Source organism: Neorhizobium sp. DAR64872/K0K18, from assembly GCF_050500175.1.
Lineage (GTDB): Bacteria > Pseudomonadota > Alphaproteobacteria > Rhizobiales > Rhizobiaceae > Neorhizobium > Neorhizobium soli.
In genome coordinates, this window is record NZ_CP191446.1 from 2866337 (window position 1) to 2923639 (window position 57303).

The following is a 57303-nucleotide window of genomic DNA, read 5'->3' on the forward strand; positions in this document are numbered from 1 at the left end:
GACTTCGGCCGTTGCTCCGTGGGCGATCGCGGTCGCCTCGGCGACTTCCTTCAGGCGTTTCTGGGCAAAGTCGCGCGTCTCAGGCAAAAGCGTGCGCACGGTGCCGGCAAGCGTCACGAAGGCCGGAATGACGTTGCTCGCCTGGCCGCCATGGATCGATGCGACCGTGACAACCAGGGATTTCAGAGGATCCGTCTCGCGGGAAACGACGGACTGCAGCGCGATCACCACATGCGATGCGGTCAGCACCGGGTCGATCGAAAGGTGCGGCTGCGCGGCATGGCTGCCACGACCGGAAATGGTGATCTCGAACGTATCGGCCGCCGCCATGATGCCGCCCTTGCGGATCGAGAAACTGCCGACCGGAAGCGCCGGTGCGTTGTGCATGCCATAGACTTCCTTGATGGCGAACTTGTCCATCATCCCGTCCTCGATCATCGCAAGCGCGCCTGCGCCGCCTTCTTCGGCAGGCTGGAAGATGACAGCGACGGAGCCCTTGAAATTGCGGGTCTCGGAAAGATACTGGGCCGCACCCAGAAGCATTGCGGTATGTCCGTCATGGCCGCAGGAATGCGCCTTGCCCGGTGTTTTCGAAGCCCACGGCACGCCCGATGTCTCAAGAATCGGCAGCGCATCCATGTCGGCACGGAAGCCGATAACCGGGCCATCGCCCTGGCTGCCCTTGATGATGCCGACGACGCCCGTCTTGCCGATGCCGCTCTCAACCACGTCGCAACCAAAGGCTTTCAGCTTCTCGGCAACGAAGGCTGATGTGTAGTGAACGTCGTAGAGAAGCTCAGGATTCTCGTGCAGATGGCGTCTCCATTCTGCAACCTGATCCTGCATTTCGGCGACGCGATTGATGACAGGCATTTGGGCAATCCTCTAGATTTATTGGTATTTCCAGTCTCGAAGGCTGCGATATTGCGACGGCTTCGTTGGAATTTGCAAGCGTCAATTTTCGCCCTTGAACACAAAATAGGCCTATGCTTAGATGGCTCAAATTTTGATCACCTCAGCATATTGCGGGTATCAAATGTAATATACGACCTACTTTTCAGGAGGATGCGGGAATTCTAATCTGCGACGCGCCAGGGAAGACAGGGCGCCATGCAGCTCGACGGCATCGACACCGGCAAACGGGCGATCCGGGCACTAAAATCGAGACAAATCAACATCAAGGGGAATAGCAGCATGAAGAAGTTGAAGCACCTATTGGTCGGCACGGTGGCCGTGCTCGCCCTGGGTGGCACCGCAGCCCACGCCGAGCGCGGCACTGACGGAGACCTGAAGGCCCTGTTCTGGCAGGCCGTTTCCACGTTGAACCCGTATCTTTCGGGCGGCACGAAGGAAGTCTTTGCATCCTCGATCGTGATTGAGCCCCTCGCCCGCTACGACGAAAAGGGCGAACTGGTTCCGTGGCTCGTCACCGAGATCCCGACGGTCGAAAACGGCGGCGTTGCAAAAGACCTTCTCAGCATGACCTGGAAGATCAAGCCGGGCGTCAAATGGTCCGACGGCACGGCGTTTACCGCTGAAGACGTGATCTTCACCTGGAAATACTGCACGGCGCCGGATGGCGGCTGCGCCCAGGCGGCCCAGTACGAAGGTGTCAAGAATGTCGAGGCGATCGACCCGAACACCGTCAAGATCACCTTCACCGAACCCAAGCCATACCCCTACTCGGCCTTTGTCGGCGCCCAGTCGCCGGTCATCCAGGCCAAGCAGTTCAAGGATTGCGTCGGCGCCAAGGCTCCCGGCTGCACGGCCGCCAACTTCGGACCGATCGGCACCGGCGCCTTCATGGTGGCCGATTTCAAGCCGAACGACGTCATCACCTTCAAGGCCAACCCGAACTACCGCGATCCGGCAAAGCCTGCCTTTGCGTCGATCACCCTGAAGGGCGGCGGCGATGCGGCCTCTGCGGCTCGCGCCGTGCTTGAAACCGGCGAATACGACTATGCTTGGAACGCCCAGGTCGAGCCGGAAGTGCTGCAGACCATGCTCGCTGCCGGCAAGGGCCGTCTTGAAATCTCGTTCGGCACCCAGGTCGAGCGTATCAACCTCAACCACTTCAACGCCGATCCGTCGCTGGGCGCCAAGCGCTCCACCAAGGAAGCAGGCCCGCATCCGTCCCTGAGCGATCCGGCCGTGCGCCGTGCACTGTCGCTTGCCATCGACCGCGACATCATCGTCGAGGCCGGCTACGGCCAGTCCGGCAGGGCAACCTGCAACATCGTGCCCGCACCGGAAGTCGTCGCCTCCACCAAGAACGACAGCTGGTGCCTGAAGCAGGATATCGAAGGCGCCAAAAAGCTGCTCGAAGATGCCGGCTGGAAGAAGGGTTCCGACGGCATCCGCGCCAAGGATGGCGTGCGCCTTTCCTACCTCTACTCCACCTCGACCAACTCGGTTCGCCAGGCGACCCAGGAACTGGTCAAGGCGATGTGGGCGGAAATCGGCGTTGATGCGGAACTCCGCAACGCATCTGCCTCGGTCTTCTTCGGTGGCGACCCGGCAAGCCCGGACACGTTCCAGAAGTTCTATGCCGACGTCGAAATGTACACCAACAACTTCGATGGCACGGATCCTGAAAAGTATCTGGCGGAATGGCTGTGCGACAAGATCCCCGGCCCGGCAAACGGCTGGCAGGGACAGAACATCCCGCGCTACTGCAACCCTGACTACGACAAGCTGGTCGGCGAACTCTCCAGAACCGCCGATCTCGACAAGCGCGCAGCGCTCGCCAAGCAGCTCAACGACATGCTGACCGAGGAAGGCGCGCATATCACGCTCGTCCACCGCGGTGACCAGTCGTCCTTCGCAGCCACCCTCGAAGGCATCAAGATGAACTCGTGGGACAGCCAGGTGTGGAACATCGCTGACTGGTCGCGCAAGAAGTAAAGCAAAGCAGCCGGCAGCACACAAAGCTGCCGGCGTCCTTCCCGCTTGAGACTGGCATGATCTTTCCGAACTTCGGGCTCGGGAAGATCCGATGCGGCACATCAGGACTTCGCGCCCTATCACCGCACTATGCGGCATGATCCGGCGTCGTCTGGAGTAATTCGTACATGTTCACATACACGTTGCGACGATTGTTCTTCGCAATACCGACCCTGCTGGTCATCAGCTTCGTCATTTTCGCGTTGCTCGATCTGGCACCAAACGATCCGACCGGCGACCTGCCTCTGACGATCCCGCCGGAAGTCCGCGAACAGATCCGCGCCTCGCTCGGCATGGATCAGCCGTTTTTCATGCGCTATCTCTACTGGCTGCAGCAGTTCTTCATCAACGAGCCGCTGAATATTCTCGAACGCCTCACAGGCTGGCAGTTCGGCGATGGTCAGCGCATGCGTGTCCTCTCCTGGGCTACCCGCAGCCCTGTCGTTGATCTCATCGTCCAGCGCCTGCCGCAGACGCTGTGGGTCGTCGGCCTCGCCTATCTGTTCGGCATTCTGATCGCCGTTCCGATCGGCGTCATCTCCGCCTACAAGCAGTATTCGATCTTCGACCAGGTCGGCACCTTCGTCTCGATGGTCGGCTATTCGGTGCCGACCTTCTTCACCGGCGTGCTCCTGATCGTCATCTTCTCGTCCTACCTGCAGTGGTTCCCGTCGGTCTACGATACCAATCTGCAGGTCACGAACTTTGCCACCTTCGTTGCGCAGGCAAAGCAGATGGCAATGCCGGTGGCGGTTCTGGCGCTTTACAACGCGTCGCAGATCACCCGCTTCGTGCGCGCATCCATGCTCGACAACCTGCATCAGGATTATGTCCGCACCGCCCGCGCCAAGGGCGTCAAGGAAAACGTCGTGCTGCTCGTCCACGTTCTGCGCAACAGCCTGATCCCGGTCGTGACGGTGATTGCGCTCGGCGTACCCACGATCTTCTCCGGCGCCATCATCACCGAACAGATCTTCCGCGTGAACGGGCTGGGGCAATTGCTGATCGTCGCCGTCCAGGGCGCCGATATTCCTCTCGTTCAGACACTGACCTTCATCTTCGCGGTGCTGATCGTACTCTTCAACCTAATCGCCGACGTTCTCTACGGCATTCTTGACCCGAGGATCCGGTATGACTGACGCGACAATCGCAAACCCCGCACCCGCCAGGGCGTCATCCCCAACACGCTCCGCTATGGCCGACATGTGGCGGCAGTTCCGAGCGCATAAGGGCGGCGTCGCCGGCCTCATCGTCTTCACCTTCATCGTTCTGGCTGTCTATGTCGGCCCCTATATCCACAGGGTCGCGCCCAACCAGCTGAACATCCGCGAGAAGAACCAGTGGCCGTCGCTGGCGCATCCGTTCGGCACCGATAACCTCGGCAAGGACATGCTGGCCCAGGTTCTGGCCGGCGGCCGCATCTCGCTTGCGGTCGGCATCACCGCCATGCTGCTCGCGCTCTTCCTTGGCACGCTGGTGGGGGTCCTCTCGGGCTACTTCCGCAGGCTGGATGGGCCGTTGATGCGGTTGACGGACCTGTTCCTGGCCCTGCCGCTTCTGCCGCTTCTGCTCGTGATCCTGCTTCTGTTCCGCGATACGCTGCGCGCAGCCTTCGGACCGGAGACCGGCATCTTCATCCTGATCGTGGTCGTCATCGGCGTCACGAGCTGGATGCACACGGCACGTATCGTGCGTGGCGATGTGCTTGCGGTCAAAAGCCAGGAATTCATCCTGGCGGCGAAATCGAGCGGCATGCGGGAATACCGGATCGTGCTTCGGCATATTCTGCCCAACGTCCTGTCCTCGATCATGGTGTCTGCGACGCTCGGCATTGCCTCGGCCATCATCACGGAATCGTCGCTGTCCTTCCTCGGCCTCGGCTTCCCGTCGGATTTCCCGACCTGGGGACGATTGCTGTTTGACGGCGCCAACTTCCTGCAGCTGACGCCATCACGCGTGCTATGGCCAGGCCTTGCGATTTCTGCAACGGTTCTGAGCGTCAACTACATGGGCGATGCAATCCGCGATGCGCTCGATCCGAGAACCCTGAAGCGCTGATTTCAGCGCTCCAGATACGACCCGGAACGGCGGCGAAAGCCGCCGTTTTCCGTTGCGTCGTCCGCTCTCATTTTTTCTTCGATTTTTTGAAAATATGCCGGAACCTAATTCCCGGACGCCCGTTCTACTGATGTCTGAAGGCGACCCCCCGTCCCCCGCCCTACAAAGAGCCTTCGGACATACTCTTCAATCCCCCTCGAAGAGAAGAACTGGCTCGGCTCCCTAGTGGAACCGAGCCAGCTCCGTTTTGGGCAGCCGCTATCGCCGGCACGACTTGTTCCCTTGTGACGTGAAAACATGGCGCCAAGCAACGAGCCTCGCATGGGGCTATCCCCGTGGCTCCACATTCGCGAACAGCCCGATGCTTCGATCATCGGGCCTTCGCATCATGTGGGGAATTGGTTGGCCCGACCTTCAGTCGCTGGCGCCTTCGAGCGGAAAGCTCAGGCGGTACTGTATGCGATCGTTGGAGATCACATATCGTGCCTTTCCGTTGACGGACGCAGGTACCACCCGTTCGAGAACCGTGCTGCCGAAATGCGATCGCATCCCGTCCTCGCTGACGTCGACGCTGTCGTTTTCTATCAACGCCTCGTCCCAGACGATCTCAAGAACGTCATGCCCATCCACGTGCACCCGGTTGGCCGCCACTTCGATCGGCAGGCGGCTGCGCATGACGGAGCCGTGACTGACGGCGTTGACCACCAGTTCGTGCAGTGCCAGCCCCACATGCAGCGATGCATTGGGCGTCAGCAGCACGTTGTCACCGCCCATGCGGACGAGATGCTTGTTGTCGGGAAGATACTTTTCGGTCTGTTGTTGAACCAGATCGAAAAGATAGGCGCCGCGCCAACTCGAATCGGTGATAAGGTCCTGACTCTGCGACAGCGAATAGAGCCGCCCACGGAACTTGTGCAGGAAAAGATCGAGCGACCCTGAATAGCGCGCCGTCTGCAGCGCGATGCTCTGGATGATCGCAAGCAGGTTCTTGGAGCGGTGACTGACTTCGCGCAGCAAGGCCCGGAGCAACCGCTCACGATGCCGCTCTTCCGACCGGTCATTGATCGTGGTGACCAGATGCAGGTTCCCGCCTTCGACGCCGACGGCCTGGACGCGGAATTCGAAGACCTGGTCCGAACCCGCCGTGACCTCGATATGGCCTTTGCGGCCAAGCTCGGTCATTTCCGATTTCAGCGTGTGGAGTTTCGCAGCCACGTCGTCGCCGAACAGGCTTGCATCGCTTGGCGCATCCACGCCTTGAAGCGACCAGACCTGAGGCAGGTTGGCAACGAGAAGGTAATTCTGCTGGGTGTCCTGGATAATGATGCATGCGCCGAGATCAATCAGCGCTGGCATGAAAAACTCACGCAACTTGTCATCACTCTGACCAGCTTGCTGCCATGTCAGCGGATGCGTCACTTGGTAAACTCCGTTGCGACTTCCAGGCGAACGGAAGTCTGAATATAGACTTCCGCAACTCATTCAAGTTCAAAATCTTATAAAGTGTCGGTCTTGTCGAAACAACCCAACCCTTTGGTAATCCTTAGCTCTAACGAGACGTACCAACCAGGCCAAATCTCTTTTTCAATATCCGCAGGTAAGTATCCCACGGACGCTTTAAATCAAGGGAAGACATCGCTCGGCATCATAACGGGAAAGCAAGCGGGGCGTTCCGATATCCCAGAACGCCTCTCTTTGGGGTTTGTTCCTGCCTAAAATCGATCGATGGCAGATAGATCAGGCAGCAGCCTTAACCGCGTCATTGAAGAACAAGGCCTGGCTGATGAGAGCCTTCACCATATCCGGATTGAAAGGCTTGGTGACGAGGAAAGCAGGCTCAGGCCGCTCGCCGGTCAGCAGACGCTCTGGGAATGCCGTGATGAAGATCACAGGGACATTGGAGGACTTCAGGATCTCGTTGACCGCGTCGATGCCAGAGCTTCCGTCCGCCAGCTGGATATCGGCGAGAACCATCTTCGGCTGCGATGTCTGGAACAGCGATACCGCTTCCTTGTGGGTACGGGCGATACCCGTGACGCGGTGACCAAGGTCCTGCACCATCTGCTCGATGTCGAGCGCGATCAGCGGCTCGTCTTCGATGATCATGATATCGGTCGCGACCTGGCGGGAGATTTCGCGCGAGGCTTCGTCGAGAAGCTTGTTCACTTCACCAACGCTGATATCGAGAACTTCAGCCGCTTCCTCAATCGTGAAGCCTTCGACCGAAATCAGAAGGAAGGCATGACGGGACTGCGACGGAAGGTTCGAAAGGTTAGCCGCTGCGCGCTGTTCCCAAGCAAACGGCGAGTCGATCGGCCGGATCTCGATTGAAGTGGAACCAAAAATTGCGACAAACAGTTTGTAAAGCGATACACGATCCTTAGACGACTCCGGAAAGATGGAGACGTCCGCGATCAGGGCCTCGAGGACCGCCGCGACATAGGCGTCTCCCGATGTCTGCGATCCGGTAACGGCCCGCGCATAGCGGCGCAGATATGGAAGATGAGACGCAACGCGTGAGGTCAGTGACATAAAAAAATACTCCCCGGGACCCAATGAGGGCAATTGACGGACTAATAACGTGGGTACTTAAAAAAAGTTCCGCAAGGGTGGAACTTTTTTTCGATCCGCGAATTGTGAGGTGACGATATCGAACAGGCCATTTGAGTGATGAGTGACGACAACACAAAAAAAGATGACATGACAACAAGCCAATCTCAAGAAGCAAGGCCTGGGTCAGTGTCTCCCAACGCCTCGATCTCTCGCAAACTGCGTGAATTTTATGACGCAGTCCAGGAGGAGGGTATCCCCGATCGCTTCCTCGATCTGCTCGAACGGCTCGACCATGCCGAGCGCAACGCCAAGTCGGTGGATGCGAAATGAGCCAGGAAGAAGACAACGACGATCGCATTTTCAAGCGCGACCTTTTGGCATCGCTGCCGAACCTGCGCGCTTTTGCCGTCTCGCTGACCGGTCGTCACGACAAGGCCGATGACCTTGTCCAGGACACGATCATGAAGGCGTGGGCGAACCAGAAGAGCTTTACGGCCGGCACCAACATGCGGGCCTGGCTGTTCACGATCCTGCGCAACGAATTCTACAGCCAGATGCGCAAGCGTGGCCGCGAAGTGCAAGACAGCGACGGCCTGTTCTCCGAACGCTTTTCCGTGCACCCCGAACAGTATGGTCGCCTCGACCTGCAGGATTTTCGTGCAGCGCTCGACAAGCTTCCGGACGATCAGCGCGAAGCGATTGTTCTCGTCGGCGCCGCAGGCTTTGCCTATGAGGAAGCTGCAGAGATCTGCGGTTGCGCTGTCGGCACGATCAAGAGCCGCGTCTCGCGCGCCCGTACACGCCTACAGGAACTGCTTGGCGTATCCGGCGAGGTCGATTACGGCCCGGATGCCGGTGACGCAGCCATCACGTCCCGCGCCTTCGGCGGCTGAACGTTCAGCGAAGTACATGTAAACTCATAGACGCCGCCTTCACGGGCGGCGTTTTTGTGTGTTTCGCGTAGCGCCAGACAACTGCCCTCCCCCGTGTTTGCAGAATTCTGAATAGCACGCAACCCTTCGCTCCGGGCGAGCGTCGACCAGAGCCTCATGACAATCCGACAAGACACAAAAAAAGCTGCCGGAACTTGTCCGGCAGCTCGATGATCGAAAGACGAGTAACGGCTGGTGTTACTCTCCAGAATTTGTAAAGCGACGACGCGTCCTGCCACCGCTCAGGGCGAGGAAGCCGAGGCCCCCCGCGATCGATGCAAACATCAGGGGCTTCGACTTCAGAAGAAGCGGAACCGCTGTGAGTGCTGCCGTCAAAGCCAGCGTCTTGCCGCTATTGGCGGCCACTGCCTGCTTCTTGCGCTTGACTTCCGCTCTCGCGGTGAGCGTCACCGAAAGGTAGAAAATAACGGCCAGCAGCAGCGCGCCGCCTGCAACCACCAGAAGCGCTATGGGAAGGCCCCAGAACTGCGACAGATGAACGGCAAGTGCCGCAACGCCCAGCACATAGGCCGTCAGCACGAAAAGTGCAGCCAACCCATACAGCATGATGTTGCGCTTCAGCCGCTCCGTAAATGCCGCGATATCCATCGCGGCAAACGAAGCGATAAGGGGACCAAGGCCCATCATCTTTAGCGACGCGACAGAAGAGCGAAGACGAAGCCAACGCCGGCTGCGATCGCGATCGACTGGATAGGTGCCTTGCGGATCTTCGCTTCCAGGTCGCGCTCGAACGAGATCGCCTGCTCGCGGGCAGCTTCAACCATCTGCATGGACGCATCGGTCGCATCGGATGCGGCGCGACGGGCCTTGCCCTTCACTTCACTCGCCGTGCTGCTGCCGACGGCGCCGACGGTCTTGGCAAGCGACGAGATATCTTCGCGGAGCTGCTGCAGCTGCGCTTCGATGTCAGACGTCGTAGCAGCACCGGCGGCGGTGCGAGCGCGGGCAATTTCGGCATTCGTGGAAGTAGCTGCGGCCATGGAGATCTCCTGTTTCTACGGATCTTGGCGCCGCGCGGAAGGCGCGGGCTTTGCGGAAAGGTTCAAACGACATGCAAACTGTGAGGCTAGGCGAAGATCGGGATATCAGGCCCGGCCGTGTTCGAAAGGATGCCTCTCGCACATCATACTCCACCAGACGCAAAGTGCACGCATTCGTCTGCCAAAATGAAACGCGGCGAAACCGTGAAGGTTCCATCGCCGATTTTTGCGCTCGGACCTTCACTGGACGGGCAGATCAGGGCGTAAGTCTCGGCTCTGGCCAGTTGGTCACGCCGCCGGTCCACTGCTCAAACGCATGCGACAGCTTCAGAACGAGCACGTCTGCGAACCGGGGCCCGACGATCTGCAGCCCGATTGGCATTCCGCTGCGGGAGAAACCGCAGTTGATCGAGGCGGCCGGCTGCTCCGACATGTTCCACGGCACCGTGTAGCCGATATGCTCGAACGGTTTCAGAGGATCGTTGGTCGGCGATGCCCAGTCGGCCGGATAGGAGACGATCGGGTTGGTCGGCGACAAAACCGCATCGACGCCGGAGAAGAGTCTCGCACAGGCCTTGCGCATCTCGTTCGTCTGGTTGAAACCGCGCACCGCCTCGACGCCGGAAACCGAAGCCCCGCCCTTTGCCCATTCGAAGATGTAGGGCAGGATCTGCGCCTTGCGCTCGTCCGGCATCGCCTCGATATCGCCCCAGAACCGCGCCCGCCAGAAACTGTCGAGCCCGTCCAGCATCGTCCGCGTCATGACGGGCGCAACCTCCACGATCTCGGCCCCCGCCGCCTCGAACCGCTTTGCCGCAGCCGTCACCGCCGCGCGCACCTCGTCGTCGAGAGAGATCCCGATGCCCGCATCCAGCATCAGGCCGATCTTCATCCCCTTGACGTCGATGTCGAGATCCACCCAGTCGAAGGCGTTGGGCGGCAGCGATGTCGCGTCGCGCCAGTCGGGGCGCGACAGGGTCGCCATGGCGATCGCACTGTCTTCCACCGTCCGCGTCATCGGGCCGGCACAGCGCCCGACAAAGAACGGATCGACCGGAATGCGGCCCTGGCTGGGCTTGAAGCCGAAAAGCCCCGTCCAGCCGGCCGGCAGCCGGATCGAACCGCCGATATCGGTGCCGATATGCAGGGGTCCGAAGCTCGAAGCCGCAGCAGACGCCGCGCCGGCACTGGATCCGCCCGGGTTCTGCGTCAGGTTCCAGGGATTTCGGCTTAAGGGGTGAAAGCTGGAAAGCCCTGACGACAGCATGCCGTAATCGGGACATGTGGTCTTTGCGAAGATCACCGCGCCGTCCTCGCGCAGCCGTGCAGCGGCCGGCGCATCGCTGGCCGCCGCCGTCAGCTCCGTCGCGGCGGTCCCGAGCGGCACCGGATGCCCTTTCGTGGCGATCAGTTCCTTGATCGTCACCGGAATGCCGTCGAGCATCCCAAGCGTCTCGCCCTTCGCCCAGCGCTCGGTGGACGCTTTCGCCTGTTGCCGTGCGCTGTCCGGATCGTAGAGGTAGAGCGCCTGAACTTGGTGTTCGAACGCCGAAACCCGTGCCTCGACCACCTCCCAGTATTCGAGCGGCGAAAGCTTCTTCTGCGCATAAAGAGAAAGTATGTCCCGGATCGTCAGTTTCAAAAGGGCGTTCATGAAAAGTCTTTCACTCAGGTCGTCGTTTGAAAATCATGGTGTCGAGCGCGGATCGAGAAGGTCGCGCAGACCATCGCCGAGCATGTTGAGGCCCAGCACCGCGATCGCGATCGCCAGCCCCGGCATCAAGGCGAGCCAAGGCGCCTGCCCAAGGAACGTCTGCGAATCCGCAAGCATCCGCCCCCAGGTCGGGTTCGGCGGCGGCATGCCGAGCCCGAGATAGGAAAGCCCCGCCTCGGTCAGGATCGCGAGACCGAGCTGGATCGTCACCTGCACGATGATCTGGTTCGAAATATTGGGAAGAATGTGAACGAACGTGATCTTCAGTTTCGAACGCCCCATGCCGATAGCCGCCGCCACATAGTCGCGCGTCCAGATCTGCCGTGCCGCGGCAAGCGTCAGCCGTGCAAACACCGGCACCATGAACGTGGCGATGGCAAATACCGCCGTGAACCGGCCGGATCCGATAAAGGCGCCGAGCATCATCGCCGACAGGATCGGCGGAACCGCGAAGATGATGTCGCAGCCGCGCATCACGATTTGCTCCACCCAGCCGCGCCGCATCGCCACCACCGTGCCGACCGCCGTGCCGATCGTGGCACCGATCGCCACCGCAAGCAGCGCGGTAGACAGCGAATTCCAGGCGCCGACCATCAGCGCGGAAGCGACATCGCGTCCGAACTGGTCGGTCCCGAGCAGGCCGAATTCGAATGGCGGCTTCAGCTTGTTGACGATATTCATCTTCGACGGCGGATAGGGCGTCCAGACCAGCGACAGAAGCGCCACCAGAAACAGGAACAACGTCACGACAAGTCCGGCAAGAAGAACGGGACGGCGCAGCAGATGCCTCATTTCACCCCCACCCTCAGCCGAGGATCGATCACCAGGTAAAGGAGGTCGACGAGGAAGTTGACGACGATGACAAGAGCCGAGAAAAACAGGACGACGTCCTGCATGACCACGATGTCACGCTGCGCCAGCGACTGGTAGGCAAGCCGTCCGAGACCCGGCAGGTTGAAGACGTTTTCGACCAGCACTGCACCGGCGATCAGGAAGGTGAACTGCATGCCGATCATCGTCACCACGGGCACAAGCGCATTCGGCACCGCATGGCGCCAGAGGGCTGCCCCCTCGCCCAGTCCCTTGGCACGGGCGGTGCGCACGTAATCCTCGTTCATCACGTCCAGCACCGCGGCCCGCGCAACCCGCGTCAACACGCCCGCCTGCGGCAGCGCCAGCGCGATCGCCGGCAGCAGCAGCGCCTGCAGCCCGGCCAGCAGTCCCGCGTCCCAGCCCGGAAATCCACCCGCCGGCATCCAGCCGAGCAGCGTCGAAAACAGGATGATCGACAGCAGCCCCACCCAGAAGGCCGGTACCGCGATACTGACATAGGACACCGCGCCGACGAAGGCATCGAACATGCCATTATGCTTCTTCGCCGCCTGCACGCCGAGAGGAACGGCAATTCCGACCGAGAGTAGAACCGCCATCAACGCCAACGGCAGCGTCACCGTCAACCGCTCCGCAATCAGCCCCACAACCGGCACGCCATAGGTATAGGACTGCCCGAGATCGCCCTGAAGAACACCCCAGAGCCAAGCGAGATAACGCACCGGCAGCGGCTGATCGAGCCCCATCTGGGCTCTCAGCGCCGCCAGCGTTTCCGGGCTCGCGGACGTCCCGAGCACAATCGCCGCCGGATCCCCCGGCAAGAGACCCATGACGACGAAGATCAGCAACGACACGACGAGAAGCGTGACGACGAGCGACAGGATGCGCCGGATAAGGATGGAGATCATGGGGCACACCCTCCAAGATCCCTCATTCCTGTGACGTGCACAGGAATGAGGGAGAGCTCACAGATGCGAGGCAGACAGTCCCCGAGTTCCGCCTGGGTGGCTTGGATCCACATTCCGCACGTTCCTGCTGCATCCCACCCCTCATCCGCTCGCCGGCAGCTTCTCCCCGCGCGGGGAGAAGGACCAATGCCGTACCCTCCCGACGCCTCTGCTGAAGCACCTCCCTCGATCCAGGCATATTGCTCACTTGAGGCAAGTCCCTGCTCCCCTACTGCTAATAGGATCATCATCAGTAGCCATGAATAGTGATGAAAATCATTGCGTAGGCTGGGACGAGAATGAAAACAGCTGCCGTTCCGAGCACGAAGATAACGAGAACCCACTCCCAAAAAGTGCGCGGCCACATCTGGATCACTCCTGCGGTTTCCCCTCGGAATATCACCCGGCCGAACCGCCGGGCCACGATCGAGGCAATCGGGTGCCGCATACCTTCTCCCCCCTTGTGGGGGAGATGGCCGGCAGGCCAGAGGGGGATTTCAGTCATCCGCGATTAAGCCCCATCTTTCCCAAGGCCACCTCATCGCAAAGCTTAACGCCTCTCGCGTTGTCGGAAACGTCACCGGCGCAGATCACGGCGAGACGCATCGTCATTCTTCCCAGAACACCTCGGTCAGCACGTTCGATGGGATCGGCTCGTTCTCCCACAGCCCCTTCAGCTTCGCGTCCCATATGCCGAGCTTCGGCATCACGAACAGGAACAAGGCCGGGACGTCCTCTGCCAGGATCGTCTGCGCCTCGCCGTAGAGCTTGTCCTGTTCCGCAGGATCGGCGGTCGCCTCGACCTTGGCGAGGATCTCGTTGAAGGCGGGGTTCTTGTAGTGGAAGTAATAGGGGTCGCGGGCGTAGATATCGATGTCCATCGGCTCCGCATGGGCAACGATGGTCATGTCGTAGTCGCCGGCTTTAAGCACGTCCGATACCCATTTTGCGGGAAACTCGGTCGTTTCGATATTCATCGTGACGCCGATTTCGGCAAACATCGCCTGCAGGATCTGCGACGAGCGCTGCGCATAGGCCATCTGCGGCGCCTTCATGGTGAAGGAGAAGCCGTTCGGATATCCGGCCTCGCTCAAAAGCGCCTTCGCCTTTTCGGCGTCGTAGGGGTAGACGCCGGTTAAGTCCTTGAAGCCGCGGTCGTTCGGCGTGTAGTGGCTGCCGATCGGCGTGCCGTAACCCGACCATGCACCTTCGACAACGGTCGCACGATCCACCGCCATCATCAGCGCTTGGCGAACCTTCTTGTCGTCGAATGGCTTGCGCGAATTGTTCATGCCAGCCACGACCTTGAGCTCGGTATTGCCGATCACAGTCGTGAGCTTCGTGTCGCCCTCGAAGGAGGAGACCAGTTCCGGCGCGCCGAACTCCGGAAACGCGTCGACATCGCCGGCCTTCAGGGCCGCTGCCTGCGCCTGCGGATCGGCGATGAACCGGAAAACCGCTGTCTCGAGCTTCACCGAAACGGACTTGTTCCAGTAGTCAGTGTTCTTCGCCAGATCGACCTTCGAGCCCTTCTGCCAGGACACGAACTTGAACGGACCGGTGCCGACCGGCGTGGTCTTGTTGTCGGCAGCGGATTTCGGCTCGACCATGACAGATGCCGGCCAGCCGAGCCAGTAGAGCAGGCTGCCCGCCGGCTGCTTCAGCTTCAGCACCAGCGTTGCGGCATCGGGCGTCTCCACTGTCTCGATCGAGGCGAAATAGCGCTTCTGCGGATTGACGCTGTCGGCGCCGCGAGCCCGGTCGATCGCAAATTTCGCAACGGACGAGTCGAAGGCGACGCCGTTGTGGAAGGTCACGCCCTGGCGCAGCTTGAACGTATAGGTCTTCCCGTCCGAGGAAATCTCCCAGCTTTCCGCAAGCTGCGGCTGCACCTTGCCGGCGCTGTCGACCGTCGTCAGGCCCTCAAAGATATTCTGCCAGCTCACCTGCCCGATCGCGACAGGGGCGGCAATCGTCGGATCGAGACCAATGGGTTCGATCGTCATGCCGATCGTGACCGACGTCTTTGCCGCGGCAAACGCCCCGCTTCCCATCGAGGCGGCAAGGCCAAGCGCAACAGACGCCGCAATCACGCTCCGGCGCGAAAACACACCCCAACCAGCAACCGTCTTCATGGCATTGTTCCCCTGCTTATTGATCTCTTAACCGCGATCTTACGGGCATTTCGCAGGTGCACAATAGCATTCTGCCGCCCGCCACAAGGATTAGCCGCGGCTGAAGCCTTCGCTCGCCACCAGCAGCTGTCGGGTGTAATCCGCCGAGAACTCGCGGTTTTCAAGCGCCTGCGCCGGCACGGTTTCCACCACCTTGCCGCTCTTCATCACCGCAAGACGGCCGCACATATGGCTGATCACACCGAGATCATGGCTGACCATCACGAACGTCAATCCGCGGTCTCGCTTTGCCTGCTCCAGCAAATTGAGGATTTCCGCCTGGATCGACGCATCGAGCGCCGAGGTAGGCTCGTCCAGCAGCAGGATCTTCGGTTCGAGGATGAGTGCCCGGGCAATCGCGATCCGCTGGCGCTGGCCGCCGGAAAGCTGGTGCGAATAGCGGAAGCGGAAACCCGCTCCCAGCCCGACCTCATCCAGCGCGCGGGCAATCCGCACATCGACATCGGTAAAGCCATGGATCGCCAGAGGCTCCAACAGCAGCCGGTCCACCGTCTGTCGGGGATGCAGCGATCCGTAGGGATCCTGGAACACCATCTGGACGGTGCGGTAGAATTCCTTGGTCCTACTCTGCCCCGAATAGGTTTTCCCCGCGACCGTCAGCGTGCCACTGTCGAACCCTGCCAGCCCGGAAACGGCGCGCAACAGCGTCGATTTCCCCGAGCCCGATTCACCGACAATTCCGAAGCTTTCGCCCTCTTCCACATCCATGCTGACATGATCGAGTGCTGCAAAATCGTCATAGGTGACGAGCATGTCCCTGATGGAGATCATGGCACTCATAGCGACCACTCCGGCTTGCGGTCGAGCACCGGCAGCGGATGCCGGTTCGAGCCTATCGTCGGCAGGCAATTGAGAAGCCCGAGCGTATAGGGATGGCTCGCCTTGGAAAGATCGGCAGACGCCAGTTCCTCCACCACCCGTCCGGCATACATCACCAGCACCCGGTCGCAGAAGGAGGAGACCAGACGCAGATCGTGAGACACGAAGATCAGCCCCATGCCGCGCTCGGACACCAGCTTGTCTAGAATGTCGAGAACGTCGAGCTGCACGGTCACGTCGAGCGCGGACGTCGGTTCGTCAGCGATCAGAAGCTCCGGCCCGCAGATCAGCATCATCGCGATCATCACCCGCTGCCCCATGCCGCCGGAAACCTCGTGCGGATAGAGATCGTAGACACGGCCCGGATCGCGGATCTGCACCGATTCCAGCATCGTGATCACCCGCTCCTTCGCCTGCGCTCCCGAGACCTTCTCATGGGTCTTCAGCGTCTCGACGATTTGCCGGCCGATGGTCATGACCGGATTGAGCGAATATTTTGGGTCCTGCAGGATCATCGCGATCTGCTTGCCGCGAATATGCCGACGCTCGGACTTCGGCATCGACAGAAGATCGCGACCTCGAAATTCCAGCTTGTTCGCGGTGATCTTCGCATGCCCCGCCGTCAGCCCCATGATGGCGCGACCGGTCTGCGACTTGCCGGAACCGGATTCGCCGACGATGCCGAGACGTTCCTTGCCGAGCGTGAACGAAACGCCGCGCACAGCGGTTACCTCGCCGGTGCGGGTCGGAAACGTCACGCGCAGGTCGTCGACCGCAAGCAGCGGCGCTTCGGTGGTAGCAGTCATGTTGACGGAAGGATTGCCCATCATCATTGGCCTTTCTCCGTCATTGTCCGGCCTCCTTCGGATCCAACGCATCGCGCAATCCGTCGCCGAGAAGGTTGAAGCCGAGGCTGACGATCAGGATGGCGATACCGGGCATGGCGGCTACCCACCACTGGTCGAGAATGAAACGGCGACCGGATGCGATCATCGCGCCCCATTCCGGCAGCGGCGGCTGTGCACCGAGACCCAGAAAGCCGAGGCCGGCGGCGGTCAGGATGATGCCCGCCATATCGAGCGTGACACGCACGATCAGCGACGACATGCAGAGCGGCATGACGTGGCGCAGCACAATGCGAAACGGCGAGGCACCCATCAGCTTCACCGCCGAAATGAATTCCGAGTTTCGAAACGTCATCGTCTCGGCGCGGGCGATACGCGCATAGGGCGGCCAGGATGTGACCGCGATGGCAAGCACCGCGTTCTCGATGCCCGGTCCCAGCGCTGCGACAAGCGCCAGCGCCAGCACGAGCTTCGGAAAGGCGAAAAAGATGTCGGTGATCCGCATCAGGATCGCATCCACCCATCCGCCGGCATAACCCGAGACGGTGCCGACGATCAGCCCGACTGGCGCTGCGATGACCGCTACCAGCACCACCACGAACAGCGTCAGCCGCGATCCGTAGAGCAGCCGCGAGAGAATGTCGCGTCCCTGGTCGTCGGTGCCGAGCAGGAACCCGGCTGACCCCGGCGGCAGCAGCCTTGAATTGCGCAGGTCGCCCTGCACCGGGTTATGCGGCGCAAGGACATTGGCGAAAATGGCGATGAAGATCAGCGCCAGAATGATGAACAGGCCAAGCAGTGCCAGCCGGTTTTCGGAAAACTGCCGCCAGACCACATAGGCGCGGCCGACGCGGGCCTGATGGCGGGAGGTCGGCCGGTCGGACAGCAGCCACGCCCGGCTATAGGGTTTCAACGGTTCAACGACACTCATCGGCGCGTCCTCGGGTCGAGCGTCCGATAGAGAAGATCGGAAAACAGGTTGATGGCGACGAACACCATGCCGATCACAAGTGTGCCCCCGAGCACCGCGTTCATGTCGGCATTTTGCAGCGAGTTGGTGATGTAGAGGCCTAGCCCCGGCCAGGAGAAGATGGTTTCGGTCAAAACCGAGCCTTCCAGCAGTCCCGCATAGGACAGTGCGATGACTGTTATCAGCGGCACGGCCGCGTTGCGCAGCGCGTGGAACCAGATGATCCGCGTTTCAGACAGGCCCTTGGCCCGCGCCGCGACCACATATTCCTGCGAAAGTTCGGTCAGCATGAACGAGCGCGTCATGCGGCTGATATAGGCGAGCGAGAAATAGCCGAGCAGGCATCCGGGCAGGATGATGTGGCGGAACAGGTCCCACACCACCTCCCACTCCCGCTGCCAGATGGCATCGACCAGAAAGAAGCCGGTCACGGACGTGAACGTGTATTCGTAGGCGATATCGATGCGGCCGGGATAGGCGACCCAGCGCAGCTTGGCGTAAAACACGACAAGCGACAGCAGTCCCAGCCAGAAGATCGGCACCGAATAGCCGATCAGGCCGATGATGCGCACGATCTGGTCGGCGATCGACCCGCGCTTGACGGCGGCCAGCACGCCGAGCGGCACGCCGATAACAGCACCGATCAGCGTGCCGATCGTGGCAAGCTCGATCGTTGCCGGAAACACCCGCGCGATATCGGTCATCACAGGGTTCGTCGTCAGCACCGAGGTGCCGAAATCACCGGTCAGCGCCTGTTTTATGTAGATCCAGAACTGATGATAGAGCGGCAGGTTGAGGCCCAGTTCCTCGCGCACCCGCTCCACCACATGAGCCGGTGCGCGGTCACCGACGATCGCCAGTGCCGGATCGATCGGCACCACGCGGCCGATGAAGAAGGTGACGGCCAGAAGGCCGAGAAAAGTGGTCGCCGCGGTGATCAGAAACCGCAGCGTACCTTTGACAATGGAGGGAGCACGGCGCCGGTTGCGCCGTGTCACAGTCGTTACATCGGGAAGCGTCAAGGAAATCGTCCCCTATCGGCTATTCCTTCGAGACCGGAGCAACGAAGTTGGTGTCGAAGCTCGGGCCGAGCTTGTAACCCTTCACCTTGGACGAATAGCCGGCCACTTCCGTCTGCTGGAAGACGATCACGAACGGGCTGGTGGCCAGAACCTTTCTCTGCAGGTCCTCGTAGGTGGCCGCGCGCTTGGCAGCATCCTTTTCGAGAAGCGCGCCCTTGCTGGCATCCGAAAGTTCCTTCGGCACGTCCCAGGCATTGCGCCAGGCGAGCGTCTTCGTCGTGCCCGTATCGGCATTGTCAGGATTGACGGTAAACGTCTCGGCATTCGAGTTCGGGTCGAAATAGTCCGAACCCCACTGGCCGATATAGATGTCGTGGGTGCGGGCGCGGTACTTGGTCAGGGTCTGCTTGCCATCGCCCGGAATGATTTCCAGCTTGATATTGGCCTGCGCCAGCGTCTGCTGCACGCTTTCGGCAATGCCGGTCACCGGCTGCGTGTTGCGCACGTCCATGGTCACGGTAAAGCCGTCGGCAAGACCCGCCTTGGCCAGCAGTTCCTTCGCCTTCGCCACATCCAGCTTGTACGGGTTGTCGGAGAGCGCGCCGAGCTGGCCCTTTGGCAGGAAGGTCTGGTGGATTTCGCCGATACCCTTGATCAGCGTCGCGCCGATCGCATCATAGTCGACGAGATACTTCATCGCCTCGACCACTTCCGGCTTGGCGAGGTTCTTGTTCTTCTGGTTGAGGCTGAAATAGTAGACGGTGCCCTTCGGCGCTGAGGTGAGCGAGATGCCCTCCTTCTTCGACACGGAGTCCATGTCGTTCGGCTCGAGATTGCGGGCCACATCAATATCGCCATTCTCAAGCGCAAGGCGCTGGCCGGAGCTTTCCTTCATGTGGCGGTAGATCACCCGCTTCAGCTTCGGCTTCTCGCCGTAATAATTGGGGTTGGCTTCCATCACGACGGCTTCGTTGGCGCGCCATGCGACCACCTTGAACGGGCCGGACCCCGCATAGCCGGTCTTCATCCACTCATTGCCAAAATCGGTGTCGAATTTGTATTCGGCCGTCGGGGTGACGGATTTCGCATGCTCCATCACCACCTTCTTGTCGACCACCGCGGTCACTGTTGCGGTCAGCACGTTGAGCACGAAGCTCGGCGCATAGGCCTTGTCGACGACAAAGGTAAACGTGTCGGCGCCGGATGCCTTCGCCTTTTCGGTGACGTTGTCAGCCTTCAGGCCGAACTGGGTCAGAAGGAACGCCGGCGACTTGTCGAGCTTCACGGCGCGCTCGAACGAGAAGGCGACGTCTTCTGCGGTGATCGGGTTGCCGGACGCAAATTTGAGGTTCGGCTTCAGCTTGAACGTATAGGTCATGCCATCGTCGGACACCGTCCAGCTGTCGGCGAGATCACCGATCACTTTCGACGTGTCGGAAGGATCGAGCGTCACCAGCTTGCTGTAGCTGTTGGCGGTCACCTCGGCCGCCGAAAGCTCGAAGGCTTCGCCCGGATCGATGCTGATAATGTCGTCGATCGCAAAGCCTTCGACCAGCGTATCGGCCGGCGTCGCGGCCATCGCCTCTCCGGAAAGACCATAGGGTGCGGCAAACGAAAGCAGCGACAGCGCTGCGGTCGCCGACAGCATTCGAAGAGTGTGGGAGCGAAGATGAAGCATGTGATTTCCCCTGTTCCGTACGTTGCGGAAGCCTGTTTCTAACCCGTTCGAAGCCCGTCTTCCGAGCCTATTCCTGCCAAGCCTTGCCCAGAACCCTCAACCAGTTTTCACGGCAAAGCTTTGCGAGATCCTCGTCAGCGTATCCCTCAGTTTTGAGGGCCGCAACCAGATTTTGATTGCCTGCAGCATCGCTGATCTGCTGCGGTATCGTGGCGCCGTCGAAGTCCGATCCGAGCGCCACGCTGTCGATCCCCATCCGCTCGACCATGTAGTTGATGTGGCGCACCATGTCGGAAAGCGGGGTCGCCGCATCGTCGCGCCCGTCGGGCCGCAGCATGGTCACCGCATAGTTCAGCCCGGCCAGACCGCCGCTATCCCTGATCGCGTCCATCTGCCTGTCCGTCAGGTTGCGGGCGACCGGCGTCAGCGCATGCGCGTTGGAATGGCTGGCGATCAGCGGCTGGTCGCTGGTCTTCGCCACATCCCAGAACCCCTTCTCGGTAATATGCGAAAGGTCGATCGCGATGCCGAGCCGGTTGCATTCCTTGACCAGCCGGAAGCCGGCATCGGTGAGCCCCGGCCCCGTATCGGTCGTCATAGGAAAGGCGAACGGCACGCCATGGCCAAAGATGTTGTGGCGGCTCCAGACGGGACCGAGCGACCGCAGGCCCGCCGCATGGAACACGTCGAGATTGACAAGATCCGCATCGATCGCCTCACAGCCCTCCATATGCATCACGGCGGCAAACACACCGTCCTCGACCGCCTTGCGGATTTCGCTGACGGACCGGCACAACCGCCAAGCCCCGGCCCGGTCGAGCCGCAATGCGATGGAGGCCATTTCCAGCGCGATATCGAGCGACGGCGCATAGTCGAGCGGCGCTGCCAGCGGCGTCGCATAATGTCCGTCCGCATCCGGATCCGACAGAACCAGATCGCCCGAGGGAATGTAGATGGCGCAAAGCCCACCGACGAGACCGCCCTTTTTCGCCCGCGGCGCATCGATATGCCCCCCCGCCGTCCCCCCGGCAAACTCCGCCACCGGATCCCCACCAGCCTTCATGTTCCGCCAGAGCCGCAAAAGCACATCGTTATGGCCGTCGAACACCAATTGCATGATTTCATTCCCGATATCGTGATTGTCAGAAGCGGTGGGTGATCGCGATCCTATCCCGCCGGCCGTGTTTCGCAAGGTGGAAATGCGCTCAGACGCACCTGTCGAAATAACAGCCCGATCAAGAGCTCCCCGCATTGCGGACGCGATGGCACTGGATTCCTGTGACAAGCTCCCTCATCACTTTGCTCGTCACAGGAACCCAGCCGCGCGAAGTCCTTCGCGTGAGAGAACGCTTTTTGGACTGACGTCACAAACCCCACAACCCCTCGCCCGCGTTAACCAGCAGCGGCGTCCCGAACACCCCCACCGCCCTCTCCCGCCACTCGGCGCCATACCCATCCAGCCTGTCATGCCAGCGCACCGATTGCAGCATCGCCGCGCCGATTGCGACCGGCTCGATGCCCTGCGACTTCAGCAGCGAGAGACCTGCGACAATCGAGGTACCGGAGGAAATGACGTCGTCCACCAGCACCACGCGCTTGCCCGTGATGAGAGGCAGCATGCGCGGATCGACATAGAGGCGCTTCACCTGGTCGGGCGTGGTGATCGATGATAGCGGCACGGACATCGCCTCGTCGTACCAAAATTTGCGGGAGGTCCCGAGGGGAACGTAGCGTGGCAGGCCGAGCGCGCGGGCGACGGCTGCCGCCAGAGTGAGGCCGAGCGTCGGCAGGCCGACGATCACGTCGGGGCGGTAGGGTTCGAGCTTCTTTGCAAGGTCCGCAGCCAGCGCATCCTGCACCTCGAAACTCGCCTGGTTGATGATCAGCGAGGCGAGCGCGTGTTTGCCGTCGGAAAGCGGGCGGATCGGCAGGCGCAGCTGTCGCCCGTCATCGAGGCTGACGGGAAAGAACCCAGAAAACGGCGCCTCGCAAGAAAACGTGCCCGCCGTATGCATCTCCTGCCAGAAGTCGTGCGGCTGCATGAACGCCCCTTATCCGAGAATTTCGAGAACGGGGCTTTCCAGCACCTTGCCTGTTGCGACATCGGCGATGCCCCTGTCGGTCTGGTGCGGACCGGGATTGCAGGCAAGCGTCGCGCCAAAGCAGGCCTTGAACACAAGATAGGGCGGCGTCCAGTCGACGATGCCGTCCATCGCGGCGCGGATGGCACGAAAGCCGTCGGCCACCTCTTCCATCGGCGCTTCCGAAACGAGACCCGAGAGCGGCAGCGGCAGCAGCACCTCCACCTTGCCGTTGATCGCCACCGCCATGCCGCCACCGGCGGAGATGACAGCATTGGCGGCAGCGGCCATATCGACCGGATCGGCGCCGAACACGGTCAGGTTATGGCTGTCATGCGCGAGCGTGGTGGCAAAAGCGCCGCGCCATGTGCCCCAGCCGGTGAGAAAACCGACGCGCGTGCGGCAGTCGGCCCGGCCATGGCGGTGGGTCACGGCGATCAGCGTCGCACCGTCGGGCGGCACCACGAAACCATCGACGACATCGGCATCCGCTGTCCCCCAGCGGGTGAACCGTGGCCGGTCGATCGTGGCAAGGCGCACCTTTGCGCCTTCCGACCGAACCCGGAAATCGTCCGCTTGCAAAGGCTTGAGCTTGACCGAAGCCGTCAGCGGAGCCGGATCGGTCGGTTTGATCTCGACCGAGATCGCTCCGCGGCAGCCAACTTCCGTACCGCTGGCCAGCACATGCCGGGCGCGAAATTCCGTGAGATCCTCGAAGATAGCGATATCGGCACGACGCCCGGCGGCAATCAGGCCGAGATCGGCGCGTCCGATGCGCTGGGCCGCATTCAGCGTTGCGGCCTGAAGCGCCCATTCCGGCTTCATGCCGTAGCGCACCAGCCTGCGCACCACATCGTCCAGCCCGCCGCCATCGACGAGATCGTCAGGAAACACATCGTCGGTGCAGAGCGTCAGCGTCTGCGGCAGACGGCCGAGTTCGCCAAGTGCAGCGACGAACTCCGGCAGAAGATGGTCATGGCTGCCGCGAAGCTCCACCGTCAGTCCGGCGCGCAGCTTGGCGATCAGGTCCGCGCCGGAGACAAGCTCGTGGTCGGAGGTGATGCCCGACGCCATGAAGGCATTGAGATCCGCATCGGCAAGCCCGCGGGCATGGCCGCAGACCAGCTTTTCCGCAGCCAGCGCCACTTGGACGATCTCGCTCATGCGCGGGTCGCGATCAATCACGCCGCGCATGTTCATCACTTCGGCCAGACCGGCGATCTTCGGCCAGTAAAGCATTTCCTCGATCGCATCAGCTTCGAAACTGGCGCCCGCCATTTCGAGCCCCGGTGCAGACGGTACGCAAGACGGCGCAAGAACCAGGCACCGCAGCGGCAGGCACTTCACCGCCTCGACCGCCCAGCGCACGCCATCGACACCGTTGACGTTGCCGAATTCGTGCGGATCCCACACGACGGTGGTGACGCCGCGCGGCAGCACGGTTTGCGCGTAAGTGGCCGGCGTCACCATCGAGCTTTCGATATGCATATGCGTATCGATCAGCCCCGGCGACACGAAGGCTCCGCCGGCATCGATCACACGGTCCGCATCGCTGCGGCTTGCCGGCGCGTGGACGCTGGCAATCAGCGGTCCGACAAGGCCGATATCGGCTGCGCGGAGTTCGCCCGTCACCATGTCGACCAGGGTGCCGCCGGTGATCAGGATGTCGAAAGGCGCATCGCCGCGGGCAGCGATCACGGCCCGGTCGCGCAAGCCCGCATCGGTAAACCCGTAGATGTCAGTCACGATGGTCTTCATCTCGCCGCTCATCACCACGTTGCCTCCGCCTTGAGGGTTTCAAGGATCGTATCGCGCGCCTTTTCGACGTCGATCTCCGCCGCATAGGATCCGTTGAAACCGCTAACCTTGGCCGCCCGGGTCTCCACCACGGTCCGCCCACGCGTCACGGTACCGGCGGTTTCCATGTCGATGCGCGCCTCGCGCCAGGTGACGTGATCCGGATAGGCGAAGGCGAAAGCGGCAACCGCATCGTAAAGCGCCATCGCCGGCCGGCCGCGGCTGGTGGCGATCTCGACGAAGCCGGCCAGGAGATCGGCCACCAGCGTCGCATTGCGTCCGCCGGCAGCCCGGATCGGCGCCACATCGTCTGGAAAGCACAAAACCTTGCGGCAGATATCGAGATCGACCATCCTGAGCGGGATCTGATGCGCAAGCACGATGGCCACAGCTTCCGGATCCGCCCAGGCGTTGAATTCGGCAGATGCTGTCTGATTTCCGGCCGTCAGGCTGCCGCCCATCCAGGTGAGATCGGTGATCTTGGCGGCAAGATCCGGCCGTGCCAGCGCAACGGCTGCGATATTGGTGAGCGGCCCCATTGCAAGGATCCGGCGCGCGTCGCCGTCGCTCTTTTCCAGCCACCGGCACAGCGCCTCGAAAGCATCGTCGTGAAATGTGTCGGGCATGTCCGGCAGGTGCAGACCGGCGCTCGGCATGCCTTCATCGCCCAGCACGTCCTGCGCTGTCTCAAGCCTGCCCATCACTGGAAAGGCGCGGCCCGCGTGAACCGGGAACGGCCAGACGAAGGCCGCACAGGCACCGGCCGCATTGCCGCGCACCCGTTCAATCGGTGCATTGCCGAACACAAGCGAAACCCCGTCCACGCCGAGGCCGGCATGCGCTGCGACCATGATCGCTGCGATGTCGTCGAAGCCCATATCGGTGTCGATCCAGATGCCCATGGCTATATCTCCTCAGGCAATGCGCGAAAGTTGCGCGGCCTTGTGTACCGGCAGGTCGAATGACAGGTCCGAGCCGGACACATGCACCGGTTCGGAAGCATCCACCTCAGCCTTGATCGGACCGAGCGCGCTGTCCAGCAAATATTCGCGGGAATGGCCGGCAAACGATGTGCCGCGCACGGTTCCGCGAAACGGACCGGTTCCAAGCGTCACCATGCGCGGACGCCAGGCGAGACCCGCAGCCTTAGGCGCCTCCAGGCCGGGTGCGACCGAGAGCGGAACGCTGCCGTTGTCCGTCTTCAGCCCGCCGCCTTCCAGCGCAAAGATGTTCTCGAACCCGACGAAATCCGCCACGAACGAGGACGTCGGCCGGTTGTAGATATCTTCCGGCGTGCCGATCTGCTCGATCGCGCCGTTCTTCATGACGACGATCCGGTCGGCAAGCGACAGGGCTTCGGCCTGGTCGTGGGTGACGAAGATCATCGTCACGCCGGTCTCGCGCTGCACGCGCTGCAGTTCGGTGCGCATTTCCAGCCGCAGCCGGGCATCGAGATTGGACAGCGGCTCGTCGAGCAGCAGAACCTTCGGCTCCATCACCATCGAGCGGGCAAGCGCCACGCGCTGCTGCTGGCCGCCGGAAAGCTCGGCCGGCTTGCGGTCGGCAAATTTGGTCAGCCCGACGGAGGCGATGCCCGACTGCACCTTGGCATCCAGTTCCGCGCCCTTCATGCCCTTCAGCCGCAACCCGAAGGCGACGTTTTCGTAGACGGAGAGATGCGGGAACAGCGCGTAGGACTGAAACACCAGCCCGACGGCACGCTTGTTCGGCGCCGTGCGCGTCATGTCCTCGCCGTCGAGGATGACCTTGCCGGATTTCACCGGCAACAGACCGGCGATTGCCCGCATGGTCGTCGTCTTGCCGCAGCCCGAGGGGCCAAGCAGCGCGATGAGTTCGCCGCGCCGGACCGACAGGTCGAGATCGGCAACGGCCACGCTGTCGCCATAGGCAAGCGTCAGCTTTTCAAGCGAGAGATAGGATTGATCAGACATAGCGGGAAAATCCGAGAAAGCGTTCAGCAGCAAAAACGATGCCGATGGACAGGAAGGCGAGCAGCGACGAGAGCGCCGCAACCGACGGATCGAAGACGATTTCCATATAGGCCATCATGTCGATCGGCAGCGTGCGCACACCGGGACCGGACAGGAACAGCGATACGGGCACCTGGTTGAACGAGGTGACGAAGCCGAGGATGAAGGCCGAAAGAATGCCGCCCTTGATGTTGGGCATGACCACCCGGAAGAAGGCACCAAGCCGGGACGAGCCCAAAAGCACTGCAGCCTCCTCGATATCCGAGCGCAGGTTGTCGAGGCTCGCCGAAACGACGCGCACTGCATAGGGCAGGATCAGCGCGGTATGGGCGAGAAACAGCGCAAGCGTGATGCCGACGCCGAACGGCACGACCACATAGCGCAGCAGCGAAAGGCCGACGATGATGCCGGGTACGATGATCGGCGCCGAAACGATGGTGCGGATGATTTCTGCCCCCGGCAGCCGGTAGCGCGACAGCGCGTAGGATGCGGGAATGCCGAGCACCAGCGCTGCCGCCGTGCCGCCGATCGCCAGAAACATCGACATCGCGAACGAGGCTCGAAAGCTTTCGACCGTGAAGACCTTGAGGATCCACTGCAGCGAAAAGCCTTGCGGCGGAAACGCCAATGTCTCGCCAGCCGAAAACGACGCCGCGACGATGATCAGAAACGGCCCGATCAGGAAGGTCGCCAGCAGAAACAGCGTGGCGGGGACAAACAGGCTGCGAGCGGTCATCGGGCGGCCTTTCTCTGCGTGTTGCGCGCCGTTGCCACCCGCTTCAGGAGAAGGTTGGCGGCAAAGCTCATGACGATCAGGATGCAGGCAATGACGCTTGCGGCGACGAAATTGTTGCTGACGGCAACCTGCTGGTACATCAGCGTTTCCAGCATCAGCACCTTGGAGCCGCCAAGGATGGCCGGCGTGATATAGGCGGTGAGGCAACCGGTGAAGACCAGCGTACCGCCGATGACCAACCCCTCCTTGGTGAGCGGCAGGATGACCTTCCAGAACACCTGGAACCAGTTGGCGCCGAGCACTCTTGCTGCCGGAACCGCATCCTTGGGCATATTCTCGAGCGCCGAGATCAGCGAGATGATCATCAGCGGCAGAAACAGCTGCAGCAGGCCGATAAAGATTGCCGTTTCGGAAAACAGGATGCGCAGCGGCGCCTCGCTCAGCCCCAGCGCCTGGAAGGCCTGGTTGACGATGCCGGTCCGGCCGAGAATGACAATCCACGCATAGGTGCGCGCCACCGGCGAGATCATCAGCGGCAAAACGACCAGCCCGGTCATGCGCCCCTTGGCGGTGGGCGACAGGCTGACGATGGAAAATGCCGCCGCATAGCCGATCACCGCCGAAACCACCGTCACCAGCGCGCCGAGTTTCAGCGTGCGCAAAAACACCGCCTGATTGAGCGGCGAGGAAAAGAACTCGCCATACGCCGCAAGCGTCCAGCCGCCATCAAGGCTCCTGAACCCGTCAGACAGAAGGATCAGCACCGGCACGATAAACACCGCCGCCGCAAAAATTGCGGCAGGCAGCGCGAGTGCAAACGCCTCGGCCCGGTTTTGAAACATGCGTGGTCTCCGGTAGTATCGTCGAACTGTGTCACGTCATCATTCCCGCGCGCTTCGCAGGCCGCGCCCTTTCAGCCCGGAACCCGGGCCGAAAGGTTTGCGGCGCCGCAAGGCGCGCGGTTTGCTGAAGCTTACTGCCCGACCTTGTCGTTCCAGGTCTTGATCCAGCCGGCGCGGTTATCGAGGGCGACGGCAGACGGGATGAACTTGAGGCTTTCGGCGGTTGCCTTGCCGAAGGTGAGATTGCCGGCGATCTCGTCGGACACCTTCACCTCGCTGTTGGCAGGGCTGTCCACCAGCTTTTCGGCAAGCTTGGTCTGGATCTCGGTCGAGAGCCAGAAATCCATGAACTGCAGCGCGAGGTCGCGGTTCTTGGAACCCTTGGTGACGACCATGACATTCATGCCGCCGGCCTGGCCTTCCTTCGGGGTGGCCCATGCCATCGGCAGGCCAAGCTTGGTAAACGGTGCCCAGGCGAAACGCCCGGCGGGTGCCGCCCAGATCTCTTCCTGCTTCATCAGCTGCACCAGCTGCGAGGATTTCTCGTAGAAGGTGACGATCTCGTCCTTGTTTTCACCGATAGTCGCGATCGGGGCTGCAAGGTCAGGCGTATCCTTGCCCAGCGCCTGGCCAAGCATGTAGAGCGTCGGTGCCGCGCCATTGGTGGTGATGTTCGGAAACGCGATATGGCCGACATATTCCGGCTTGAACAGATCCGCCCAGCTTTCGATCTTCATCTTGTCGGACCGGTAGACGATCGAGTTGGCGTAGAACGTGTAGCCGACGCTCTTGCCGTCCTGGTTCGGATCCTTGGCGATGTCGTACAGCGCGTTGAAGCTCTTGAGCTTGGCTGTGTCGATCGTGTCGGTCAGATCCTTGCGGGACGCCGACAGCGCATCGGCCATGGAGACGACGGCCATGTCGATGACCGGATTGGCCTTGTTGGCCTCCATCTTGGCCACCCGCTCGACGCTGTTGCCGGTCTCGACCACCAGCTTGCAGCCGCAGATCGCCTGGAAGGGATCATAGACGATCTGCTTGTATTCGTCCTGCGCCAGCGCATAGACGGAAATGGTCAGCGTCTTGTCCTGAGCCTGGGCAAGGCCTGTCGTGGCAAGCAACAGGGTGGCGGATGCGGTAATCAGGGTCTTCATGGGTCATTCCCTTCCAAGGCTGGGGGATTCGGGTGAAAATTCGGGGCTGGAAACGGATGCGGTGGTCTGGCGGGCAACGAGTGTCATCGGCACGCGATCGGTCTTTGCGACGGCTGTGACGCCGACCGTGATGGTCGCAGCATCAGGCTCGGCCGTATCGTCACCGATCACGCCGACCAGCGCGCCGACAGCAATCTCCGCGATCGCCGCCATATCCTGGCGCACGGTGGTGAGGCCGGGCGAAACCACCGAAGACCAGACGAGATCGTCGAAACCGGTGACGCTTGCCTGACGCGGAATGCGGATGCCGGATTGCTGCAGTTCGGTCAGCGCTCGCAACGCATGCAGATCGCTCGTGGCGGCAAAAGCGGTAAACCCGAGCTCGACCTTCTGCTTCAAGCCGAGCGAACAGCCGGCTCCCGCCAGCGCCTCAAGCTTTTCGATCCAGATCGTCTCGAAGCGGGAACCCTTCGGCAGGCGCGATTTCATGCCGCCGATGCGGTCGTTCTGAACGTTCGAAAGTGGATTGGCGCCGATCAGCACGAAATTCCTGTGGCCGAGCCCGACCAGATGATCGGCGACCACCTGCCCACCCTGCCAGTGATCGGAAGAAACCGTGTTGCCTGGAGTCGACGGGCTGTCGATGACGGCGACCGGGCAACCGAGGTCGGCAATGCGGGTACCGAGCCGCGGGACGATGACGATACCGTCCACCTGACGCTCGACCAGCCGCTGGATCGCCAGCGTCTGCATCGAACTGTCACCACGGCTGTCGGCGATCAAAACGCCGTACCCGGCATCGGCTGCAGCATTCTCGATCGCCTGAGCGATCTGCGGGAAAAGCGGATTGGCGATATCGGGAAGCACCAGCCCGATGACGCGGCTGCGCCCCGTGCGAAGCGCCCTCGCCGTCACGCTCGGCACATACCCAAGCTCCTCGGCCTTCGCCCGGATCCTCGCCCCAAGCTCCGGCGAAACCCGCCCCTTGCCCGACAACGCATTCGACACGGTCGCCGCCGACACGCCAAGGGCGCTCGCTATCGCAGTCATGTTCGAACCGGGGCGGATGGGAGCCATCGAGGCGCTCTGATTAATCGTTTAATCAGAAAAGCAGAAAACGGATGAGGAGTCGAGCCCCGCCGGACGGTTGCAAACTCACGCCCTGGGCGGCCAGAGCGAAAATCCAGCACCACAGCATGCGCTTGGGGGCGCACCCGGCGTGAAGCGGAGGGCTTGATCTACAGAGGGATTAGTCCGCGGCCGAAGACATGGTTGGGATGTCGCCTGCGGTCATGGCGTGCATCGTTGACCGTCGTCCTGTTCGCTCGATCCTCGAAACCCGTTGGCGATATCGGCAAGCGTTACCCCGGCAAACCTCTTGCGCAACAGCTCCTCGGCTTCGTTGAAGACGTCCGTCAAAGTCCCGTTGACCGCCTGTTCGATCGGACATCCCGGCATGTCGTAAGCGGGTCCAACCGCAAAGATCGACGGTTCTCCGACCGCCCGGTAGATATCGAGAAGCGTCAGCTCCTCGAGAGGACGCGCCAGCGTCCAGCCGCCACCATGCCCTTTTACGGAGCTGACATACCCTTCGTCGCGCAGTCCCGCCATGGTGCGCCGGATAACGACAGGGTTGGCGTCGAGCATCTGTGCGATCATCTCGGATGTCATCGCCCCGTCGTGTCGTCCCATATGGATCAACACATGCAGCATGCGCGATAGCCGACTGTCCTGCCTCATCCTCTGCTCCCTCTCGTGCTTTCCCCACCGACACTAGCACGATCGTCATTCACGATACAATCGAAGTGTCATGAGGCTTGATCCATCTTTTCACGACACTTATGTTGTTGCGAGATAAAGGAGAAAGTCATGAGCGACACGATCTACGACGTCATCATCATCGGAGGCAGCTACGCTGGCCTGTCGGCAGCGCTTCAACTCGGCCGCGCGCGTCGAAAGGTCTTGATGATCGACGAAGGCCTCAGGCGCAATCGGTTTGCATCCCACTCGCACGGCTTCCTCACCCAGGACCATGTCGATCCCGCTGAAATTGCAGCCGAGGCCCGGTCACAGGTCATGGAGTACCCAACGGTGGATTGGGTCTCAGGTCGTGCAGAGACTGTTCAGCGCAACGGTAAGAAAGGCTCCGGAGCGGCTCATGTCACCGTTTTGGTGAGAGACACCCGTTACCGTTCGCGCCGGCTGATCCTGGCGCTGGGCGTACGCGACATTCTTCCTGACATCGAGGGGCTGAAGGAGCGTTGGGGCAAAAGCGTGTTCCATTGCCCCTACTGCCACGGCTACGAACTCAACCAGGGCAGGATCGGCGTCATCGCCGGCTCGGCGCTCTCGATGCACCATGCACTGATGCTTCCTGACTGGGGACCGACAACCCTGCTTCTCAACCAGGCATTCGAGCCGGATAGAGATCAGCTTCAATCCCTCGCAGCGCGCGGCGTCGTCATCGAGCGCTCCCCCGTGAAGGCCCTCACCGATCACGCCGATGTGCAGCTTGTAGATGGAAGGACCCTGTCTTTCTCCGGCCTGTTCGCGCTTGCTCCCTTCGAGGTCTCCACCTCGATCGCGCAGCAGCTCGGCCTCGACATGGAACAAGGCCCCCTTGGCGCCACCATCAAGACTGATGCGATGAAGGAAACCAGCCTGCCCGGCGTCTTCGCCTGCGGCGACGCCGCGCGGCCGATGGCCTCTGTTGCACTCGCGGTCGGCGATGGAAGCCTGGCGGGTGTGGCTGTTCACCGGTCGTTGCTGTTTGCGACCATCAACGATGAATAGGCTCAAGGAGCGATGGATGGATCATGGTGAAGGGGCGGGACGCACCGTTCCGTCACCCTTCACCACCCCACCACCTCCTGCCCATACCGCGCCACCTCCTCCAGCAGCCACTCCCGAAACGCCACCACCGGCCTAAAATCGCGTTTGCTGATGGGTGCGACCGCGTAATAGGCGCTGGGGCTCGTAACTTCATGCGGGAAGGCTTCGACGAGCTGGCCGCTCGCCAGTTCGGAATCGATCAGGAACAGCGGCATCAGCGCCACGCCCAGCCCCGCAATCGCCGCCTGCGCAACGCTTGAGAACTGTTCAAAGCGCATTGCCTGGGAGGGTGCCGTGTCGATGCCAAGGCTTGCGAACCAGTGGCTCCAGGCGCCGGGGCGCGATGCCATGTGCAGAAGCGGCAGCCGCAGCAGGTCTTCGCCCGCGCGGATCGGGTGGCTGGCCAGAAACTCCGGCGAGCAGACGGGCGCCACCATTTCGCTCATCAGATAGGTGCACTCGGCCCCCGGCCAGTCGGGCGTGCCCACATGGATCGCCATGTCGATGCCCTCGCGGTCGAAATCGAACACGCCGATACGGGTCGCGAAATTCAGCGTCACCTGCGGATGCCGGGCGACGAATTGCGGAATGCGCGGCATCAGCCAGCGGGTGCCGAATGTCGGCAAGATCGCAAGGTTCAGCTGGTCGCCATGCCGTTTGCTCATGGCCGCGAGCGAGGCCGAGCGGATCTGCGACAGCGCCACGCTGATCGACTTGGCATAATCAGCCCCTGTCTCGGTCAGCACCACGCCACGGCTGGTGCGCTCGAACAGCGGCATGCCCAGCTGCTCCTCAAGCCCGGAAACCTGCCGGCTGATAGCCCCTTGCGTCAAAGACAGCTCTTCGGCGGCCGCCGAAAAGCTGCCGAGCCGGGCAACGGAATCGAAGGCGGCAAGCGCCGAGGTGGACGGCAGAAGCTTTCGCGAAAGGGTGAGCATGCCCTATGACTATAGATCATGACGGTTTGAGTAAACGGGTCTTGCCCTTGCGCGCCCCACGGCGATAATCGCCATCAACAGAATTGCTGAAATCCGGAGGCCCGAGAAGCATGGCGTTTAACTGGAACGATCCCTTTCTCATCGAAGACCAACTGAGCGACGAAGAGCGGATGATCCGCGATGCCGCCGCAAGCTTTGCCAAGGCCGAACTCGCGCTCCGCATCAACGATGCCTATCTCGACGAAACCACGGACAAGGACCTGTTCAAGCTGATGGGCCAGACCGGCCTTCTCGGCGTGACGCTGCCTGAGGAATATGGTGCCGCCAACGCCTCCTACGTCGCCTACGGCCTCGTCGCACGCGAGATCGAGCGCATCGACAGCGGCTATCGCTCGATGATGAGCGTCCAGTCGTCGCTGGTGATCTACCCGATCTTCACCTACGGCTCCGACGAGCAGAAACAAAAGTACCTGCCCGGCCTCGTCTCCGGTGACCTGATCGGCTGTTTCGGCCTGACCGAACCGGACGCCGGCTCCGACCCCGGCGGCATGAAGACCCGCGCTGAGAAGATCGAAGGCGGGTATCGCCTCCGCGGCGCAAAAACCTGGATCTCCAACGCCCCGATCGCCGACGTCTTCGTCGTCTGGGCGAAATCGGAAGCCCATAACAACGAGATCCGCGGCTTTGTGCTTGAAAAGGGCATGAAGGGACTTTCGGCCCCGAAGATCGGCGGCAAGCTTTCGCTGCGCGCCTCGATCACAGGCGAAATCGTCATGGACGGCGTCGAGGTGACCGAAGATGCCATCCTGCCCAACGTGTCGGGCCTGAAAGGCCCGTTCGGCTGCCTCAACCGCGCCCGCTACGGCATTTCCTGGGGTGTGATGGGCGCTGCCGAAGACTGCTGGTTCCGCGCTCGCCAGTATGGGCTGGATCGCAAACAGTTCGGCAAGCCGCTCGCCGGCACCCAGCTCTACCAGAAGAAGCTCGCCGACATGCAGACCGAAATCACGCTCGGGCTGCAGGCATCGCTTCGCGTCGGCCAGCTGATGGACCAGCACAAGATGGCCCCGGAAATGATCTCCATCGTCAAGCGCAACAATTGCGGCAAGGCACTCGACATCGCCCGCCAGGCCCGCGACATGCACGGCGGCAACGGCATCCAGATCGAATACCACGTCATGCGCCACGCCCAGAACCTGGAAACGGTCAACACGTATGAGGGCACGCATGACGTTCATGCGCTGATATTGGGCCGTGCGCAGACGGGGATACAGGCGTTTTTCTGAGGGGGATTTTTGGTGTGAACCTAGCCCGGCGCGCTGTTGCGGGTGGGGCTAAAACTGCTGACAAAGTCCTTATCTAACAACTCTACAGGTTACTTAGGAATTGAGCCTATTGGCAAACTCCCCTCATCCTCGCCCTTGTGGCGGGGATCCAGCCAGCTCAAGTCCTTGAGCTGAAAGAGTCTTTTGACCCGACAGACGTCGTGTCGCTGGATCCCCGCCACAAGGGCGAGGATGAGGGAGGGTGGGGTATCGCTCTCGCCAAACAAGCTTCGTCAGGGTTTGTCAGCAGTCTGGGGCCGGCCCGCTATTGCGTGCCGGGCTTTTTTTTTGCGCGGGTGCGGATTGGGGTGGTGGGTTTGGGGTAGTTGCTGAAATGCCGTCAGCGGGCTTCCAGAATCTCATGTGTATCTAATAACACAGCAAAATCTGACTTGAGATGGGCCATTGTGACATCGAAAATTGTTCGAGCGGACAATTGCTCATCAAGCATGTCGAAACCCAGCACGGCATCACGAACGATGATCATCTCGAAGCCAAGGTCCGACCCTGCCCGGACGGTGGTGTTGACGCAGAAGCCAGCGACCGCGCCTGTTACGACCAGCGTTCCAATTCCATTGTCACGGAGATATTTTTCCATCTCTGTGGATGCAAAGGGTGACGAAGTGCTTTTTATGAAAATCGGCTCTCCGTCGAGAGCTTCAGCGCATGGCATGACCTGCTGATCTGGTGCGCCGAGATACATTGCGGATGCGGGGTCAGGCTCACCATGGCGAACGTGTATTATTGTTCCACCTTCCTTGCGAAACTGCGCAGTTAACAAGGCGATCTTAGCTGGAGTATCACCATTGACATGATCTCGCGCGGCGTCGAGACGATGCTGCATCAGCATTTGCATGTCAATTATCACGAGTGCTTGTCCCAACTCTTACTCCCCCTCGGAACAGTTTAGGCTAGTTTCGCTGGGCTATCATGGGCCATCGAGGTCCGCAACGGGCCGAAAGCGGACCTCGGCAGCTTTGCGACAACAGCAGGCGTCCCCGGCCATCAGCAACACCAACGACGCGGATATCCCTGCCGACTTTATGAACGTTCCAACACGTCGGGGAGACAGGTGAAATGCCCTCGGAAGGCTGGTAATACGACAGGCAGCAATACCGGAGGCAAGAGCAATGACCAGAGAAGAAATTCTTAGCTATTCCCAAGCGGTTTGCGATGGTCTTCGTGAGGACGACGATGGGGTGAGACGCGAGGTTCTCACCCATGCGGGAAGCCGTTGGTCGCTCGGCGTCATACACACGCTCGGCGTCTATGGCAGGCTTCGCCACGCAGACATCGGAAAACGAATGCACGGCGTAACGCAGCGGATGCTCACGCGCACGCTACGCCAACTCGAAAGAGATGGTCTCGTCACGCGTCACGATCTCGTGGAGGTGCCGCCTCGGGTGGAATACGAACTGACAGAACTGGGAATGGGTCTTCTCATTCGCATGATCCCGCTGTGGACGTGGGTCGTGGAGAATTCCGAACAGTTTCGAACGTCGCGCGAGGATTTTGATGCCCGTCCGCCAGAAAAGCCCTCCTGGCAGACGTTTTAGCAATCGAGACATGCGCCCGCTCCGCTGATGCCGGCGGCACGGTGTTCGACCGCGTAATGATAGTGCTGCGGATCAACTCTCATTGTGAGCGCGGCTATACCGCGCTCCCCGTTTGTTATCTTCCGTCGATCTGCATCTCAGAGGCCATGTCACTTGCCGCTCAGGTTCGCGTTGATCCAATCGGACACATCCGTCACCTTGATGCCTTCGCGCGCGTTGAATGTGCCGGCCTTGTCCCATGCCATTCCTCGCCCGATACCAAAGGCTGCGCGGTACTTGCGCATCATGTTTTCGGGGTCATTTGCCAGTTCTTCCATAAGGACGGGCACAGTCCATACGGACCGGCTGAAGGGCCGGTTCAAACCCGCCTCCAGCTTGTCGGCAAGCTCGCCATAGGTGACGGTATCGCCCGCCAGAAAGACGATCTCGTTGCTGATGGTCGGCTCGTAGAAGACGATTTCAGCGGTGAGCACGCCGATGTCGTCGGGCGTCGTCAGCGTGACAGCGGTATCGGGGCTGCCAAGAGCGTTGACTGCGTTGTTTTCCAGATCAACGACGCCGAATTCTGGTTCGAAAAGATAACTCATGAACATGCCGGTGGAGATGATGACCCAATCCGTCTTGCTCTGAGAGCGAAGGAGTTCACGCACATCGAGTTGAGCGTCGAAGATGTCCTGCGGACCGCCTCGACCAATGGCCTCGAAATCGACACCAAACTGCCAGGGGAAATAGCGCGGAATACCGGACTGCAACGCCGCCTTGGCCAACTTAATCGGTGTATTAATCCCAGCCGCGTAGCCAGCGCAGCCAATCACGGTATCGTACTGTGCAAACAGAGATGCGAGTTCATCGATTGAGCTATTGACCAGATCACCTGTGACGATCTCGATATCCAAGTCGCGGATTTCGGCGACGTCGCGCTGTTTGGCGATCGAGTCTGATTTGATGGCACTGGCGCGAAGCAAAACGCTTATCTTTGCGTCCTCAATGCCCTTGGCACGACGGGCCAGATTGCGAAGGACGGGCATGCCGAGTTCCCCGGCCCCGAGCACGAGAATGTTTCGTGACTTCACATTGGAAACTGTCTGGTTCATCAATTTCAATCCTTCAAAACGCTACGTCACCGCTACTTGGCAAGGCGGAACGACGAAGGAAAGAAGGTACACGGATGATACTGCAGCGAAATAGAAGGACAACACTCCCGCTGCATTCCTCTTGCGCACATAACCGTCTGCCCGCCCCCTCCTCGCAAGCACTCACCCCCTCCCCCTCACCACCTACGCCGCTTTTCGTCATTGGCCATCCCCCACCCTTCGGTGTATCACAAGTCCCTGCCGCCGCTTGGGGCGTGGCGATGCATGAAGGTGCGCACGAAGAATGCACGGAACGGAAAAAACGGAAATCGATAGCCCGCACAGCGAACCCGAAGCGGCGTTCGATGTCGGCGATCGGCTCCGGCTGGTGCGCCAGGCGCACGGGCTGTCGCAGCGGGCCCTGGCGGTGAAGGCCGGCGTTACCCATTCGCTGGTGTCGCTGATTGAGAAGAACAAGGTCAGCCCCTCGGTCGCCTCGCTGAAGAAAATCCTGGAAGCGATCAATTATCCGATGACCGATTTCTTCGCCCTGACGCTGCCGCCCGTCGACCAGATCTTTTACCGGGCCGATGAACTGACGCCTTTGTCGACAGGCGCGCTGACGCTGTTGCAGGTGGGTGATGCCAAATCCCACAGCGTGCAGGTGTTTCACGAATTCTACGAGCCCGGCGCCGATACCGGCGAAACCATGCTTTCCCACGAGGCGGAGGAAGGCGGCGTCGTTGTCGCCGGCGAACTGGAAGTCACCGTCGGCACGCAGACCCGTATCCTGAAGCGCGGCGATGCCTATCTGTTCGACAGCCGCCTGCCGCATCGCTACCGAAATGTCGGACCTGTGCGCTGCGAGGTGGTCAGCGCCGTCACGCCTCCCTATCTATAGAGCACGCGGGGGCACGGCAGCTGAAAACGCTGCCCGGTTTAATCGATATAAGTATGACTTATTCGATACCCGCCGTTGATTGTCTCCCGTCTTTGTCTTAACTCAGGCACCGGAACATTTGACACCTCTGCCGGCGGCCGGACGAACCTCCTCGGCCCCTGCCCTTGCGCGAATTTCACGAACGAAAGTGGACCCTATGCAGACCTATCCCGACGTAAAGCTCTTCATCAACGGCGAATGGCGCGATGCGATCGCCGGCGAGACGATCGAAGTCACCGATCCCGCGACCGACGAAGTGATCGGCAAGATTGCCCACGCCCGTAAGGCGGATCTCGATCTGGCGCTTGAAGCGGCCGACAAGGGTTTCAAGATCTGGCGCGACACCTCGCCTTTCGACCGTTCCAAGATGATGCGCAAGGCAGCAGACCTGTTGCGCGAGCGCGCCGATAGCATTGCCTTCATGATGACCCGCGAACAGGGCAAACCGCTTGCCCAGTCGAAGATGGAAATCATGGGCGCCGCCGATACGATCGACTGGTTTGCCGAAGAAGCCCGCCGCACCTATGGCCAGATCATTCCGGCCCGTTTCTCCGGCGTCAACCAGATGACGATCAAGCTGCCGGTCGGCCCGGTCGCGGCGTTTACACCGTGGAACTTCCCGATCAACCAGATCGTCCGCAAGCTGTCTGCAGCGGTTGCCACCGGCTGCTCGATCATCGTCAAGGCACCTGAGGAAACTCCGGCATCGCCTGCCGAACTGATCCGCGCCTTTGCAGATGCCGGCGTGCCTGCAGGCGTCATCGGCCTCGTCTACGGAATTCCGTCGGAAGTTTCGGAATACCTCATTCCGCATCCAGTCATCCGCAAGATCTCGTTCACCGGCTCGACGCCGATCGGCAAGCATCTCGCGAGCCTCGCCGGCAAGCACATGAAGCGCGCCACGATGGAACTCGGCGGCCACGCACCGGTCCTGATCTTCAATGACGCCGATCTCGACAAGGCGATCGAAGTGACCGCCATGTCAAAATTCCGCAACGCCGGCCAGGTCTGCGTCGCGCCCACCCGCTTCCTGATCCAGGACGGCGTCGCCGACAAGTTCCTCGAAGGCTTCGTCAAGGCTGCAGAAGCCCTCAAGGTTGGCAACGGCATGGATGCCGGCACCACGATGGGCCCGCTTGCCAACGAACGCCGCATCCCGGCCATGGAAGCGCTGATCCAGGACGCCGTCTCGTCCGGCGCCGAACTGAAGACCGGCGGCAAGCGCATCGGCAACAAGGGCAACTTCTTCGAACCAACGGTTCTTGCTAATGTGCCGACCTCTGCCAAGATCATGAACGACGAGCCCTTCGGCCCGATCGCCATCGTCAACCGCTTCTCGACCTATGAAGAAGCCATCACCGAGGCAAACCGCCTGCCCTTCGGCCTCGCATCCTACGCCTTCACCGGCTCGGTCAAGACAGCCCACGCGCTCGGCCGCGAAGTCGAAGCCGGCATGCTGACCATCAACCACAACGGCCTAGCGCTGCCCGAAGTCCCCTTCGGCGGCGTCAAGGATTCCGGCTACGGCACCGAAGGCGGCTCCGAAGCCGTCGCGGCTTATCTGGAAACGAAGTATGTCAGCCAGATGAACTGATCGGCTGATTGGTAAAATGCGGAACGGCCGGAGTGAGAGCTCCGGCCGTTTTTTTGTGCGGTGGCGATGGTGTCGGTTCAGGCAGGCATGTGGGCTGAGGAGTTTTAAGCCCGGGCGTCGGCGCTGGAAGTTTCGTCCTGATACTGCTGCATAGTCTCCATGGCCTTCTCGAGCATTCCGCGCGTAACCTCGTCATGGCGCGACATCGCCCCCTCAATACCGGCACGAACCTTTTCCGTGAAATCAACGCGTTCGCCATCATCGGAAGCCTGCAAACCGCCGGCAGTGCCGCCATCCACCGGAATTTTCATCGTCATCGCCATAAAGGGCAGGCCTTCATCAAGCGACATGTTGCCGCTGTGGATCTGGTCATTGCACCAGTCCTGCATTTCCTGGCGGGTCATGCTGGTAAAGTCGGTCTGCTCGGCACCCTCTGCATCCGACTGGGACGGACCTGCCGTGGCAGTGCTCAGCGCGGCCGAAAACGAGGCCGAGGTGTCGTCGGAAGCCGCAGATATCTGCGTGCTCTGGCTCGCGTAGAGGCGACTTGTTGATGTGTCGATTTTCATTGTAGCAATACCTTAAGTATAGAAATGGTACTGCACTATCGAATGCAAAGCTTGCGCCAAGCATTTTGACGTCTCGGACTTGGATAGAGACCTAAATCAACAATATTTTTGAATATTTCACAATAATCATATGAAAATTAGAATAGTTGCCCTGAACTTAGCTTAACGTGTTCATATTGCTTCCGCTTCCTTCTAGCGGAAAATAGAAAATGGCAGGTCTTCGGGCTTTTCGGGCGCCGTTTTAGAGCGAAGTGCGTTCATCGAACGCACTTCGCTTCAGTCTTATGACGCTAAAGCATTTGATACGCCTCAGACTGCCGTCACCCTGAAGGCCAAATGCTCTCGTCACAGCGGTGAGACGTTATGCGCCGTTATCGTATATCCAAATGGATCGACGAATGCGAAGTAGCGCCCGAACGGCCCGTCTTTGGGTGGGAATGCTATCTCCACATCCCTCTCGGAAAGATGCGCGTGCAATTCGTCAGCGTCGTCACAACCAAACCAGATTGCAACGCCCGTTCCGAGCTTTACCGTCTCATCAAAGTCCTCGATCGGCGTGCGAACGGCGAATGGAATAGGGTGGGTTTCGAAAACAATCGCGCCGGGAGGTCCTTTCGCCGAGGGCGTGAGCCCGACGACATCCCGATAGAAGGTGAGTGCGGCGTCCAGATCCTTCGTCTGGATGCCGATGAAATCCGGTCCAATTAATCGAGCCATAGGCTGCCTATCCTTTTCAATGAGACCCGCTATTATCAGGGTACTGACATCCAATAGTATAAGGGCCCTGATATGTCCACTCTCATGGATCCACCCGTCGATGATACATACCGTTCGCTCGGATACGCGCTGAAGCGAGCGCAGCAAGCGCTGCGGGGCCATCTCGACAACAAGCTGAGAGATATCGGACTGACGACCCCACAATATTCGGTACTGGCGGGATTGGAGTTCAGCGCGGGCTTATCAAGTGCGGACTTGGCCCGGCGCGCCTTCGTGACACCGCAGACGATGCAGTCCATCATAGCCACACTCGAACGGGACGGCCTTATCAAGCGCATGGCTCATCCGGTACGCGGCCGGGTTCTCACAACCGAACTGACACCGAAGGGCCGAACCGCATTGTGTGCGGCCCATAAAATCGCCGGTGACGCCGAAACCATCGCCCGAAATGCCGTAGCACCTGACAACCCGGAGATCATATACGCGGCCCTGCTCCGTATAGCAGAGGCAATGCGTTAAACTGATTGGTCGAACCTAACGCCCGGCCAAGCTCCCTGCCGCCCACAACCGCAGCCACAAGCCACCTACCCCAACAGTGGTTCACCATACCCCGGTGGCCCCACCGGCGAGGTCGCCCGCAAATTCCTGACATCGCGGGCGGGTGGTGATCCGAACATTCTTGCGTATTCCCGGGTGAACTGGGACAGGCTTTCATAGCCGACGGCAAGTGCGACGGCTGCCACATCGCCCGGCCGCGCAAAAAGCATGCCGCGCGCCTCGTACAACCTGATCCGCTTTTGATACTGGATCGGCGACAGGCCGGTGCTCGTCTTGAAGCGCCGCTGAAAGGCGGACGGGCTCATGTTTGCAGCGGAGGCAAGATCGTCCACGTGGAAGGTGGTGGCAAAGTCCTTCCGCATTCGGATCAGGGCGTTCCTAATCTGCGAGAACCGATCGTCGATGCTGGCGACTTGCCGCAGCACGGCGCCTTGCGGGCCGCGCAGCAATCGGAACAGAATTTCCCGTTCCAACAGGGGCGCCATCACCGCAATCTCATCCGGCTGCTCCATCAGGCTTAGCATCCTGAACCAAGCGTCGATCAGTCTGTCGCTTGCGTGACTGACGCAAAAACTGGGCGTGTCAGACGACACAGCCGGGCCGGGATCGTCCAGCAGCAAATCGGCGATCATCGCGCGATCGAAGGTGAGCCTGACCGCGAGATAGGGGCCTTTCGCACTCGCGTGAACGATCTCGCCGATGACGGGCAGCGCCACGGAGGCGATGAACGTCTGCCCGGCCGTGTAATTCATCACCTCGCTCCCGATCAGCAGGCGTTTCTCTCCCTGCAGGATCAGGCTAACCAGAGGCTGATAGATTTCGGGAAACAGCTCGGTCGGTTCGGTCACCTTGAGGATGTCGACGCGGGGAATGCCCGTGGTCGTGAGCACGCCTGCAGCGCGTTCTTCCACAAACTCCTTCAACATCCTGATGGCATCGCTCATGAGCAGAGATGTGGCACGGCTTTCCGTCCAGAGCAACGCATAAGCAGGAATGTGCAAATTTCAGACCGGATCGGACGCGCGACGGGATCGCCTCCGGTCTACGGATACTCACCCGCGCAGCCTTGTTGCGATGCTGCGCGGGACACCATTTTATGAAGGAACATTCCAGATGGAAATCAAAGACGCGGTTGTGATTGTCACCGGCGCTTCCTCGGGTATCGGCGAAGCAACGGCGCGCGCTGCGGCCTTGTCCGGCGCGCGGGTCGTTTTGCTGGCCCGCAGGAAAGATCGCATCGAAGCGCTGGCACGGGAGATTGGCAATGAGGCGCTGGCGGTGGTTTGTGATGTCACGCACCCGGAGCAGGTTAAACAAGCCGTCCAGGCCGCCGCTCAGAAATACGGTCGCATCGATGTTCTGGTCAACAACGCCGGACAGGGCCTGCATGCCACGATCGAAGAGATCGGCATTGAGGATTTCAAAGATGTGCTCGATCTCAACTGCGTCGCGCCGCTGGTCATGATGCAGGCGGTCATTCCCCATATGCGCAGGCAAGGTGCCGGCAGCATCGTCAATGTCAGCTCGGGCGCAACGCTTGCCACCTATCCGGGCTCGGCCGCCTATACCAGTTCCAAGGCAGCGCTGAACATGCTTTCAAGTGTCGCGCGCCTGGAGCTTGCCGATGCCGGTATTGCCGTCTCGATCATGCATCCGTTCATCACCGCGACCGAGTTTTATGGCGCTGTCAGGTCTGGGCTGGAATCGGCAAAGACACAGGAGATCCAAACCGCATCCTTCGCACATCCGCCCGAACGCGTGGCAGACATGATCCTTGAGCTTGTGCGGAGCGGCAATGCGCAAGCCGACCTCGTTCCGAAGGACTATGGCGGAAGCTTCGAGGGCTAGGGGATGTAACCTGCCCGCCAGATCTCCCAATAAGCAAACGGGGGACGAAACCTCGCCCCCCGCTATCACTACTTGCGCTTGTCGAACCCGCCCTTAGGGGCCGGCTTCTTGAACGGCTTGTCGCCAGGCTTCTTGGCGAAATTGGACTTCGGCTTTTCACCCCAGACTTCGTCGTCGACGCGGCGGTCGACATTGGCGCCGGCGGGCTTGGCTTTCCAGTCCTTGCGCGGTGCATCGCCGTAAGGCTTGGATCCGGCCGGCTTGTCCTTGTTGAAAGGCTTGTCGCCGTAGGGCTTGTCCTTGTTGAACGGCTTGTCGCTGCGCGGGCCGTCCTTGCTGAACGGCTTGTTGTCCTTGTAGGGCTTGTCGAGACGCGGGCCTTCGCGCTTGACGAAGCCTTCGTCATCGCCGCGCGAGAACTTGCTGAAATCCGGAACGCCATCCAGGCGCGTCACGCGCACGCCGCGTTCCATCATTCCGTCCTTGCCGAGCTTGGCCATGAACTTGTCGGCGTGTGCTGCGGCAATTTCCACGAAGGTCTCTTCGGCCTGCATCTTGATCGCGCCGATCTCCTGCTTGGTGAGATCACCGGCGCGGCAGATGGTGGGGATCAGCCAGCGCGGTTCGGCGCGCTGCTTGCGACCGACCGACAGCGAGAACCAAACGGCTGCGCCGAAATCGCCACGTGGCGTCAGCGGCCGCGGTGCCGAATCATTGCCGCCTTCGCGGGGCTTGCGGGTCTCGAGCGACACTTCGGTAATGTCTTCCGGCGCCGAATTCTTGCCGCGATAGAGGCTGACGAAGGCGGACGCCAGCTTCGTCGCGTCAAAACGCGCCACCAGCTTGTCGATCAGGCCCTGTTCTTCCTCGTCCTTGGCGATCTCTTCAAAGATCGGATCGGCAAACAGACGTTCCTCGTCGCGCGCGGTCACCTCTTCGGCCGATGGCGGGCGGGCCCAGGTGGGCTCAACCTGCGCACCGGCGAGAAGACGCTCGGCCTTGCGGCGCTGGCTGACCGGAACGATCAGGGCGCTGACGCCCTTGCGGCCGGCACGGCCGGTGCGGCCCGAACGGTGCAGCAGCGTTTCCGAATTGGTCGGCAGATCCGCATGGATGACGAGTTCGAGACCCGGCAGGTCGATACCGCGGGCAGCGACGTCGGTTGCAATGCAGACGCGGGCGCGGCCATCACGCATGGCCTGCAGCGCATGCGTGCGCTCGGTCTGCGTCAGCTCGCCAGACAGCGCCACCACGGAGAAATTGCGATTGGCAAGACGGGCATGAAGATGGTTGACGGCAGCGCGCGTCGAGCAGAACACGATCGCGTTTGGCGCCTCATAAAAACGCAACGCATTGACGATCGCATGCTCGCGGTCCGACGGGGTCACGACCAGCGCGCGATATTCGATATCCACATGCTGCTTCTGTTCCGACGCGGTGGCAATGCGCACGGCATTGCGCTGGTAGCTCTTGGCAAGCTTGGCAATGGCCGACGGAACGGTAGCCGAGAACATCAGCGTACGGCGTTCGGCAGGGGCTGCCTCGAGAATGTATTCGAGATCTTCGCGGAAACCGAGATCGAGCATCTCGTCGGCCTCGTCGAGCACGGCCACACGGATTTCCGTCATGTCGAGCGCGTTGCGGCGAATGTGGTCGCAGATACGGCCAGGCGTACCGACAACGATATGCGCGCCGCGTTCCAGTGAACGACGCTCGGCGCGGATATCCATGCCGCCGACGCAGGAGGTGATCACGGCGTCCGCTTCGGCATAGAGCCAGTCGAGCTCGCGCTTCACCTGCATGGCAAGTTCGCGGGTCGGCGCAATGACCAGTGCGAGAGGTGCCGCAGCCCGGCCGAATTTCTCGCCATCGTCGAGCAACGTGCGCGCCATGGCCATGCCGAAGGCAACCGTCTTGCCGGAGCCGGTCTGGGCGGAAACGAGCGCATCGGCGGTTTCAAGCGCGGGATCAAGCATGGCCAGCTGGACGGGGGTTAGCGTCTCATAGCCGCGCTTTTGCAAAGCCTTCGCGATCGCCGGGGCGGCGCCGTTGATATCGGTCATCAAATCTGTCTTTCGGATATGTCGGGCTCAAAGGCCCCATGGCTGCAACGATCGCAGCCGAACGTTTGCGCCGTCCCTATAGGCTTCGGCGCGAAAAGTCAAAGGATGGGTGGCCGCGGCGTCGCGTTTGGTCGCGAGTAGATCTGTCCGTCACCCCGACCGATGTCCGGGCGCGGAGCTGAGTTTGGCCCGAATGAGAGAAGCATGCCCTATCTGTTTTATCCTACCCGGACCACTCCTGCGCCGCGCAGGCGCTCTGCTGCAGGCCGAAGGAAGAGTGATCGTCGTGCGCTATCATTCCACATTCTCCCGGCCGCTGTTGGCGCAACTCAGAATTTTTCTGTCAGTCCTTTTTCGTTGGCAGTTCATGCGCTCTAGCAATAATCTCATGACGAAATATGCGGCAGAGCAAGTCCGCCGTTTGTCATAGGAGTCACTATTGCAGAGCCTTAAGAATGGACGGTGGCTCAATCAGCCCGCAAATTCAGAAGCTTCGGATCTCGGACTATCTGTCACGACCGACTCCAGCACGGACTTCTGGCGAGAGACACACTATGGCTTTGTCCGCGACAACGGCCACTTCTACGCATTCCAGACCGACGGCGACTTCACCGCCCAGGTTCGGGTCCAGGCCCATTTTGAGCATCTTTACGACCAGGCTGGCCTCATGGTCAGGCTTGACGAAAGACGGTGGGTCAAGACCGGGATCGAGTTCTCGGACGGCTATGGCTTGCTCGGCAGTGTGCTGACGAATGACGCCTCCGACTGGGCGACGGGACGATACGACGGCGACCCATCGGATTTTTGGATAAGAGTGACCGTCCAGAGCGGCGTTCTGAGAATACAGGCGTCACGCGATGGAAAGACTTGGCCACTCGTCCGCCTTTGCCCATTCCCAAAAGCGGATCATTATCTCGTTGGCCCGATGTGCTGTACGCCCGAAAGAGCAGGCCTGGAGGTAAGATTCAGTGAATGGCAATTTGGGCAGGCCTTGGGCAAAGACCTCCACGACCTGTCATAGCCGCCAAGGCGCTTAAATTTCCGTGCCGAGAGCAACATACTGATCGAGATGCCTGAGCCATTTGCGCTCGATGGCCGCCTCGATGTCGATTTCGTTTGCGCGAAGATACAAAACGAACTGCCCGAACAAGTCGGCCGCTTCGTTTTCCAGGGCTTCGCGGGTACCGCCTGAACCATCGGCATTTGGCTTCGCCCGACCGGTGATCAGGAGATGCTCAGCTGTCAGTTCACCAAGTTCCTCGGTCAGCTTCAAAAGATACCAGTCGGCGCTCCGTTCAATGGCATGCACTCTGGCATAGAGGTCCCCGACGTGACCAATCCGGTCACTCAGCTCCTTGAAGGTCGCACTCATTCTGTCCTCGGCAATCGTAGAAAGACGCAGTTTGCCGACGCTACCACCGATTTGCGACAGGAGCGCTGCGATGACCGCAAATGGCGGATTTGAGAAGTCGCCAGTCTCAACGTTCGAAAACTGACGCTTCACGTTCACTGACGACGGTCATGCGTCCGGCAGATGATGATGCCTCGTGATCATCCGCAATGACCGCGTCTTGCGATGGCAGACGTCTGACCTCCCTCATTCCTGCGCTCCTCACAGGAACCTAGCAGCGTCGCGTCTGCGGCGCGAAAGGGTCTTTTCACGCGAAGGACTTCGCGTGACTGGATTCCTGTGACGAGCACAGGAATGAGGGGTGTGGATGGGAAACGTTACCCCCTAAACCGCAAACACCTTCGCCCGCCGCAGCGTCACAAACCCGCCCTCACCGGCTGAAACCTGGCGTTCCGGTTCCACGTCGAATTCCAGCTGTTCGCCGGTTCCCGTTACCGCCAGCACGCGTCGGCTGTCGGGGCGGTCGAGGACGCGGGAGATGGTGGCGGCAATGCCGGGTGCCTGCGCCGACCAGTCGAGATCTGCGGGGCGGGCGTAGAGTTCGGCCTTGCCGTCTGGTATCCCCAGTGCATCCACCGAAAGGCCGCCGGCATGGGCGCGGCCGTCGCGGACCTGGGCTGAGAGCACGTTGGCATCGCCCAGGAACTTCATCACGAAGGCCGATTGCGGATCGCGGCAGACTTGCTGCGGCGTGCCCTGCTGCACGATCTGGCCGTCCTTCAGGATCACCACCCGGTCGGCGAGATCGAGTGCCTCTTCCTGGTCGTGGGTGACAAAGATCGTGGTGATGCCGAGTTCGGAATGGATCTCGCGCAGCCAGCGGCGCAGGTCGTGCCGGACGTTTGCATCGAGCGCGCCGAACGGTTCATCGAGCAGCAGCACCTTCGGATCGACCGACAGCGCCCGAGCAAGCGCCACGCGTTGCCGCTGGCCGCCGGAAATCTGGGCCGGGAACCGGTCGCCGAGACCATCCAGCCGCACCAGCCGCAACAGGTCCGTGACGCGGGCATCGATCGCCGCCTTGTCGCGCTTCACCTTGGAAACCTTCATGCCGAAGGCGATGTTCTGCGCCACCGTCATATGCGGGAACAGCGCGTAATGCTGGAACACGAAGCCGACGCCGCGGTCGCGCACCGGAATATCGGTCGCATCCTGATCGCCAAAATAGATGGCGCCGCCATCGGCATATTCGAGACCCGCCACCATGCGCAGAATGGTCGTCTTGCCGGAGCCGGAGGGGCCAAGAAGCGCCACCAGTTCGCCGCTTTCGATATCGAGCGACACGCCTTTCACGGCACGGAAGGTGTCGAAGGTTTTGACGACGTTTTCGAGACGGATCTTCATGCTGTTTTCTCTGCCGGAATGGCGGTTTTGCGGACGCGGCCCGCACCCTGGCGCTCGAGCGCGACCTTGGCGATGATGGTAAGGACGGCGATCAACGCCAGGATGGAAGCCGAGGCGAAAGCGCCCGCCGCCTGATAGTCGTGATAGAGCAGCTCGATATGCAAAGGCAGTGTATTGGTCTGGCCGCGGATATTGCCCGACACGACCGAGACGGCGCCGAATTCGCCCATCACGCGCGCATTGCAGAGAATGACGCCGTAGAGCAGCGCCCATTTCACGTTGGGCAGCGTCACCGAAAAGAAGGTGCGGAAGCCGGATGCGCCAAGCGACGTCGAGGCCTCCTCGAGATCGCGTCCCTGCGCCTGCATCAGCGGGATGAGTTCGCGGGCAACGAAGGGCGCCGTCACGAACATCGAGGCGATGATGATGCCGGGAACCGCAAACAGGATCTTGATCCCATAGGCATCCAGCACCGGCCCGAACAGGCCCTGCAGCCCGTAGACGAACAGATAGGCGACGCCGGCAACGATGGGCGAGACGGAAAACGGGATCTCGATCACCACCAGCAGAAACCGACGCCCCCAGAAATCGAACTTGGTGATTGCCCAGGCGGCGGCGATGCCGAAGGCGGTGTTGACGGGCACGGCAATCAGCGCCGCCAGAACCGTGAGCATGATGGCGTGGCGGGTATCCGGATGAAGGATCGTATCGCGATAGACCGCCCAGCCCTTCGAAAAGGCCTCGACGCCGATGATGATCAGCGGCGCGACGATGACGAAGGCGACGAGCACCAGCACGATGCCGATCAGCGCGCGGCGAAACACCGTGTTGTCACCGACGCGCGGCGGTTTGCGATGGGAGGAAACGGCACTCATGGTCTTATCCCTTCACCGTGTAACGCAGCGCCCGCGACTGCAGCCAGTTGGTGACGGCCAGCATCGTAAAGGCGGCGAGCAGCAGCACCGAGGCGATCGCGGCGGCCGCCTGGTAATCGTATTCCTCAAGCCGGATAAAGATCAGTAGAGCAGTGATTTCCGTCGACATCGGCTGGTTGCCGGCGATGAAGATGATCGCCCCGAATTCGCCAAGGCTGCGGGCAAACGACAGGGAAAGGCCGGCCAGCAGTGCCGGTGTCAGTAGCGGCAGGATGACCTTGGTAAAAATCGTCCAGTCGGAACCGCCGAGCGATTGCGCCGCTTCTTCGAGCGCCGGATCAAGATCTTCCAGCACCGGCTGCACCGTGCGCACGATAAACGGCAGCGAAGTGAAACACATGGCGATCATGATGCCGAGCGGCGTATAGGCAACCTTGATGCCGTAACCTTCCAGCACCGAACCGAACCAGCCATTGTTGGCAAACAGCGCCGTCAGCGCAATGCCGGCAACCGCCGTCGGCAGCGCAAACGGCAGATCGACCATGGCATCGATGATGCGGCGGCCGGGAAACCGGTAGCGTGTGATCACCCAGGCAAGCGATAGTCCGAAAAACAGATTGAACACGGTGGCGCCCAGCGCCGAAAGCACCGTGACCCGGTAACTGGCAAGCGCCCGCGACGACGAGACGATCCGCCAATAATCTTCAGGCCCCAGGCTTGCTGCCTTGATGACAAGGGCCGCCAGCGGCAGCACCACGATCAGGCCGACATAAAACAGGGTCACGCCCAGCGATAACGGCAAGCCAGGCAGGACATTGCGTCGTCTCAAATGATCAGTTCCTCGTTTTCAACTGCAACAAAGTCTTCAACAGCAAGAACCGGCGGACAAATATCCACCGGTCTGATTTCGCAGTTCTTTAGCGTCCCTCATTCCTGTGGCGGTCACACAGAACCCGACGCGTGCCGGGGTGAAGGGTTTTTCAGCCTAAGGACTTAGGCTGGCTGGATTTCTGTGACAAGCACAGGAATGAGGGCAAGGCAGAGCAACTGCTTCCCAGTCCACTCAGCGGCTGCCGTAGAGCTTGTCGAGCGTGCCGCCGGAGGCGAAGTGTTCGGATTGGATCTTGGACCAGCCGCCGAACACGTCGTCGACCTTGACGAGGCGGATTTCGGGGAACTGGCTCTTGAACTCGGCCGCGACCTTTTCGTTATGGACGCGGTGGCCGAATTCGGCGGCGATCTTCTGGCCTTCCTCGGTGTAGAGGAATTCCAGATAGGTCTTTGCCAGCGCTTCCGTGCCATGCTTCTTGGCGACCTTTTCGACAACGGCGACCGGGAATTCGGCGAGCAGCGAGACCGACGGAATGACGTTTTCGACCTTGTCCTTGCCGAACTGCTTTTCGATGCCGCGGGTTTCGGCCTCGAAGGTGATCAGCACGTCGCCCTGGCCGCGTTCGACGAAGGTCGTCGTGGCGGCGCGGCCACCGGTATCAAACACCGGCACGTTGTCGAAGATCTTCGTGATATAGGCTTCGATCTTCTCCTGGTCGTCCTTGAACTCTTCCTTCGCCCAGGCCGTTGCCGCGAGATAGGTGTAGCGGGCGTTGCCGGATGTTTTCGGGTTCGGGAAGATCGCATGGACGTCGTCACGGGCGAGATCGCCCCAATCCTTGATATTTTTCGGATTGCCGGCGCGCACGAGGAAGGCCGGGAAGGAATAGAAGGGCGAGGCGTTGTTCGGGAACGCCTTGTTCCAGTCCGCGGCAACAAAACCCTGCTTTGCCAGGAAATCGACGTCGGTCGACTGGTTGAAGGTGACGACGTCAGCCTCGAGACCCTCAACGATCGAGCGCGCCTGCTTGGACGTACCCGCATGCGACTGATCGATCGTGACGCCCGGATGCGCTTTCACGAAGGCTGCGTTCTCGGCCGCAAACAACTCGCGGGCGACGTCATAGGAAGCGTTGAGCAGTTTCTGCTCCTGCGCAAACGCCGGCTGCACGAAGAGGGCGGCAAGTGCCGTGCCGAGAATAAGAAGGCGGTTCATCAGTGTCTCCGGAATGGGAAGTTGAGGCGACACTACCGGGAGTATCGGTAGACCGCGAGGAACCGCCCTCTCCTGCAGGTGATACACGGAGAAATTTCATCCATTTATCGCAGCATTCGGCGATGGTTTTGCCGGAAGGCGCCAAAGCGCAGTGGATCGCCCCGATCCGGGGGCAAAGAGGATACGGCTGTTTTGGGCCGTGAGGACGAAACGGCAGCATGTTTTTGTTAAGTGCCTGAAAGACAAGCGAACAAAAATTCGTCCCGATCTTTTTCATCCTCACGCCTGAAAGCCACGCGATAATGGCGTCGTCATCGGATGGGAAACCGTTTTCGCGAACCGGTCCCCGACGGTTCAGCGCTTCTGAGGACGAAGCTCGGTTTCCGGTGATGGTCGAACGACATGCGGTCTCTCGGGAACTGACATCTCCCGAAATTATCGCAGGAAACTCGATCGGGGCAGGCAGATCATCATCTCCCTCATACCCACGATACCGCTGCCTGCCCCACTCCCGTTTCAACCATGCCGGTTTCGCCGGTGTGGACGGTTTTGCTGCTACAACCGATGATCGGCAAACAGGACCGGGTGGCCCGCCGCAAGGTAGGGAGCAAGATCGGCTTCTGTCACCTCGGCAAGGCTTGCCGGTTGCCAGCGCGGGTTGCGGTCCTTATCGATCACGGCGGCCCGCACGCCCTCGTAGAAATCATGGTGTTTCAGCAGTTCGCAAGCGGCGGTAAATTCCCGCTCCAGGCATTCGACGAGGCTTGAACTGTCACGGCCGAGACGCAGAAGTTTCAGCGTCAGCTTGAGGCTGGTCGGCGAGCGTTTCGACAGAGTCTCGAGGGTTCGGGCGGCGAACTCGCCTGTCTCCCGGCTGAGCGCTGCAAGGATCTCCTCGACCGTATCATGGGCGAAGGTTCGGTCGATTACGTCACGGTTCTGCGCAAGCGTGCCACCTTCGCCAGACACGGCAAAAGCATCGATCACGGCCTGCACTGCCTCAGCCTCTGAGTCTCTGGGAAGCTGTCCAATTGCGGCGACGAGATCATCCAACTTCTCTGATGGCACGAACGAATCCGCCAACCCGGCATGGATCGCATCGGCACCGTCAACCACGTCACCGGTCAGGCCCATCCAGGTTCCCGCCTCGCCGGGCGCCCGGGGCAAAAGCCACGTCGCGCCCACATCTGGCACATAGCCGATCCCGGTTTCAGGCATGGCGAGTTTCGTGCGCTCGGTAACGATGCGGTGGCTGCCATGCGCCGAAATGCCGACACCGCCGCCCATCACAATCCCGTCCATCAGCGCCACATAGGGCTTCTCGTAGCGCGAGATGCGATAATTAAACGGCATCTCCTCCCGCCAGAACCGCGTCACCTCGGGGTCGGACGCCCGCCCTGCCTGATGAATGGCCCGGATATCGCCACCAGCACACAGGCCACGCTCGCCCTCGCCCCTGATGATCACGCAGGAAATATCGGTATCGGCAGCACAGCGATCGAGTATGTCGTCCAGCGCCCGCACCATGGAAAGGTTGAGACTGTTCAGCGCCCTCGGCCGGTTGAGCGAGATCACCGCGGCAGATCCGCGGCGACTGAACAGCACCTCGGCTTCAGTTCCAGGTTGCACTGGATTGGCCATTGTGTCCTCCATCCTCTACCCCACCGACCCTCATTCCTGTGCTTGTCACAGGAATCCAGCCGACGCGCGTCTGCGTGGCGAAAGAGGGTTTGCAGCCCCAAGGACTTGGGGCAGCTGGATCCCTGTGACAAGCACAGGGATGAGGGAGATTATGGCGCTGTCCCACCGGGAAAGCCCCTCACTCCGCCGCCATCGGCATATCATGCTTGTCCTCGAACAGCTCGCCCTGGTTGGCGGGCGTCTCGGACTTGTCGTCTTTCTTCGCCTTCGGCTCGCGGCCGAAGAAGAGGGAGTAGCCGGCAGGCAGCACGATGATGGTGAGGACGGTAGCGACGAGGATGCCGCCCATCATGGCATAGGCGAGCGGTCCCCAGAACAGGCCGCGCGAGATCGGGATCAGTGCCAGCACCGCCGTGAGCGCGGTCAGCATGATCGGCCGGAAACGCCTGACGGCGGCACCTACGATCGCTTCCTGGCGATGCATGCCCGCCGCGATATCCTGGTCGATCTGGTCGATCAGGATGATCGAGTTGCGAATGATGATTCCGAGCAGCGCGATGACGCCGAGGATGGCGACGAAGCCGAACGGTGCACCGGTGATCAGAAGCGCCATTGCAGCGCCGATGATGCCGAGCGGACCGGTCGACAGAACCAGCATCGCCTTGCCGAAATGCTTGAGCTGCATCATCAGGAGCAGCATGATGACAAGCAGCATGATCGGGGCCTTTGCCGCGATCGAGGCCTGGCTTTCGGCCGCATCTTCGGCGCCGCCCTGGATGTCCACGGAATAGCCGGCCGGCAGGGCCGCCCGCAGGTCGGCCATCGAGTTATAGAGGTTTACCGAGGCCTGCGTCGGCTCGACGCCGTCAGGCAGGGTCGCCTTGACGGTAATCGTCGGCAGACGGTCGCGACGCCACTCGATACCCTGTTCGAGGACAGGCTCGACACGCGCCACCTGCGAAGCCGGCACGAAGGTGCCGAGATCGGTCGGAATATAGACCGACTGGACGGCGGCCAGCAGGTTGCGGGTGGCATCCGGCTCGCGCACCACGATCGAAACGGTCTCCTCGCCATCGCGGAAATCGCTGATCGGAGCGCCCGACGTTGCCGCCTGCAGCATCTGCCGAACCCGCTGCGACGAGACGCCGAGCGCACGCGCGCGGTCCTGATCGATGACGAGCTTCATGCCCGCGACCGGCTCCATCCAGTCGTCGTGAATGGCGCCGAAATCCGGTTGGCTTTCGTAACGTGCCTTGACCTGGTCGGCGATGCGGCGGACTTCCGCCTTGTCCGGGCCAACGACGCGCATCTGCACGGCCCAGCCCGTGGGCGGGCCGAGGAAGAGACGGTCGACCTTGCCGCGCACCGTCGGGAATTCTTCGGCGAGAATCTTTCGCAGCTTGACGATCATCCGCTCGCGCTCTTCAAGACCGTTCGACATGATCAGGAGCTGGGCGTAGTTCGGGTTGCGCAGCTGCTGGTCGAGCGGCAGGAAGAACCGCGGCGCGCCCTCGCCGATATAGGTGGCGACAAAGCTCTTGTCGGGGTCGTTGAGGATCCGGTCTTCGAGCGCCTTGGCCTGACGTTCCACTTCCTTGATTGCGGTGCCCTCCGGCAGCCACATGTCGACCAGAATTTCCGGTCGCGACGACTGCGGGAAGAAGCTCTGCGGAATGAACTGAAACGACCAGAGACTTGCCGCAAACGCGCCGAGCGTGGCGATAAGCACGATCGCCTTGTGGCGCACGGACCAGCCAACTGCATGGCGCACGCTACGATACATACGGGTGTCATAGGCATCGTGATGATCGCCGCTGCCCGCATGGCTCCGCTGCTTGAGGATCATGTAGCCGAGCCAAGGGGTGAAATAGACGGCCACGAACCAGGATACGACGAGCGCGATGCCGACGACGTAGAACAGCGACCGTACGTATTCGCCGGCGGTCGAATCCGCGAAGCCGACCGGGATAAAGCCGGCGGTGGTGATCAGCGTCCCGGTCAGCATCGGGAAGGCGGTGGAGGAATAGGCAAAGCTTGCCGCATCGAGCCGCTCGAACCCCTCCTCCAGCTTTCTTTCCATCAACTCGACGACGATCATCGCATCGTCGACGAGCAGTCCAAGCGCGATGATCAGCGCGCCGAGCGAGATACGCTGCAGCTCGATGCCGAGATAGAACATGATGGCAAGCGTTGCCGACAGAACCAGCGGAATGGCGATCGCAATCACGATGCCCGAGCGCCAGCCGATCGAGATCAGCGACACGACCAGCACGATGACCAGCGCTTCGAGAAGCGCCTGCGTGAACTCGCCGACGGCTTCGGTGACGACCTCAGGCTGGTTGGAGATCTGCTCTACCTGGACGCCGACCGGCAGCGTCTCCTCGAAGCGCTTGTAGGTTTCCTCCACCGCATGACCGACGTCGGTCACTTTGTAGCCGTTCGCCATCACCACGCCGAGCTGCACACTGTCATGGCCGTTGAAGCGGAACTTGCGCTGATACGGGTCCTCGAGACCTTCCTTCACCGTGGCGATATCGCCGAGACGGAAGACCTGGTCGCCGGCGCGCAGCCGCAGCGCCTTGATATCATCTGGCGTGGTCACGCCACCCTCGACCGAGATCCGCACCGAACGGTCCGCGGTTTCCACCGAGCCGGACGCATCGACATCGTTCTGGCCGGCCAGCGCGGTGCTGATGTCATTGACGGTGAGGCCGCGCTCGGCAAGCGCCTGCGACGACACGTCGATGAAGATCTTCTGCGGCTGGTCGCCGAGGATCGTTGCCTTTTCGACGCCGGGCGTGGCCAGCAGCATGTCGCGGGCCTGGATGGCGTATTGCTTCAGCTCCGGATAGCTGTAGCCCTCTCCGGTAATGGCGTTGAGAGTGATATAGGTATCGCCGAACTCGTCGTTGAAATAGGGGCCGTAGATACCGGACGGGAGATCCTGGCGAATGTCGCCGATCTTCTTGCGCACCTGATAGAAGGCATCTGCAACGTCCTGCGCATTCGTGTCGCCCTTCACCTGGATCGTGGTGATCGAGATGCCGGCGCGGGTGTAGGATTTGACCCAGTCGAGATGCGGGGTTTCCTGCAGCTTGCGCTCGATCTTGTTGACCACCTGGTTCTGCATGTCCTCGATCGAGGCACCCGGCCACTGGGCCTGCACGACCATGACGCGGAAGGTAAAGTCCGGATCTTCCTTCTGTCCCATGTTCATGATGCCAAGCGCACCCATGACGATGATGAGACCGAACAGAAAACGCGCGATGCTGGGATGGCCGATGGCCCAGCGGGACAGGTTGAAACTGCCCTTTTCCTTCTGCTTTTCCAGCGGATTGGCCTGATGATCGGAACTCATGATCTTGATCCTCTAACCGGAAATATCAGGGCTGGACGGAAGCGGTGGACTGGCTCGACACCGAGCCGAAGCGTGTCGCGACCGTTTCCGGCAGCTTCACCTTCATATCGTCCTTCATGAACTGGGTGCCGGCCGAGACGATGAGATCGCCTTCGGCAAGGCCTTCCGAGATGCGCACGCCGTCATCGGAAAAATCCGCCACCTTAACCGGACGCGACGCGACAATTCCCTTGCCGCGATCGACCACCCAGACGATCGGCTGGTCACCCTTCTTGGAAAGCGCTGCAAGCGGAATGGCAAAGGCCTTGACCGCGTTTCCGGCGAAAGTCTCAATCGATGCGGTCATGCCGAGCAGGATCTTCGGGTCGGCGGGAAGGCTCACCCGCACCGCGAAAGTGCGTGACTGGGCATCGGCGCTCTGCGCGACTTCACGCACCTTGCCGTCGATCACGAGATCGGCAGACGACCAGATCCGCGCCTTGACCCCGTCGCCCGGCTTGAAATGCGAGACATCCATTTCCGGAACCGCGATCTGGACTTCCTTCTCGCCATCGACGGCGACCGTGACGACGGAGGTGCCGGTGCTCACCACCTGGCCGCGATCGGCGCTGACGGCCGTGACGATACCGTCGCGGTCGGATTTGAGTTCGGAATAGGCAACCTGATTGCGGGCCTTTTCGAGCGCAGACTGCGCTGAATCCCGCTGTGCCAAGGCCTGCTCGCTGCTGAGCTGCGCCTGTTCCAGCTGCGATTTCGACGTGACGTCCTTGGCCGCCAGCGTTTCCGCGCGGCGAAGTGCGAGGCCCGAGATCTCGACCTGCTTGGTGGCCGATGCGAGATCGGCTTCGGCGCTGCCGAGATCAAGCTTGTAATCGGTGGAATCGATCCGAGCGAGCACTTCGCCCGGCGTGACACGGTCGCCTACATCCACAAGCCGCTCGGTGATCTTGCCCGCGACCCTGAAGCCGAGATTCATTTCGGTGCGGGCACGCACGGAACCGGAATAGACGAGCTTGCGGCCCTCATCCGGCGCACCGATCTGCGTCACCTTGACCGGCCGCACGATCTCCGGCGCCTCGGCCTTTTTCTCTTCGGAACATGCCGCGAGCGAAAGAAGCGCCGCAGCGACTGCAACGCCTTTCAAGGCGGAAGAAAAATGACGGGCTGCGACGAAAGACTTTCCTCGGAAAGACATGATCCCACTCCATAAGGCGGGTTACGGTGAGCGCGACAAGCGCAGGTTCTTATTTCAGCGCCCTGAGGGCGAAGTCGACGACATCGGCCGGCGCGGCGCGCCGGGTTTCAAACAGACATTCGGCAATGATCTGCGGGTGACACAGCGTAACCGTGCAATCACAGAGGCATTCTGCGGCAAGCTCAGCGTCCTGTGCGCGGAACTCTCCCATTGCAATCCCCTCCTCGACGAGGCCTGCGACGATCGCTCGAAGCTGCATGATATGGTCTTCGATCACCGACCACTGTTCCTCGATCGCCACGACAACCAT

The 57303-nt window shown here is 61.0% G+C and carries 53 protein-coding genes (2 of these 53 only partly in view); 13 read left to right on the top strand and 40 right to left on the bottom strand.

Translation table 11 applies throughout. From position 1 onward, the window contains the following. Positions 1-873, bottom strand: partial view of a M20 aminoacylase family protein gene (locus ACQY1P_RS19540; protein ID WP_430255000.1) — the 5' portion only. The gene continues 291 nt to the left of window position 1, outside the view; 873 of the gene's 1164 nt are visible here — the first part of the coding sequence; it begins with the start codon at positions 871-873; the stop codon falls past the left edge of the window. A gap of 321 nt (positions 874-1194) precedes the next feature. On the opposite strand from ACQY1P_RS19540, the gene ACQY1P_RS19545 reads away from it, so the two are divergent. The 3 genes from ACQY1P_RS19545 to ACQY1P_RS19555 all read left to right on the top strand — a co-directional run bounded on the left by ACQY1P_RS19545 (position 1195) and on the right by ACQY1P_RS19555 (position 5001). Continuing rightward, a complete protein-coding gene (locus tag ACQY1P_RS19545; RefSeq protein ID WP_430255002.1) occupies positions 1195-2904 on the top strand; it encodes a peptide ABC transporter substrate-binding protein in 1710 nt (569 codons plus the stop codon). A gap of 167 nt (positions 2905-3071) precedes the next feature. Next, positions 3072-4082, top strand: coding sequence for an ABC transporter permease (locus ACQY1P_RS19550; RefSeq protein ID WP_062461290.1), 1011 nt, complete (start codon positions 3072-3074; stop codon positions 4080-4082). After that, positions 4075-5001, top strand: coding sequence for an ABC transporter permease (locus ACQY1P_RS19555; protein WP_092659653.1), 927 nt, complete (start codon positions 4075-4077; stop codon positions 4999-5001). Before ACQY1P_RS19550 ends, ACQY1P_RS19555 begins: the two co-directional genes overlap by 8 nt. 414 nt (positions 5002-5415) lie before the next feature. Here the strand turns inward: ACQY1P_RS19555 and ACQY1P_RS19560 are convergent, their stop codons facing one another. Both ACQY1P_RS19560 and ACQY1P_RS19565 read right to left on the bottom strand, forming a co-directional pair. Further along, complete coding sequence (locus ACQY1P_RS19560; protein WP_244474087.1) at positions 5416-6357, bottom strand: HWE histidine kinase domain-containing protein; 942 nt, start codon at positions 6355-6357, stop codon at positions 5416-5418. 381 nt (positions 6358-6738) lie between these two features. Continuing rightward, positions 6739-7533 (bottom strand): response regulator, encoded by a 795-nt coding sequence (locus tag ACQY1P_RS19565; RefSeq protein ID WP_062461304.1) that lies wholly within the window; start codon positions 7531-7533, stop codon positions 6739-6741. Positions 7534-7701: 168 nt separating this feature from the next. Here ACQY1P_RS19565 and ACQY1P_RS19570 point away from each other — a divergent pair, with 168 nt between their 5' ends. After that, positions 7702-7884: a NepR family anti-sigma factor gene (locus ACQY1P_RS19570; RefSeq protein WP_062461941.1), complete on the top strand. Its 183-nt coding sequence runs from the start codon at positions 7702-7704 to the stop codon at positions 7882-7884. Continuing rightward, positions 7881-8447, top strand: a complete 567-nt coding sequence (locus ACQY1P_RS19575; RefSeq protein ID WP_174196858.1) for an RNA polymerase sigma factor — start codon at positions 7881-7883, stop codon at positions 8445-8447. Before ACQY1P_RS19570 ends, ACQY1P_RS19575 begins: the two co-directional genes overlap by 4 nt. Positions 8448-8684: 237 nt before the next feature. Here ACQY1P_RS19575 and ACQY1P_RS19580 read toward each other — a convergent pair whose 3' ends face one another. The 21 genes from ACQY1P_RS19580 to ACQY1P_RS19680 all read right to left on the bottom strand — a co-directional run bounded on the left by ACQY1P_RS19580 (position 8685) and on the right by ACQY1P_RS19680 (position 30849). Next, entirely contained in the window at positions 8685-9134 is a 450-nt protein-coding gene (locus ACQY1P_RS19580; RefSeq protein ID WP_430255004.1) for a hypothetical protein, read from the bottom strand. 2 nt (positions 9135-9136) lie between these two features. After that, positions 9137-9487, bottom strand: coding sequence for a DUF883 family protein (locus ACQY1P_RS19585; RefSeq protein WP_062461311.1), 351 nt, complete (start codon positions 9485-9487; stop codon positions 9137-9139). Between the two features lie 256 nt (positions 9488-9743). Next, positions 9744-11141 carry an amidase gene (locus ACQY1P_RS19590; RefSeq protein ID WP_430255006.1) on the bottom strand — a complete coding sequence of 466 codons (1398 nt, stop codon included), beginning with the start codon at positions 11139-11141 and terminating at the stop codon, positions 9744-9746. 33 nt (positions 11142-11174) lie between these two features. Beyond that, positions 11175-11993, bottom strand: coding sequence for an ABC transporter permease (locus ACQY1P_RS19595; RefSeq protein WP_430255008.1), 819 nt, complete (start codon positions 11991-11993; stop codon positions 11175-11177). After that, positions 11990-12940 (bottom strand): ABC transporter permease, encoded by a 951-nt coding sequence (locus ACQY1P_RS19600; protein WP_430255010.1) that lies wholly within the window; start codon positions 12938-12940, stop codon positions 11990-11992. The genes ACQY1P_RS19595 and ACQY1P_RS19600 overlap by 4 nt, the downstream gene beginning before the upstream one ends. 647 nt (positions 12941-13587) lie before the next feature. After that, positions 13588-15114: an ABC transporter substrate-binding protein gene (locus ACQY1P_RS19605; protein WP_062582017.1), complete on the bottom strand. Its 1527-nt coding sequence runs from the start codon at positions 15112-15114 to the stop codon at positions 13588-13590. A 90-nt stretch (positions 15115-15204) separates the two neighbouring features. After that, the gene (locus tag ACQY1P_RS19610; RefSeq protein ID WP_430255012.1) at positions 15205-15954 is read right to left on the bottom strand and encodes an ABC transporter ATP-binding protein; all 750 of its coding nucleotides are present in this window, start codon (positions 15952-15954) and stop codon (positions 15205-15207) included. Continuing rightward, entirely contained in the window at positions 15951-16820 is an 870-nt protein-coding gene (locus tag ACQY1P_RS19615; RefSeq protein WP_425503210.1) for an ABC transporter ATP-binding protein, read from the bottom strand. The genes ACQY1P_RS19610 and ACQY1P_RS19615 overlap by 4 nt, the downstream gene beginning before the upstream one ends. A gap of 19 nt (positions 16821-16839) precedes the next feature. After that, positions 16840-17769, bottom strand: a complete 930-nt coding sequence (locus ACQY1P_RS19620; protein WP_430255014.1) for an ABC transporter permease — start codon at positions 17767-17769, stop codon at positions 16840-16842. Further along, complete coding sequence (locus tag ACQY1P_RS19625) at positions 17766-18806, bottom strand: ABC transporter permease (protein WP_430256745.1); 1041 nt, start codon at positions 18804-18806, stop codon at positions 17766-17768. Before ACQY1P_RS19625 ends, ACQY1P_RS19620 begins: the two co-directional genes overlap by 4 nt. Positions 18807-18849: 43 nt before the next feature. Next, the gene (locus tag ACQY1P_RS19630) at positions 18850-20508 is read right to left on the bottom strand and encodes an ABC transporter substrate-binding protein (protein ID WP_430255016.1); all 1659 of its coding nucleotides are present in this window, start codon (positions 20506-20508) and stop codon (positions 18850-18852) included. A 67-nt stretch (positions 20509-20575) separates the two neighbouring features. Continuing rightward, complete coding sequence (locus ACQY1P_RS19635) at positions 20576-21625, bottom strand: dipeptidase (protein WP_430255018.1); 1050 nt, start codon at positions 21623-21625, stop codon at positions 20576-20578. Between the two features lie 247 nt (positions 21626-21872). Continuing rightward, on the bottom strand, positions 21873-22550 hold the full coding sequence (locus ACQY1P_RS19640) for a phosphoribosyltransferase (RefSeq protein WP_430255020.1): 678 nt from the start codon (positions 22548-22550) through the stop codon (positions 21873-21875). 9 nt (positions 22551-22559) lie between these two features. After that, positions 22560-24359, bottom strand: a complete 1800-nt coding sequence (locus tag ACQY1P_RS19645) for an adenine deaminase (protein ID WP_430255022.1) — start codon at positions 24357-24359, stop codon at positions 22560-22562. Continuing rightward, a complete protein-coding gene (locus ACQY1P_RS19650) occupies positions 24359-25288 on the bottom strand; it encodes a nucleoside hydrolase (protein WP_430255024.1) in 930 nt (309 codons plus the stop codon). Before ACQY1P_RS19650 ends, ACQY1P_RS19645 begins: the two co-directional genes overlap by 1 nt. A gap of 12 nt (positions 25289-25300) precedes the next feature. Further along, the gene (locus tag ACQY1P_RS19655) at positions 25301-26338 is read right to left on the bottom strand and encodes an ABC transporter ATP-binding protein (RefSeq protein ID WP_430255026.1); all 1038 of its coding nucleotides are present in this window, start codon (positions 26336-26338) and stop codon (positions 25301-25303) included. After that, a complete protein-coding gene (locus tag ACQY1P_RS19660) occupies positions 26331-27113 on the bottom strand; it encodes an ABC transporter permease (RefSeq protein WP_092659627.1) in 783 nt (260 codons plus the stop codon). Before ACQY1P_RS19660 ends, ACQY1P_RS19655 begins: the two co-directional genes overlap by 8 nt. Next, positions 27110-27955 carry an ABC transporter permease gene (locus ACQY1P_RS19665; protein WP_430255028.1) on the bottom strand — a complete coding sequence of 282 codons (846 nt, stop codon included), beginning with the start codon at positions 27953-27955 and terminating at the stop codon, positions 27110-27112. Before ACQY1P_RS19665 ends, ACQY1P_RS19660 begins: the two co-directional genes overlap by 4 nt. Positions 27956-28086: 131 nt before the next feature. Further along, positions 28087-29109: an ABC transporter substrate-binding protein gene (locus ACQY1P_RS19670; protein WP_430255030.1), complete on the bottom strand. Its 1023-nt coding sequence runs from the start codon at positions 29107-29109 to the stop codon at positions 28087-28089. Positions 29110-29112: 3 nt separating this feature from the next. After that, positions 29113-30186, bottom strand: a complete 1074-nt coding sequence (locus ACQY1P_RS19675) for a LacI family DNA-binding transcriptional regulator (protein ID WP_430255032.1) — start codon at positions 30184-30186, stop codon at positions 29113-29115. Between the two features lie 213 nt (positions 30187-30399). Continuing rightward, a complete protein-coding gene (locus ACQY1P_RS19680) occupies positions 30400-30849 on the bottom strand; it encodes an Rrf2 family transcriptional regulator (RefSeq protein ID WP_325263324.1) in 450 nt (149 codons plus the stop codon). Between the two features lie 129 nt (positions 30850-30978). Here ACQY1P_RS19680 and ACQY1P_RS19685 point away from each other — a divergent pair, with 129 nt between their 5' ends. Beyond that, entirely contained in the window at positions 30979-31902 is a 924-nt protein-coding gene (locus ACQY1P_RS19685; protein ID WP_430255034.1) for an NAD(P)/FAD-dependent oxidoreductase, read from the top strand. A 59-nt stretch (positions 31903-31961) separates the two neighbouring features. Here ACQY1P_RS19685 and ACQY1P_RS19690 read toward each other — a convergent pair whose 3' ends face one another. Next, the gene (locus ACQY1P_RS19690) at positions 31962-32879 is read right to left on the bottom strand and encodes a LysR family transcriptional regulator (protein ID WP_174196875.1); all 918 of its coding nucleotides are present in this window, start codon (positions 32877-32879) and stop codon (positions 31962-31964) included. A 110-nt stretch (positions 32880-32989) separates the two neighbouring features. On the opposite strand from ACQY1P_RS19690, the gene ACQY1P_RS19695 reads away from it, so the two are divergent. Beyond that, positions 32990-34165: an acyl-CoA dehydrogenase gene (locus ACQY1P_RS19695; RefSeq protein WP_430255036.1), complete on the top strand. Its 1176-nt coding sequence runs from the start codon at positions 32990-32992 to the stop codon at positions 34163-34165. Between the two features lie 379 nt (positions 34166-34544). On the opposite strand, the gene ACQY1P_RS19700 is transcribed toward ACQY1P_RS19695, so the two are convergent. After that, on the bottom strand, positions 34545-35087 hold the full coding sequence (locus ACQY1P_RS19700; protein ID WP_430255038.1) for an isochorismatase family protein: 543 nt from the start codon (positions 35085-35087) through the stop codon (positions 34545-34547). 247 nt (positions 35088-35334) lie between these two features. On the opposite strand from ACQY1P_RS19700, the gene ACQY1P_RS19705 reads away from it, so the two are divergent. Continuing rightward, a complete protein-coding gene (locus ACQY1P_RS19705; RefSeq protein WP_062456648.1) occupies positions 35335-35760 on the top strand; it encodes a winged helix-turn-helix transcriptional regulator in 426 nt (141 codons plus the stop codon). A 149-nt stretch (positions 35761-35909) separates the two neighbouring features. Here ACQY1P_RS19705 and ACQY1P_RS19710 read toward each other — a convergent pair whose 3' ends face one another. Continuing rightward, the gene (locus tag ACQY1P_RS19710) at positions 35910-36854 is read right to left on the bottom strand and encodes an aromatic alcohol reductase (RefSeq protein WP_430255040.1); all 945 of its coding nucleotides are present in this window, start codon (positions 36852-36854) and stop codon (positions 35910-35912) included. 283 nt (positions 36855-37137) lie between these two features. Here ACQY1P_RS19710 and ACQY1P_RS19715 point away from each other — a divergent pair, with 283 nt between their 5' ends. Together ACQY1P_RS19715 and ACQY1P_RS19720 are read left to right on the top strand one after the other, a co-directional pair. Next, complete coding sequence (locus ACQY1P_RS19715) at positions 37138-37734, top strand: cupin domain-containing protein (RefSeq protein WP_430255042.1); 597 nt, start codon at positions 37138-37140, stop codon at positions 37732-37734. Positions 37735-37930: 196 nt separating this feature from the next. Further along, positions 37931-39367: an NAD-dependent succinate-semialdehyde dehydrogenase gene (locus ACQY1P_RS19720; protein WP_092659613.1), complete on the top strand. Its 1437-nt coding sequence runs from the start codon at positions 37931-37933 to the stop codon at positions 39365-39367. Positions 39368-39471: 104 nt separating this feature from the next. Here ACQY1P_RS19720 and ACQY1P_RS19725 read toward each other — a convergent pair whose 3' ends face one another. Further along, positions 39472-39936 (bottom strand): hypothetical protein, encoded by a 465-nt coding sequence (locus tag ACQY1P_RS19725; RefSeq protein ID WP_430255044.1) that lies wholly within the window; start codon positions 39934-39936, stop codon positions 39472-39474. Between the two features lie 345 nt (positions 39937-40281). Continuing rightward, positions 40282-40653, bottom strand: coding sequence for a VOC family protein (locus tag ACQY1P_RS19730; protein ID WP_430242215.1), 372 nt, complete (start codon positions 40651-40653; stop codon positions 40282-40284). A 72-nt stretch (positions 40654-40725) separates the two neighbouring features. Between ACQY1P_RS19730 and ACQY1P_RS19735 the strand changes: the two genes are divergently transcribed. Next, a complete protein-coding gene (locus ACQY1P_RS19735) occupies positions 40726-41172 on the top strand; it encodes a MarR family winged helix-turn-helix transcriptional regulator (protein ID WP_174197024.1) in 447 nt (148 codons plus the stop codon). A 65-nt stretch (positions 41173-41237) separates the two neighbouring features. On the opposite strand, the gene ACQY1P_RS19740 is transcribed toward ACQY1P_RS19735, so the two are convergent. Next, positions 41238-42155 carry an AraC family transcriptional regulator gene (locus ACQY1P_RS19740; protein WP_430255046.1) on the bottom strand — a complete coding sequence of 306 codons (918 nt, stop codon included), beginning with the start codon at positions 42153-42155 and terminating at the stop codon, positions 41238-41240. A gap of 169 nt (positions 42156-42324) precedes the next feature. Here ACQY1P_RS19740 and ACQY1P_RS19745 point away from each other — a divergent pair, with 169 nt between their 5' ends. Then, positions 42325-43059: an SDR family oxidoreductase gene (locus ACQY1P_RS19745; protein WP_430255048.1), complete on the top strand. Its 735-nt coding sequence runs from the start codon at positions 42325-42327 to the stop codon at positions 43057-43059. Positions 43060-43127: 68 nt separating this feature from the next. Here ACQY1P_RS19745 and ACQY1P_RS19750 read toward each other — a convergent pair whose 3' ends face one another. Beyond that, positions 43128-45122 (bottom strand): DEAD/DEAH box helicase, encoded by a 1995-nt coding sequence (locus tag ACQY1P_RS19750; RefSeq protein WP_430255050.1) that lies wholly within the window; start codon positions 45120-45122, stop codon positions 43128-43130. A 439-nt stretch (positions 45123-45561) separates the two neighbouring features. Here ACQY1P_RS19750 and ACQY1P_RS19755 point away from each other — a divergent pair, with 439 nt between their 5' ends. Beyond that, the gene (locus ACQY1P_RS19755; protein ID WP_430255052.1) at positions 45562-46143 is read left to right on the top strand and encodes a DUF1349 domain-containing protein; all 582 of its coding nucleotides are present in this window, start codon (positions 45562-45564) and stop codon (positions 46141-46143) included. Positions 46144-46155: 12 nt separating this feature from the next. Here ACQY1P_RS19755 and ACQY1P_RS19760 read toward each other — a convergent pair whose 3' ends face one another. From ACQY1P_RS19760 to ACQY1P_RS19800, 9 genes are all read right to left on the bottom strand, one after another. Next, entirely contained in the window at positions 46156-46632 is a 477-nt protein-coding gene (locus tag ACQY1P_RS19760) for a hypothetical protein (RefSeq protein WP_430255053.1), read from the bottom strand. 225 nt (positions 46633-46857) lie between these two features. Then, positions 46858-47877: a sulfate/molybdate ABC transporter ATP-binding protein gene (locus ACQY1P_RS19765; protein WP_430255055.1), complete on the bottom strand. Its 1020-nt coding sequence runs from the start codon at positions 47875-47877 to the stop codon at positions 46858-46860. Then, the gene (gene cysW / locus ACQY1P_RS19770; RefSeq protein WP_113111866.1) at positions 47874-48752 is read right to left on the bottom strand and encodes a sulfate ABC transporter permease subunit CysW; all 879 of its coding nucleotides are present in this window, start codon (positions 48750-48752) and stop codon (positions 47874-47876) included. Before cysW ends, ACQY1P_RS19765 begins: the two co-directional genes overlap by 4 nt. Before the next feature lie 4 nt (positions 48753-48756). Further along, on the bottom strand, positions 48757-49581 hold the full coding sequence (gene cysT / locus ACQY1P_RS19775) for a sulfate ABC transporter permease subunit CysT (protein ID WP_062581975.1): 825 nt from the start codon (positions 49579-49581) through the stop codon (positions 48757-48759). Positions 49582-49815: 234 nt separating this feature from the next. After that, positions 49816-50799 carry a thiosulfate ABC transporter substrate-binding protein CysP gene (gene cysP, locus ACQY1P_RS19780; RefSeq protein ID WP_430255058.1) on the bottom strand — a complete coding sequence of 328 codons (984 nt, stop codon included), beginning with the start codon at positions 50797-50799 and terminating at the stop codon, positions 49816-49818. A 555-nt stretch (positions 50800-51354) separates the two neighbouring features. Continuing rightward, the gene (locus ACQY1P_RS19785; protein ID WP_430255059.1) at positions 51355-52440 is read right to left on the bottom strand and encodes an enoyl-CoA hydratase/isomerase family protein; all 1086 of its coding nucleotides are present in this window, start codon (positions 52438-52440) and stop codon (positions 51355-51357) included. Between the two features lie 178 nt (positions 52441-52618). Beyond that, the gene (locus tag ACQY1P_RS19790; RefSeq protein ID WP_430255061.1) at positions 52619-55798 is read right to left on the bottom strand and encodes an efflux RND transporter permease subunit; all 3180 of its coding nucleotides are present in this window, start codon (positions 55796-55798) and stop codon (positions 52619-52621) included. 25 nt (positions 55799-55823) lie between these two features. Next, a complete protein-coding gene (locus tag ACQY1P_RS19795; protein ID WP_113167111.1) occupies positions 55824-56993 on the bottom strand; it encodes an efflux RND transporter periplasmic adaptor subunit in 1170 nt (389 codons plus the stop codon). Positions 56994-57042: 49 nt separating this feature from the next. After that, positions 57043-57303, bottom strand: the end of a protein-coding gene (locus ACQY1P_RS19800; protein ID WP_062461428.1) for a TetR/AcrR family transcriptional regulator. 342 nt of this gene lie beyond the right edge of the window; 261 of the gene's 603 nt are visible here — the last part of the coding sequence; its start codon lies off the right edge, out of view — the gene reads right to left on this strand; it ends in the stop codon at positions 57043-57045.

Coding starts and splice junctions, on each gene's coding strand:
- ACQY1P_RS19585 (WP_062461311.1), bottom strand. CDS start 9,487: ATGGCCGCAGCTACTTCCACGAATGCCGAAATTGCCCGCGCTCGCACC.
- ACQY1P_RS19710 (WP_430255040.1), bottom strand. CDS start 36,854: ATGAACCAGACAGTTTCCAATGTGAAGTCACGAAACATTCTCGTGCTC.
- ACQY1P_RS19650 (WP_430255024.1), bottom strand. CDS start 25,288: ATGGGCATCTGGATCGACACCGATATGGGCTTCGACGACATCGCAGCG.
- ACQY1P_RS19795 (WP_113167111.1), bottom strand. CDS start 56,993: ATGTCTTTCCGAGGAAAGTCTTTCGTCGCAGCCCGTCATTTTTCTTCC.
- ACQY1P_RS19675 (WP_430255032.1), bottom strand. CDS start 30,186: ATGGCTCCCATCCGCCCCGGTTCGAACATGACTGCGATAGCGAGCGCC.
- ACQY1P_RS19725 (WP_430255044.1), bottom strand. CDS start 39,936: ATGAAAATCGACACATCAACAAGTCGCCTCTACGCGAGCCAGAGCACG.
- ACQY1P_RS19620 (WP_430255014.1), bottom strand. CDS start 17,769: ATGAGTGTCGTTGAACCGTTGAAACCCTATAGCCGGGCGTGGCTGCTG.
- ACQY1P_RS19695 (WP_430255036.1), top strand. CDS start 32,990: ATGGCGTTTAACTGGAACGATCCCTTTCTCATCGAAGACCAACTGAGC.
- ACQY1P_RS19730 (WP_430242215.1), bottom strand. CDS start 40,653: ATGGCTCGATTAATTGGACCGGATTTCATCGGCATCCAGACGAAGGAT.
- ACQY1P_RS19705 (WP_062456648.1), top strand. CDS start 35,335: ATGACCAGAGAAGAAATTCTTAGCTATTCCCAAGCGGTTTGCGATGGT.
- ACQY1P_RS19555 (WP_092659653.1), top strand. CDS start 4,075: ATGACTGACGCGACAATCGCAAACCCCGCACCCGCCAGGGCGTCATCC.
- ACQY1P_RS19590 (WP_430255006.1), bottom strand. CDS start 11,141: ATGAACGCCCTTTTGAAACTGACGATCCGGGACATACTTTCTCTTTAT.
- ACQY1P_RS19715 (WP_430255042.1), top strand. CDS start 37,138: ATGCACGGAACGGAAAAAACGGAAATCGATAGCCCGCACAGCGAACCC.
- ACQY1P_RS19720 (WP_092659613.1), top strand. CDS start 37,931: ATGCAGACCTATCCCGACGTAAAGCTCTTCATCAACGGCGAATGGCGC.
- ACQY1P_RS19565 (WP_062461304.1), bottom strand. CDS start 7,533: ATGTCACTGACCTCACGCGTTGCGTCTCATCTTCCATATCTGCGCCGC.
- ACQY1P_RS19685 (WP_430255034.1), top strand. CDS start 30,979: ATGAGCGACACGATCTACGACGTCATCATCATCGGAGGCAGCTACGCT.
- ACQY1P_RS19745 (WP_430255048.1), top strand. CDS start 42,325: ATGGAAATCAAAGACGCGGTTGTGATTGTCACCGGCGCTTCCTCGGGT.
- ACQY1P_RS19615 (WP_425503210.1), bottom strand. CDS start 16,820: ATGGGCAATCCTTCCGTCAACATGACTGCTACCACCGAAGCGCCGCTG.
- ACQY1P_RS19605 (WP_062582017.1), bottom strand. CDS start 15,114: ATGAAGACGGTTGCTGGTTGGGGTGTGTTTTCGCGCCGGAGCGTGATT.
- ACQY1P_RS19735 (WP_174197024.1), top strand. CDS start 40,726: ATGTCCACTCTCATGGATCCACCCGTCGATGATACATACCGTTCGCTC.
- ACQY1P_RS19640 (WP_430255020.1), bottom strand. CDS start 22,550: ATGCAGCCGCACGACTTCTGGCAGGAGATGCATACGGCGGGCACGTTT.
- ACQY1P_RS19560 (WP_244474087.1), bottom strand. CDS start 6,357: ATGCCAGCGCTGATTGATCTCGGCGCATGCATCATTATCCAGGACACC.
- ACQY1P_RS19670 (WP_430255030.1), bottom strand. CDS start 29,109: ATGAAGACCCTGATTACCGCATCCGCCACCCTGTTGCTTGCCACGACA.
- ACQY1P_RS19595 (WP_430255008.1), bottom strand. CDS start 11,993: ATGAGGCATCTGCTGCGCCGTCCCGTTCTTCTTGCCGGACTTGTCGTG.
- ACQY1P_RS19665 (WP_430255028.1), bottom strand. CDS start 27,955: ATGTTTCAAAACCGGGCCGAGGCGTTTGCACTCGCGCTGCCTGCCGCA.
- ACQY1P_RS19545 (WP_430255002.1), top strand. CDS start 1,195: ATGAAGAAGTTGAAGCACCTATTGGTCGGCACGGTGGCCGTGCTCGCC.
- cysP (WP_430255058.1), bottom strand. CDS start 50,799: ATGAACCGCCTTCTTATTCTCGGCACGGCACTTGCCGCCCTCTTCGTG.
- ACQY1P_RS19570 (WP_062461941.1), top strand. CDS start 7,702: ATGACAACAAGCCAATCTCAAGAAGCAAGGCCTGGGTCAGTGTCTCCC.
- ACQY1P_RS19575 (WP_174196858.1), top strand. CDS start 7,881: ATGAGCCAGGAAGAAGACAACGACGATCGCATTTTCAAGCGCGACCTT.
- ACQY1P_RS19635 (WP_430255018.1), bottom strand. CDS start 21,625: ATGCAATTGGTGTTCGACGGCCATAACGATGTGCTTTTGCGGCTCTGG.
- ACQY1P_RS19550 (WP_062461290.1), top strand. CDS start 3,072: ATGTTCACATACACGTTGCGACGATTGTTCTTCGCAATACCGACCCTG.
- ACQY1P_RS19600 (WP_430255010.1), bottom strand. CDS start 12,940: ATGATCTCCATCCTTATCCGGCGCATCCTGTCGCTCGTCGTCACGCTT.
- ACQY1P_RS19630 (WP_430255016.1), bottom strand. CDS start 20,508: ATGCTTCATCTTCGCTCCCACACTCTTCGAATGCTGTCGGCGACCGCA.
- ACQY1P_RS19610 (WP_430255012.1), bottom strand. CDS start 15,954: ATGAGTGCCATGATCTCCATCAGGGACATGCTCGTCACCTATGACGAT.
- ACQY1P_RS19580 (WP_430255004.1), bottom strand. CDS start 9,134: ATGATGGGCCTTGGTCCCCTTATCGCTTCGTTTGCCGCGATGGATATC.
- ACQY1P_RS19785 (WP_430255059.1), bottom strand. CDS start 52,440: ATGGCCAATCCAGTGCAACCTGGAACTGAAGCCGAGGTGCTGTTCAGT.
- cysW (WP_113111866.1), bottom strand. CDS start 48,752: ATGAGTGCCGTTTCCTCCCATCGCAAACCGCCGCGCGTCGGTGACAAC.
- ACQY1P_RS19660 (WP_092659627.1), bottom strand. CDS start 27,113: ATGACCGCTCGCAGCCTGTTTGTCCCCGCCACGCTGTTTCTGCTGGCG.
- ACQY1P_RS19645 (WP_430255022.1), bottom strand. CDS start 24,359: ATGAGCGGCGAGATGAAGACCATCGTGACTGACATCTACGGGTTTACC.
- ACQY1P_RS19790 (WP_430255061.1), bottom strand. CDS start 55,798: ATGAGTTCCGATCATCAGGCCAATCCGCTGGAAAAGCAGAAGGAAAAG.
- ACQY1P_RS19750 (WP_430255050.1), bottom strand. CDS start 45,122: ATGACCGATATCAACGGCGCCGCCCCGGCGATCGCGAAGGCTTTGCAA.
- ACQY1P_RS19690 (WP_174196875.1), bottom strand. CDS start 32,879: ATGCTCACCCTTTCGCGAAAGCTTCTGCCGTCCACCTCGGCGCTTGCC.
- ACQY1P_RS19655 (WP_430255026.1), bottom strand. CDS start 26,338: ATGTCTGATCAATCCTATCTCTCGCTTGAAAAGCTGACGCTTGCCTAT.
- ACQY1P_RS19680 (WP_325263324.1), bottom strand. CDS start 30,849: ATGAGGCAGGACAGTCGGCTATCGCGCATGCTGCATGTGTTGATCCAT.
- ACQY1P_RS19740 (WP_430255046.1), bottom strand. CDS start 42,155: ATGAGCGATGCCATCAGGATGTTGAAGGAGTTTGTGGAAGAACGCGCT.
- ACQY1P_RS19765 (WP_430255055.1), bottom strand. CDS start 47,877: ATGAAGATCCGTCTCGAAAACGTCGTCAAAACCTTCGACACCTTCCGT.